The sequence below is a fragment of the Anaeromicropila populeti genome, from assembly GCF_900112775.1.
Taxonomy (GTDB): Bacteria; Bacillota; Clostridia; order Lachnospirales; family Lachnospiraceae; genus Anaeromicropila_A; species Anaeromicropila_A populeti.
This window is the reverse complement of the sequence record NZ_FOYZ01000007.1, coordinates 164,788-219,718: the sequence shown is the minus strand read 5'-3', so window position 1 is coordinate 219,718 and position 54,931 is coordinate 164,788. Positions and strand designations below refer to the sequence as shown.

Annotated in this window: 47 protein-coding genes, 16 tRNA genes, 1 rRNA gene and 1 pseudogene (1 of these 65 cut by a window edge); 60 read left to right on the top strand and 5 right to left on the bottom strand. The window is 36.8% G+C overall.

Annotated elements, in window-relative coordinates; translation table 11 throughout:
• The 26 genes from BM305_RS10770 to BM305_RS10645 all read left to right on the top strand — a co-directional run.
• Positions 1-289: ribosomal RNA gene (locus BM305_RS10770) — 23S ribosomal RNA — on the top strand; the annotation flags it as partial.
• A gap of 78 nt (positions 290-367) precedes the next feature.
• A tRNA-Asn gene (locus BM305_RS10765) sits at positions 368-439 on the top strand.
• 4 nt (positions 440-443) lie between these two features.
• Positions 444-515 (top strand) — tRNA-Glu (locus tag BM305_RS10760).
• Between the two features lie 27 nt (positions 516-542).
• A tRNA-Ile gene (locus BM305_RS10755) sits at positions 543-616 on the top strand.
• 72 nt (positions 617-688) lie between these two features.
• Positions 689-761 (top strand) — tRNA-Thr (locus BM305_RS10750).
• 4 nt (positions 762-765) lie between these two features.
• Positions 766-839 (top strand) — tRNA-Asp (locus tag BM305_RS10745).
• A 33-nt stretch (positions 840-872) separates the two neighbouring features.
• Positions 873-945 (top strand) — tRNA-Val (locus tag BM305_RS10740).
• A gap of 5 nt (positions 946-950) precedes the next feature.
• Positions 951-1,036 (top strand) — tRNA-Leu (locus BM305_RS10735).
• Between the two features lie 12 nt (positions 1,037-1,048).
• Positions 1,049-1,122, top strand: a tRNA-Arg gene (locus BM305_RS10730).
• A gap of 120 nt (positions 1,123-1,242) precedes the next feature.
• Complete coding sequence (locus tag BM305_RS10725; RefSeq protein ID WP_177214683.1) at positions 1,243-1,752, top strand: DUF1700 domain-containing protein; 510 nt, start codon at positions 1,243-1,245, stop codon at positions 1,750-1,752.
• A 560-nt stretch (positions 1,753-2,312) separates the two neighbouring features.
• On the top strand, positions 2,313-2,597 hold the full coding sequence (locus BM305_RS10720) for a hypothetical protein (RefSeq protein ID WP_092560695.1): 285 nt from the start codon (positions 2,313-2,315) through the stop codon (positions 2,595-2,597).
• 148 nt (positions 2,598-2,745) lie between these two features.
• Complete coding sequence (locus BM305_RS10715; protein ID WP_092560694.1) at positions 2,746-3,054, top strand: rhodanese-like domain-containing protein; 309 nt, start codon at positions 2,746-2,748, stop codon at positions 3,052-3,054.
• 48 nt (positions 3,055-3,102) lie between these two features.
• A complete protein-coding gene (locus BM305_RS10710; protein ID WP_092560693.1) occupies positions 3,103-4,251 on the top strand; it encodes a THUMP domain-containing class I SAM-dependent RNA methyltransferase in 1,149 nt (382 codons plus the stop codon).
• A gap of 81 nt (positions 4,252-4,332) precedes the next feature.
• Complete coding sequence (locus BM305_RS10705) at positions 4,333-5,094, top strand: N-acetylmuramoyl-L-alanine amidase family protein (RefSeq protein ID WP_092560692.1); 762 nt, start codon at positions 4,333-4,335, stop codon at positions 5,092-5,094.
• A gap of 5 nt (positions 5,095-5,099) precedes the next feature.
• Positions 5,100-5,699, top strand: coding sequence for an XTP/dITP diphosphatase (locus BM305_RS10700; RefSeq protein ID WP_092560691.1), 600 nt, complete (start codon positions 5,100-5,102; stop codon positions 5,697-5,699).
• A gap of 38 nt (positions 5,700-5,737) precedes the next feature.
• A complete protein-coding gene (locus tag BM305_RS10695) occupies positions 5,738-6,217 on the top strand; it encodes a metallophosphoesterase (protein ID WP_092560690.1) in 480 nt (159 codons plus the stop codon).
• Between the two features lie 115 nt (positions 6,218-6,332).
• Positions 6,333-6,407, top strand: a tRNA-Pro gene (locus BM305_RS10690).
• A gap of 33 nt (positions 6,408-6,440) precedes the next feature.
• A tRNA-Gly gene (locus tag BM305_RS10685) sits at positions 6,441-6,511 on the top strand.
• Positions 6,512-6,545: 34 nt separating this feature from the next.
• Positions 6,546-6,619: transfer RNA gene (locus tag BM305_RS10680), tRNA-Arg, on the top strand.
• Positions 6,620-6,668: 49 nt separating this feature from the next.
• Positions 6,669-6,742, top strand: a tRNA-His gene (locus BM305_RS10675).
• A 43-nt stretch (positions 6,743-6,785) separates the two neighbouring features.
• A tRNA-Gln gene (locus BM305_RS10670) sits at positions 6,786-6,857 on the top strand.
• A 20-nt stretch (positions 6,858-6,877) separates the two neighbouring features.
• Positions 6,878-6,950: transfer RNA gene (locus BM305_RS10665), tRNA-Lys, on the top strand.
• Between the two features lie 26 nt (positions 6,951-6,976).
• Positions 6,977-7,056 (top strand) — tRNA-Leu (locus tag BM305_RS10660).
• Positions 7,057-7,138: 82 nt separating this feature from the next.
• A tRNA-Pro gene (locus tag BM305_RS10655) sits at positions 7,139-7,213 on the top strand.
• Between the two features lie 128 nt (positions 7,214-7,341).
• Complete coding sequence (gene thyX / locus BM305_RS10650) at positions 7,342-8,010, top strand: FAD-dependent thymidylate synthase (protein WP_092560689.1); 669 nt, start codon at positions 7,342-7,344, stop codon at positions 8,008-8,010.
• Between the two features lie 35 nt (positions 8,011-8,045).
• Entirely contained in the window at positions 8,046-8,591 is a 546-nt protein-coding gene (locus BM305_RS10645) for a DJ-1 family glyoxalase III (protein WP_092560688.1), read from the top strand.
• A gap of 3 nt (positions 8,592-8,594) precedes the next feature.
• Here the strand turns inward: BM305_RS10645 and BM305_RS10640 are convergent, their stop codons facing one another.
• Positions 8,595-9,863, bottom strand: a complete 1,269-nt coding sequence (locus BM305_RS10640) for an alanine/glycine:cation symporter family protein (protein ID WP_242940513.1) — start codon at positions 9,861-9,863, stop codon at positions 8,595-8,597.
• 391 nt (positions 9,864-10,254) lie between these two features.
• Here BM305_RS10640 and BM305_RS10635 point away from each other — a divergent pair, with 391 nt between their 5' ends.
• From BM305_RS10635 to BM305_RS10585, 11 genes and pseudogenes are all read left to right on the top strand, one after another.
• Positions 10,255-10,482, top strand: coding sequence for an alpha/beta-type small acid-soluble spore protein (locus BM305_RS10635; RefSeq protein ID WP_092560686.1), 228 nt, complete (start codon positions 10,255-10,257; stop codon positions 10,480-10,482).
• Between the two features lie 218 nt (positions 10,483-10,700).
• Positions 10,701-12,047, top strand: coding sequence for a phosphoglucosamine mutase (glmM, locus tag BM305_RS10630; RefSeq protein ID WP_092560685.1), 1,347 nt, complete (start codon positions 10,701-10,703; stop codon positions 12,045-12,047).
• A 122-nt stretch (positions 12,048-12,169) separates the two neighbouring features.
• A complete protein-coding gene (tig, locus tag BM305_RS10625; protein WP_092560684.1) occupies positions 12,170-13,456 on the top strand; it encodes a trigger factor in 1,287 nt (428 codons plus the stop codon).
• 25 nt (positions 13,457-13,481) lie between these two features.
• Complete coding sequence (gene clpP / locus BM305_RS10620) at positions 13,482-14,066, top strand: ATP-dependent Clp endopeptidase proteolytic subunit ClpP (protein ID WP_092560683.1); 585 nt, start codon at positions 13,482-13,484, stop codon at positions 14,064-14,066.
• A 40-nt stretch (positions 14,067-14,106) separates the two neighbouring features.
• Complete coding sequence (gene clpX / locus BM305_RS10615; protein ID WP_092560682.1) at positions 14,107-15,402, top strand: ATP-dependent Clp protease ATP-binding subunit ClpX; 1,296 nt, start codon at positions 14,107-14,109, stop codon at positions 15,400-15,402.
• Positions 15,403-15,518: 116 nt separating this feature from the next.
• Positions 15,519-17,837, top strand: coding sequence for an endopeptidase La (gene lon / locus BM305_RS10610; RefSeq protein WP_092560681.1), 2,319 nt, complete (start codon positions 15,519-15,521; stop codon positions 17,835-17,837).
• A 21-nt stretch (positions 17,838-17,858) separates the two neighbouring features.
• The gene (yihA, locus tag BM305_RS10605; RefSeq protein WP_092560680.1) at positions 17,859-18,479 is read left to right on the top strand and encodes a ribosome biogenesis GTP-binding protein YihA/YsxC; all 621 of its coding nucleotides are present in this window, start codon (positions 17,859-17,861) and stop codon (positions 18,477-18,479) included.
• A gap of 162 nt (positions 18,480-18,641) precedes the next feature.
• On the top strand, positions 18,642-18,905 hold the full coding sequence (locus tag BM305_RS10600; protein ID WP_092560679.1) for a hypothetical protein: 264 nt from the start codon (positions 18,642-18,644) through the stop codon (positions 18,903-18,905).
• Positions 18,854-19,252 (top strand): HNH endonuclease, encoded by a 399-nt coding sequence (locus BM305_RS10595; protein ID WP_272481959.1) that lies wholly within the window; start codon positions 18,854-18,856, stop codon positions 19,250-19,252. Before BM305_RS10600 ends, BM305_RS10595 begins: the two co-directional genes overlap by 52 nt.
• A gap of 4 nt (positions 19,253-19,256) precedes the next feature.
• Positions 19,257-19,718, top strand: a complete 462-nt coding sequence (locus tag BM305_RS10590; RefSeq protein WP_092560677.1) for a DUF6985 domain-containing protein — start codon at positions 19,257-19,259, stop codon at positions 19,716-19,718.
• 103 nt (positions 19,719-19,821) lie between these two features.
• Positions 19,822-21,873: pseudogene (locus BM305_RS10585) on the top strand (thioredoxin domain-containing protein).
• A gap of 23 nt (positions 21,874-21,896) precedes the next feature.
• Here the strand turns inward: BM305_RS10585 and BM305_RS10580 are convergent.
• A complete protein-coding gene (locus BM305_RS10580) occupies positions 21,897-22,769 on the bottom strand; it encodes an AraC family transcriptional regulator (RefSeq protein WP_092560676.1) in 873 nt (290 codons plus the stop codon).
• 172 nt (positions 22,770-22,941) lie between these two features.
• Between BM305_RS10580 and BM305_RS10575 the strand changes: the two genes are divergently transcribed.
• The 14 genes from BM305_RS10575 (at position 22,942) to mmsB (ending at position 40,719) form a co-directional block, all read left to right on the top strand.
• A complete protein-coding gene (locus BM305_RS10575) occupies positions 22,942-23,811 on the top strand; it encodes a zinc dependent phospholipase C family protein (RefSeq protein ID WP_092560675.1) in 870 nt (289 codons plus the stop codon).
• Positions 23,812-23,963: 152 nt separating this feature from the next.
• Positions 23,964-25,757 (top strand): L-fucose isomerase, encoded by a 1,794-nt coding sequence (locus tag BM305_RS10570; RefSeq protein ID WP_092560674.1) that lies wholly within the window; start codon positions 23,964-23,966, stop codon positions 25,755-25,757.
• A 16-nt stretch (positions 25,758-25,773) separates the two neighbouring features.
• A complete protein-coding gene (locus BM305_RS10565; protein ID WP_092560673.1) occupies positions 25,774-27,252 on the top strand; it encodes a rhamnulokinase in 1,479 nt (492 codons plus the stop codon).
• A 24-nt stretch (positions 27,253-27,276) separates the two neighbouring features.
• Positions 27,277-27,966 carry a class II aldolase/adducin family protein gene (locus tag BM305_RS10560; protein ID WP_092560672.1) on the top strand — a complete coding sequence of 230 codons (690 nt, stop codon included), beginning with the start codon at positions 27,277-27,279 and terminating at the stop codon, positions 27,964-27,966.
• Positions 27,967-28,149: 183 nt separating this feature from the next.
• Entirely contained in the window at positions 28,150-29,214 is a 1,065-nt protein-coding gene (locus tag BM305_RS10555; RefSeq protein ID WP_242940512.1) for an SGNH/GDSL hydrolase family protein, read from the top strand.
• Positions 29,215-29,275: 61 nt separating this feature from the next.
• Positions 29,276-29,941, top strand: coding sequence for a Panacea domain-containing protein (locus BM305_RS10550; protein WP_143099158.1), 666 nt, complete (start codon positions 29,276-29,278; stop codon positions 29,939-29,941).
• Positions 29,942-30,079: 138 nt separating this feature from the next.
• Positions 30,080-31,432, top strand: a complete 1,353-nt coding sequence (locus tag BM305_RS10545; RefSeq protein WP_092560669.1) for a hypothetical protein — start codon at positions 30,080-30,082, stop codon at positions 31,430-31,432.
• On the top strand, positions 31,433-32,449 hold the full coding sequence (locus BM305_RS10540; protein ID WP_092560668.1) for a substrate-binding domain-containing protein: 1,017 nt from the start codon (positions 31,433-31,435) through the stop codon (positions 32,447-32,449). It abuts the gene before it with no gap.
• 48 nt (positions 32,450-32,497) lie between these two features.
• Positions 32,498-33,961 carry a sensor histidine kinase gene (locus tag BM305_RS10535; RefSeq protein WP_092560667.1) on the top strand — a complete coding sequence of 488 codons (1,464 nt, stop codon included), beginning with the start codon at positions 32,498-32,500 and terminating at the stop codon, positions 33,959-33,961.
• Positions 33,962-33,988: 27 nt separating this feature from the next.
• Complete coding sequence (locus BM305_RS10530) at positions 33,989-35,578, top strand: helix-turn-helix domain-containing protein (RefSeq protein WP_092560666.1); 1,590 nt, start codon at positions 33,989-33,991, stop codon at positions 35,576-35,578.
• Entirely contained in the window at positions 35,578-36,621 is a 1,044-nt protein-coding gene (locus BM305_RS10525; protein ID WP_092560665.1) for a substrate-binding domain-containing protein, read from the top strand. Before BM305_RS10530 ends, BM305_RS10525 begins: the two co-directional genes overlap by 1 nt.
• 210 nt (positions 36,622-36,831) lie before the next feature.
• The gene (chvE, locus tag BM305_RS10520) at positions 36,832-37,917 is read left to right on the top strand and encodes a multiple monosaccharide ABC transporter substrate-binding protein (protein WP_092560664.1); all 1,086 of its coding nucleotides are present in this window, start codon (positions 36,832-36,834) and stop codon (positions 37,915-37,917) included.
• A 106-nt stretch (positions 37,918-38,023) separates the two neighbouring features.
• Positions 38,024-39,562 (top strand): multiple monosaccharide ABC transporter ATP-binding protein, encoded by a 1,539-nt coding sequence (gene mmsA, locus BM305_RS10515; RefSeq protein WP_092560663.1) that lies wholly within the window; start codon positions 38,024-38,026, stop codon positions 39,560-39,562.
• A 2-nt stretch (positions 39,563-39,564) separates the two neighbouring features.
• Entirely contained in the window at positions 39,565-40,719 is a 1,155-nt protein-coding gene (mmsB, locus tag BM305_RS10510; RefSeq protein WP_092560662.1) for a multiple monosaccharide ABC transporter permease, read from the top strand.
• 74 nt (positions 40,720-40,793) lie between these two features.
• On the opposite strand, the gene BM305_RS10505 is transcribed toward mmsB, so the two are convergent.
• Genes BM305_RS10505 through BM305_RS10495 form a run of 3 tightly spaced genes read right to left on the bottom strand, consistent with a single transcriptional unit; the run spans position 40,794 to position 43,420 of the window.
• Positions 40,794-41,324, bottom strand: a complete 531-nt coding sequence (locus BM305_RS10505) for a DUF4364 family protein (protein ID WP_092560661.1) — start codon at positions 41,322-41,324, stop codon at positions 40,794-40,796.
• A gap of 15 nt (positions 41,325-41,339) precedes the next feature.
• Positions 41,340-42,275 (bottom strand): tRNA modification radical SAM protein MnmL/YtqA, encoded by a 936-nt coding sequence (locus BM305_RS10500; RefSeq protein ID WP_092560660.1) that lies wholly within the window; start codon positions 42,273-42,275, stop codon positions 41,340-41,342.
• Entirely contained in the window at positions 42,272-43,420 is a 1,149-nt protein-coding gene (locus tag BM305_RS10495) for an NAD(P)-dependent malic enzyme (protein ID WP_092560659.1), read from the bottom strand. The genes BM305_RS10500 and BM305_RS10495 overlap by 4 nt, the downstream gene beginning before the upstream one ends.
• A 209-nt stretch (positions 43,421-43,629) precedes the next feature.
• Here BM305_RS10495 and rho point away from each other — a divergent pair, with 209 nt between their 5' ends.
• The 9 genes from rho to BM305_RS10450 all read left to right on the top strand — a co-directional run.
• Positions 43,630-45,231 carry a transcription termination factor Rho gene (rho, locus tag BM305_RS10490; RefSeq protein ID WP_092560658.1) on the top strand — a complete coding sequence of 534 codons (1,602 nt, stop codon included), beginning with the start codon at positions 43,630-43,632 and terminating at the stop codon, positions 45,229-45,231.
• A 119-nt stretch (positions 45,232-45,350) separates the two neighbouring features.
• A complete protein-coding gene (rpmE, locus tag BM305_RS10485; protein WP_092560657.1) occupies positions 45,351-45,560 on the top strand; it encodes a 50S ribosomal protein L31 in 210 nt (69 codons plus the stop codon).
• Between the two features lie 348 nt (positions 45,561-45,908).
• Positions 45,909-47,033 carry a DUF1385 domain-containing protein gene (locus tag BM305_RS10480; RefSeq protein ID WP_092560656.1) on the top strand — a complete coding sequence of 375 codons (1,125 nt, stop codon included), beginning with the start codon at positions 45,909-45,911 and terminating at the stop codon, positions 47,031-47,033.
• 15 nt (positions 47,034-47,048) lie between these two features.
• Entirely contained in the window at positions 47,049-47,879 is an 831-nt protein-coding gene (gene prmC, locus BM305_RS10475) for a peptide chain release factor N(5)-glutamine methyltransferase (RefSeq protein WP_092560655.1), read from the top strand.
• A 22-nt stretch (positions 47,880-47,901) separates the two neighbouring features.
• Positions 47,902-48,975 (top strand): peptide chain release factor 1, encoded by a 1,074-nt coding sequence (gene prfA / locus BM305_RS10470; protein ID WP_092560654.1) that lies wholly within the window; start codon positions 47,902-47,904, stop codon positions 48,973-48,975.
• A 22-nt stretch (positions 48,976-48,997) separates the two neighbouring features.
• Entirely contained in the window at positions 48,998-50,371 is a 1,374-nt protein-coding gene (locus tag BM305_RS10465; protein ID WP_092560653.1) for a TrkH family potassium uptake protein, read from the top strand.
• A gap of 23 nt (positions 50,372-50,394) precedes the next feature.
• Positions 50,395-51,057, top strand: coding sequence for a potassium channel family protein (locus BM305_RS10460; RefSeq protein WP_092560652.1), 663 nt, complete (start codon positions 50,395-50,397; stop codon positions 51,055-51,057).
• A gap of 12 nt (positions 51,058-51,069) precedes the next feature.
• Positions 51,070-51,861 (top strand): TrmH family RNA methyltransferase, encoded by a 792-nt coding sequence (locus tag BM305_RS10455; RefSeq protein ID WP_092560651.1) that lies wholly within the window; start codon positions 51,070-51,072, stop codon positions 51,859-51,861.
• Positions 51,862-52,019: 158 nt separating this feature from the next.
• Positions 52,020-54,931: the 5' portion of an efflux RND transporter permease subunit gene (locus tag BM305_RS10450; RefSeq protein ID WP_092560650.1), read on the top strand. The gene runs 1,087 nt beyond the window's last position; 2,912 of the gene's 3,999 nt are visible here — the first part of the coding sequence; its start codon is at positions 52,020-52,022; its stop codon lies off the right edge, out of view.

Genomic DNA, 54,931 nt, shown 5'->3' with positions numbered 1-54,931 from the left:
CCCTATCCGGCGCGGGCGTAGGATATTTGAGAGGAGCTGTCCTTAGTACGAGAGGACCGGGATGGACGAACCTCTGGTGTATCGGTTGTCTTACCAAAGGCATGGCCGAGTAGCCAAGTTTGGAAGGGATAAACGCTGAAGGCATCTAAGCGTGAAGCCCCCCTCAAGATAAGATATCCCTGCCGAAAGGCAATAAGACCCCTTGCAGACTACGAGGTAGATAGGTCAGAGGTGGAAGTGTGGCAACACATGGAGCTGACTGATACTAATAGGTCGAAGGCTTAATCAAAAAGTTTGGATGAATACAGTGTGTAGTTTTGAAGGTATGAAAATATCTTTAAAGGATTTATAAGAAGCAGAGAAGTTTTCCTCGATAGCTCAATGGTAGAGCACACGGCTGTTAACCGTGGGGTTGTTGGTTCGAGCCCAACTCGGGGAGTTATGGCTCCATGGTCAAGCGGTTAAGACACCGCCCTTTCACGGCGGTAACAGGGGTTCAAATCCCCTTGGAGTCATTAATACATAAATATATTTATGTATTTGGACCTTTAGCTCAGCTGGTTAGAGCAATCGGCTCATAACCGATCGGTCCTGGGTTCGAGTCCCCGAAGGTCCACTATGTTATTTTCAGAGGGAGATATACCAGACTGATTATAATATAATAAGTATTATAGTTACAATTGAATATGCCGACGTGGCTCAATTGGCAGAGCAGCTGACTTGTAATCAGCAGGTTATCGGTTCAAGTCCGATCGTCGGCTTTAAGGCCTAGTGGCTCAGTTGGTTAGAGCGCCGCCCTGTCACGGCGGAGGTCGAGGGTTCGAGTCCCTTCTGGGTCGTTTTACAACTAAATTTTGTCATCAATGAAATGTGGGATCTTAGCTCAGCTGGGAGAGCATCTGCCTTACAAGCAGAGGGTCACAGGTTCGAGCCCTGTAGGTCCCATTGATGCCGGCGTGGCGGAACTGGCAGACGCACAGGACTTAAAATCCTGCGGGACTAATCTCCCGTACCGGTTCGATTCCGGTCGCCGGCATTAAAATTATATGTGTGTGTAGCTCAGCTGGATAGAGCACTTGGCTACGGACCAAGGTGTCGGGAGTTCGAATCTTCTCACGCACGTTAAAGCCCAAATAAAAATTGGGCTTTATTTTTTTACATAAAAGTATTTTACCTGTTTTTATATTTATGATAGAATAGAATCATTAGTAGAATTATTTATATGAATAAAAGGAGATGCTAATGAATAAAGAAGAGTTTCTGAAACAATTAAGAGAAACATTGCAGGATGAAATGCCAAGTCATATTGTAGATGGGCATATAAAATATTATAGTGATTATATTGAATCTTGCAAAATGAAGCAAGAATCAGAAGAAAATATAGTGAATCAAATAGGAGACCCCAGGCTGATAGCAAAAACAATTATCGATACTTATAAGATGTCAGGGAGATATAAATATGGCGGATGGAAGCAGAATAGAAATAATGCCTATGAAGAGGTAAAATACGAAGAGTATGAAGGTGAAGAGGGTACAGGAAGAAGCAGTAAACCTAGAGCCAAGGGAGGAAGCGAAATAAATAAGAATAGATTTTTTGAGCGAATGAGAAGAATTATTACGTATGTTGCTTTTATTTTAGTATTAGTAATTGTGATTAAATTTGCTGTTCAATTACTATTTTCGGTTATCCTGCCTATTATATTAATTTATCTGCTTATAAAGGTATTTTTAGGCGTATGGAAGCGCAGATAGAAACGGAGTATGTATAGGGTGTGAAACTAGAAACTTTGCAGGCTAATGTTATGCTTGCAGGGTTTTTTTGATATTCATTCTGTTTTCAATTTGGGCATTTAAGATGGGCTAATAATGGACAATGGGGACATTACAATTAGAGTTCAGAGTTGCAAAAAAGATTGGTTTAATTTTCTACAAAGTAATGATTGCGCTTATAAAGATTCTAATAAAGTAGTGGCATATTATAATGATAATGTAATTAGTGGAGTAATCCTTAAAAGTATTAGGTAAATATCAAAGAATATATTTTTACAAATGAAACACCGCCAAGGGGGAGCCATGGCGGTGTTTCGATGAGGGGAGTATAAATAATTAATAAGGGGTTATATAGTGTGCGAATCAGAGTTCATTTAAGGGGTGAACTCTTAACACAAACTCATTATAGTACATTTACATTTAAAAATCAACTGGAAAAAGATTGATTTCAACATTTTTCTTAATTTTCAGAAATGTGAATAAAAAAAAATAAAAAGCAGATAATAATTTTGTAATTTAAATATATTATAGGAGGCAATATTATGGCTAAAAATTATAGTAATAATAGCACACAGGATACTAACAGGAGTAATAATGCATATCAGGATTGTTCTTCACAGAATAATTACAGCAATGCAAACAGCTATAGTGGAACAAGCAGCACAAGTAATGCAAATAATGCAAGTAACACAGGTAATACAAGTAACGCAAGAAATGCTTCAAAAAACAGCTCTAAAAATACAACATCCAGCACATCAAAAAATTCAACAGGTGGTACAACCTCAAATTATTCAAATAGTACAAACAACACTTCAGACAAATATTAATTCTAATCGCTCTGATTTTGAAATGTTCTTGAGTTAATCATTTATAACTAGAAAATAACCTGAGATTAAATATTCTCAGGTTATTTTTTGTATTCTTACACAAAATTCTATTTTTCGAATATATTATAATAGGATTGGTGGTGATAGCATGAATGTTACGTCGATTCCTGCAAAAGATATATTCCAATATATAGGAAGAGCGGATTGTAAGATAATTGATTTAAGGAATAAAGAAGATTACTTGCGTGGGCATATCCCATCTGCTATAAATATCCCATTTGAAGCATTTGAAAATAATCAGATTTGTTTGGTAGCAGGCTATTATTATATTGTATATTGCGAGCGTGGAGGGCTCAGCCTACAGCTTGCAAGGGTATTAACAAGGCAAGGCTACAAAATAATTAATGTCTACGGAGGTTTTCATGCTTACAGAGGAAAAATATCCGTTGACGGATAATAAAAAGTTAGCCATAATATAGATATTAGGAAAAAGGAGAACAAAAGAATGAGTAAGTTTGAATATGTGGCACCCTGTCATTTTGGAATAGAAGCAGTGCTAAAGAGGGAAATACAAGATTTAGGCTATGAGATTGTAGAAGTAGAAGATGGTAAGATTACATTTTCTGGAGAATCAGAAGCAATTGCAAGAGCAAATATTTTTTTAAGAACAGCTGAGAGAATCCTGCTTAAAGTAGGAAAATTTCAGGCAAAGACATTTGATGAATTATTTGAAAATACGAAAGCAATTGAATGGGAAAGATATCTCCCTAAAAACGCCAAGTTCTGGGTTACAAAAGCTACTACAGTAAAGAGTGATTTAAAAAGTACACCAGATATTCAGTCTATAATGAAAAAAGCCATTGTTGATAGAATGAAAGTGGCTTATAAAACAGAGTCTTTAGATGAGACAGGTGCAGAATATCCGATTCGGGTTACTCTTTTAAAGGATGAGGTTGTGGTTGGATTAGATACGACAGGTTTGGGTCTTCATAAAAGAGGGTATCGAAAGGCTACTGCAAAGGCACCGATAAAGGAAACTTTGGCAGCAGCACTCATTCTAATTTCTCCATGGAATAAAGACAGACCACTGGTTGATCCTTTTTGTGGAAGTGGAACCATTCCGATAGAAGCAGCTATGATTGGTGCAAAAATTGCGCCAGGAATGAATCGTTCTTTTATAGCAGAGAGTTGGACTAATATTGTACCTAAAAAAGAATGGTATAGTGCAATAGAAGAAGCATATGCAAGGATAAACAGAGATGTTATTATGAATATTCAGGGATACGATATCAGTGATGATATGGTAAAGGCGGCAAGAGAAAATGCACAGCGTGCAGAGGTAGATCAACTAATTCACTTTCAGCAAAGGGCAGTTAAAGACCTGAAACATCCTAAGAAATATGGGTTTATTATTACAAATCCACCATATGGAGAAAGGCTTTCTGAAAAAGAGTATATGCCAGAGTTATATGGTGAAATTGGTGAAGTGCTGAAAAATATGGAGACGTGGTCTTGTTTTATAATTTCTGGTTATGAAGATGCTCAAAAATATATTGGGAAGAAAGCTACCAAAAACAGAAAAATTTATAATGGAATGATGAAAACGTATTTTTATCAGTTTATGGGACCAAAACCTCCAAGGGCACGCGAATAAATAAAATGTTTGCAGTATTGTATGATTAACCAATTCTGCAATGCTGCAAAATTGCAATAAATACGAAGGAGCTAAGGCTGAATGGAGCAGAAACTAATAAATAGACTGCTAGCATATCTTGGAATCATATTATGTTGGGTAGTGTTTTTTTCCTTTTTCAGTACAAACCGTCAAAATAAATGTATAGTTTCTAATGCAGCAGGTTATGAAATGAAGCTTCAGTCTCTTTATGAAGAGGAACAGATTTTATTAGAATCCAATGAAAGAAATATATTGGGGTCAAATAAAATTGTAGTGGTGGATGCTGGACATGGGGGGATGGACTCTGGGACATGTTCTAAGGATGAAAAGTATTTGGAAAAGAATATTAATTTAAAAATTGTAGGGTATATGAAAGAACTGCTGGATGAATGTGGGATAAAAGTTTATTATACCAGGTTGACAGATAAAAAAATGGAACCAGAGGAGAGAGTTGAATTTATTAATAATGTTAAGGCTGATTTAGTTGTTAGTATACATTGTAACTATGGGAAAAATAAAGATGCCAATGGAGTAGAGGTGTTGTATTCCAGCAATGAGGAAAGAAAACAGGAGTTGACATCAAAAGAGTTTTCAGATATTTTGAAGAAAGAGATTTTAAGTATAACCCATCAGAATGACAGAGGTTTGTTAGCAGGTGATAATATTTACATAATAAGTCGCTCAAAGGTACCAATTGCATTAGTTGAAGTTGGTTTTATGTCAAATAGGGAGGAACTGAAGTTTTTGTTGGATGAAGGAAACCAACAGAAAATAGCAATGGGTTTATTCAACGGAATTATAAGAACATTAGAAGAGAGGTAGTTTTTATGAAACGTATTGTTTTTGCAACGGGAAATGAAGGGAAAATGAAAGAAGTTCGTATGATTATGGAGGATTTAGGAATTGAGATAAAATCGCTAAAGGAAGCAGGCATTGATGTGGATATTGTTGAGGACGGAACAACCTTTGAAGAAAATGCAATCATAAAAGCAAAAGCAATTTCTGAAATGCTAAATGAAGTTGTTCTTGCAGATGATTCAGGGCTGGAAGTAGATTATTTAGATAAGGCACCAGGAATTTATTCAGCACGTTTTTTAGGAGAGGATACACCGTATAGTGTGAAAAATCAGTATATTATTGACCAGTTGGAAAAGGCAGAAGGGGATGAAAGAAGTGCAAGATTTGTATGTGCCATTGCCTGCGTTTGTCCATCAGGTGAAATATTTACCACCCGCGGAACCATAGAGGGGATGATTGGTTATGAAGAAAAGGGACAAAACGGTTTTGGGTATGACCCAATTTTCTACCTTCCGGAATTTGGATGCACAACAGCGGAGTTTACACCTGAAAAGAAAAATGAAATTAGTCACCGAGGAAGGGCTTTAAGTAGCATGAAAAGTGTGATAAGAGAGAAAATATTAGGATAATGGATTCAGTCAAGGTGGATGAATAGAAAGAGGAAATTATGAAAATACTTGTAATTAGTGACTCACATGGCAAAAATGCAAATTTAGCAAAAGTTCTGGATAAGGTAGGAACTATTGATATGTTTATTCATTTAGGCGACCTGGAAGGCAGTGAAGACTTTATAGATGCATTTGTAGAAGGCAGGAAAGAAATAATTTCTGGAAACAATGATTTTTTTACGGATATTCCTCAGGAAAGATTAATGACAATTGGAAAATATACGGTATTTCTTACTCATGGACACCGCTATGGTGTGCATTTTGACCTGACTACATTGAAAGAGGCAGCTAGAAGCAGAAATGCAGATATTGTTATGTTTGGTCATACACATATACCTGTAATTGATCAATCTTCTGATATCATTGCAGTTAACCCAGGAAGTATATCCTTACCAAGGCAGCCAGGGCGTCAGCCGAGCTATATTATAATGGAACTGGATCGATTTGGTGAGATGCATTTTAGCATCAATTATCTGTGACTTCGACAATTTTTTGTTTTTTAAAAAAAATATTAAAAAGGTGTTGACATTTCTATTTTCATATACTATAATATGTCTTGCGTCGCAGCGATGACGGCGAAAAACAAACATCAAACGGGGTGTGGCTCAGCTTGGCTAGAGCGCTTGATTTGGGATCAAGAGGTCGCAGGTTCGAATCCTGTCACCCCGATTTGTATCAAAGTTTGTTTGAATAAATGATTTTGCGGGTGTAGTTCAATGGTAGAACACTAGCCTTCCAAGCTAGATACGTGGGTTCGATTCCCATCACCCGCTTGCATTTTCTGAAAAATCTTTGGAGAATGTGGATGTGCTAGTAGCTCAGCTGGATAGAGCATCGGCCTTCTAAGCCGGTTGTCGGGGGTTCGAATCCCTTCTGGCACGTTTCATCTACAAAATATTATATTGTTAGTATCATAGGTGGAAACTTGTGGTGGGTATAGCGCAGTTGGTTAGCGCGCCAGATTGTGGCTCTGGAGGCCAAGGGTTCGAATCCCTTTATCCACCTTATCTACAAGGTAGTAATACTTTTGTGTAAAGTATTTTATGATGGGCTATCGCCAAGCGGTAAGGCACAGCACTTTGACTGCTGCAGTCGCTGGTTCGAATCCAGCTAGCCCAGTTTGGCCGTAAGGCTGGTAAGGGATATTAGCTCAGTCGGTAGAGCACTTGACTTTTAATCAAGTTGTCCGGGGTTCGAATCCCCGATGTCTCATTTACTTTCTTTAGAAAGTAATGAATGCGGATGTGGCGGAACTGGCAGACGCGCTAGACTTAGGATCTAGTGGGAGACCGTGCAGGTTCAATTCCTGTCATCCGCATTAAACCTTGTAGTACTTGCAGTGTTTTTTTGCACAGAAGAGTTTGTATCGGTATTAGCGGATACAAGATACATAGTAATTACGGGGTGTGGCTCAGCTTGGCTAGAGCGCTTGATTTGGGATCAAGAGGTCGCAGGTTCGAATCCTGTCACCCCGACTTGAAGTTTCTATTAGTAGCAGATGCTATTTAATAGAAACTTTTTTTGCATGTCAAAAATGTATAGATTATTTTATGAAAAATTGTTACAATAGAAAAAGAATGATTTGGGAAAGAGGAATTGACACATGAATGTAATACAACCATATGCATATATACGTAAGGGAGAAATGGATAAATCAAAACTACTAAATATAGAGTATGCAGCCAGACTATGCTATAAGTCAGAGGGCAAAATGACAGATGAACCAAATGAAAAGTTTTTGAGTAATATTATTACAAGACAGCATGAGTCTGTATTAGAACATGAGAAAGTAACAGTTTATTTTGTAGTAGACAGGGGAGTTACACATGAAATTGTAAGACACAGAGTGGGAAGTTACAGTCAGGAATCTACAAGATATTGTAATTATAGTGGGGATAAGTTTGGGAATGAGATAACAGTAATTGAGCCGTTCTATTATATAGAAGATTCGCATAAATATAATAAGTGGAAAGATACTTGTAAAACAATTGAAGAAGCATATATTCAGCTTTTGGAAATTAGTTCTCCTCAGGAGGCCAGAGCAATACTTCCTAATTCTTTGAAAACAGAAATTGCAGTAACATATAATTTTAGAGAATGGAGACATTTTTTTAAGCTTCGCTGCCATGAATCAGCGCATCCACAAATGCAGCAGGTTACAATTCCGCTACTTCTAAAGTTTAAGGAAGTATTTTCACCAATATTTGATAGTATAGAATATAATGAAAAGTTTCCACTGGAGCATTATGGTAGAATACAGCTAATTGATTAGTTTATTATAAAATTAAGAAATGGAGTGATGAAATAATGGCAAAGGTTTGTGTTTTTTTTGCAAATGGTTTTGAGGAAATTGAGGGGCTGACAGTGGTGGACATTTTACGGAGAGCTGAAATTGATACAGAAATGGTTTCGGTGGAGAAAGAACTTTTGGTGACAGGTTCACATAATATACCAGTTCAAATGGATGTTTTATTCGACAATGCAGATATTGATGGTGCAGACATGATAGTGCTTCCTGGTGGGATGCCTGGAACAACAAATCTGTTTCGCCACGAAGGTTTAAGAACAAAGATTAAGAAATTTGTTCGGGAAGATAAGATGTTTGCAGCAATATGCGCAGCCCCTAGTATTTTAGGAGCTAATGGTGTCTTAGAGGGAAAAACAGCTGTTTGTTATCCAGGCTTTGAAGAAAAGCTGCTGGGTGCTGATGTTGTTTTTGAAAAAGTGGTACAAGATGGAAATATAATAACGGCAAGAGGTATGGGAGCTTCTATTGAGTTTGCAGCAAAAATAGTGGAGCAGTTTAAGGGAAAAGAAGCTGCTCAAAAAATACTAGAAGCTATTATCTATTGATGCCTACTTTATTTGCTTACGAAGGCAGAATAATGCGATTATATTTGGAATTACCATGCAGGCATTAATCAGGTCAGTTAGTTCCCAAGCTAAGTCAAGGGACATAATAGCACCTAAATAAATCATAAAAAGATAAATGGTTTGATATTGTTTTTTTCCTTTTTCGCCGAATAGGAAGTAAGTTGCCCGTTCGCCAAAAAAGCACCAGCCAATTAATGTAGCCAATGCAAAAGCAATTAATGAGACCGCTAACAGCGTATCTCCATATGGAAGGCATTGGAAGGCTGCGGTTGTAAGATTTGCATGGCTATAGCCTTGAATGGAAGAAGGATTTTTTAAAATATTAGATACGATAACCAAGCCAGTAATTGCACACATGAAAACAGTATCCCAAAAGGTTGCGGTCATTTGGATAAATGCCTGCCTTTTGGGATTTTTTGTGTCTGCTTCAGAACTGGCAATGGCAGCTGAGCCGAGTCCTGCCTCATTTGTAAATAATCCTCTGGCAATACCATAGCGTGCTGCCAGTTGAAATGAACTTCCAATAAAACCGCCAAAAGCAGCGCTTGAACAAAATGCATTTTTAACAATATACTGGATTGCCAGAATAAGAAAGGAATGATTTATACATAATAGCAGCAAGCAGCAAATAATATAGAATGCCCCCATAATAGGAACAAGTTTACTGCAAATATTCCCGATAGACCGAATACCACCAATAATTACAAAGCCACATAATATGGAGACAGTAATTCCTACAATAGATGGAGATATATTCCATAGGGCAGTAGTTGTCTGTGTAATGGCATTTGATTGTGTAGTACAGCCAACACCAAAAGCCGCACATATGGTACAAAGAGCATAAAAGATTGAAAGTTTTTTTCTCTTCAAGCCGTTTTTGAGTACATACATAGGTCCACCGATATATCCGCCGTCTGGTTGGGGAATACGGTAAAGAAAGCTTAAATAGCATTCTGCATAAGAGGTTGCCATACCTAATATTCCGGTTAGCCAGCACCAGAAAACAGCACCTGGACCACCTAGTGCAATGGCAGTTGAAACACCAACAATATTACCTGTTCCTAAAGTAGCAGCTAAGGTTGTGGACAAAGCTGCAAAGCTGGAGATGCTTTTTTTATTATTTTTAAATTTGTTTTGTAATGCATTGGGATCAGGCATTACAGAAAATTTAATTGCGGATAAAATTTTTTTTTGAGGAAATTTTAAGTGCAATGTAAAGTAAATGTGAGTTCCCAAAAGTACAATAAGCATTGGAAAACTCCAGATAAACTGGTTTAGAGATTTTAGAATAGTCAGCATCTGCAACACCTTGATTTTTATTATTATAGTATATAAATAAAAAAAGAAATTAAGAACCAGAAGACCACAAATTACCAACATAAAAATTTAAATATGTGTAACAATAATAACAAGATAAGCGATGAAAAACACATCTTATACAGGAGACACAATCCGGTTGCAGATATGCATCCGCAATGTGATAAATACAATTATTTATGAAGTAAATAATAGATATGGGTTATTATTTATTAATAGAGAAGTTGTTACCTCGATAAGTGACGTGAAGTAGTTGCTTATCGATACAGCTGAAGATCAGTATGGATTAGTCAGCAGAAACTAAAAACTCACGGAGGTGAATAGAATGTCAAGTAATTACAGTGGCTCAAACAGAATGGAAGTACCTCAAGCGAGAGAGGCTATGGATCGTTTTAAGATGGAAGTTGCTTCAGAAATTGGAGTACCTTTAAAACAAGGTTACAACGGAGACTTAACTAGTGCTCAGAATGGTTCTGTTGGTGGTGAAATGGTTAGACAGATGATTAGAAACCAGGAACAGCAGATGTCAGGTCAGACACCAACTAATCAATAGTGAACTTCTTAAGTAGTAGTATTTTATTAATATAAAAGCATCATCTTGCATTGCGGATATGGGGTTATACTCATAATGCATGCAAGATGATGCTTTTTATGTTATTGCAATCAGAGCGGTATTATGATAAAATATGTTATTGCGTATATATTGAACATACAATATTTTAACAGATGAAAAATCAAAAGTCGGATAATAAAGTTTGAAGGAGAAATTCTATGGGAAAGTATTTTGGTACAGATGGTTTCCGCGGTGAAGCTAATGTTACCCTGAATGTTACGCAAGCATTTAAAGTAGGAAGATTCCTGGGAGATTACTATGGCAAGGATCATAAGGCAAGAATTGTAATCGGAAAAGATACAAGAAGATCAAGTTATATGTTTGAGGATGCTTTATCAGCTGGCTTGACAGCCAGTGGAGCGGATACTTATTTGCTGCATGTGACAACAACACCAAGCGTTTCTTATGTGGTCAGAAGTGAAAATTTTGATTGTGGGATTATGATATCAGCTAGCCACAATCCGTTTTATGATAACGGAATTAAGATAATTAACGGTGAAGGGCATAAATTAGAAGCGGATGTCGAAAGAAAGATTGAGGAATATTTAGATAGTGCAGAAGATACTTTACCATTTGCTTTAAGAGAAAATATTGGTATGACGGTGGATTACTCAATGGGAAGGCATCGTTATATTGCTTTTCTTATATCATTAGCAAAGCGTTCCTTTAAAAATATGAGAGTAGGACTGGATTGTTCTAATGGTTCAGCATCTCAGGTAGCAAAATCTGTTTTTGACGCATTAGGAGCAAAGACGTTTGTCATTCACAATGAACCCAATGGTATTAATATTAATAAGAATTGTGGTTCAACACATATGGAGGATTTGCAGAAATATGTTATTGAAAATGGCCTGGATGTAGGCTTTGCATATGATGGAGATGCAGATCGTTGTTTAGCTGTTGATGAGAAGGGGAATATTATTGATGGAGATAAGATTCTATTTCTTTGCGGAACATATTTGAAAAATCGAGGAGAACTAGAAAATAATACGGTTGTGACCACGATTATGTCAAACATGGGACTCTATAAAGCCTTTGATGAAAAAGGGATTTCTTATGAAAAAACGGCCGTTGGAGATAAATATGTTTATGAAAATATGATGAAGAATGGTCATATTTTAGGTGGTGAACAGTCTGGTCATATTATTTTTAGTAAATATGCAGCAACAGGAGATGGCATTTTAACTTCCTTGATGATTATGGAGGTCATGCTGGAAAAAAAGGAACCTGTATCACATTTGCTAAAGGAAATTATAATTTATCCTCAGCTTCTCCAAAATGTACGAGTAAAAGATAAGAAAGCTGCCAGGGAGGATGCCGCTGTGATTGCAGCTGCAAAACGTGTTGAAGAAGAACTAGGAGACAGCGGCAGATTATTACTTCGTGAAAGTGGAACTGAACCAGTGATAAGAGTTATGGTAGAAGCAGAAAATGATGAATTGTGTAAAAAATATGTTAATATTGTAGTTGATGCATTAAAAGAGCAAGGACATGAAAAACAATAGAGTAGTACGCAGGAATACGGATCATAAAACTATTTACAAAATTAAGATGTTATAATATACTAATGCTTAGATTGAGAATGGGTGAGTGTCTGTTTTCATGCAATATTAAGGAGGAAATTTCAATGAGTCTACAAGTAGAAAAGTTAGAGAAAAACATGGTGAAACTTACAATTGAGGCAAGTGCAGAGGAATTAAGTGCTGCTATAAATACAGCATATTTAAAAAATAGAGGAAAAATTTCTGTGCAGGGTTTTCGTAAAGGGAAAGCTCCTCGTGCGATAATTGAAAAAATGTATGGAGCAGGCGTTTTCTATGAAGACGCAGCAAATGAACTTATCCCAGGTGCATATGAATCAGCAGCAAAAGAGAGTGGATTAGAAATTGTTTCACAGCCTGAAATAGATATTGTTCAGATTGAAAAGGGCCAGCCTTTTATTTTTACAGCATTAGTAGCAGTTAAGCCAGAGGTAACTTTAGGAGAATATAAGGGATTAGAAGTTGAGAAAGCAGAAGTTGACGTAACAGAGGAAGAGTTAACTGCTGAATTAGATAAAGTGAGAGAGCAAAACTCAAGAACAATTTCTGTCGAAGACAGAGCTGTACAGGACGGAGATATAGCAGTAATTGATTTTGAAGGATTTGTAGATGGCGAAGCATTTGAAGGCGGAAGTGCAACTGATTTCTCATTAACAATTGGTTCTCATTCTTTTATTGATACATTTGAGGATCAACTAATTGGAAAAACTACAGGGGAAGAAGTAGAAGTAAATGTTACATTCCCAGAAGATTATCAGGCTGAACAATTAGCAGGAAAGCCTGCATTATTTAAAGTGAAAATTAACGAAATCAAATCCAAAGAACTTCCTGAGTTAGATGATGAATTTGCTCAAGATGTTTCTGAGTTTGACACATTAGATGAGTACAAAGAAGACATTAAGAAAAATATTTTGAACCGCAAAACAGAAGCAGCAAAAAGTGCAAAAGAGGAAGCTGTTGTTGATAAGGTAATTGAAAATGCAACAATGGAAATTCCAGAAGCAATGGTGAAAACCCAAGTAAGAGAAATGGCAGATGATTTTGCAAGAAGAATTCAAAACCAAGGATTGACATTGGAACAGTACTTCCAGTTTACAGGAATGAATCCATCTCAATTTTTGGATCAGATTAAACCACAGGCAATGAAACGTATTCAAAGCAGATTAGTTTTAGAAGCGGTTGTAAAGGCTGAAAATATTACTGTTTCCGATGAAGAAGTAGATAAAGAAATGGAAAATATGGCAGCTATGTATAAAATGGAGCTTGAAAAAGTGAAAGAGCTTATGGATGATCAGCAGAAAGAAATTCTTGTAATGGATTTAGCTGTTCAGAAAGCAGTAGATTTTTTGACAGATGCAGCAGTTGAAAAATAAAAATTGCAAGTGAGGAGGAATTAAAATGAGTTTAGTACCTTATGTCATTGAGCAAACGAGCAGAGGAGAGCGTTCTTACGATATTTATTCCAGACTTTTAAAGGAAAGAATTATTTTTTTAGGAGAGGAAGTATCTGACGTATCAGCAAGTGTAATTGTAGCACAGTTATTATTTCTGGAATCAGAAGATCCAGGAAAAGATATTCATTTATATATCAATAGTCCTGGCGGGTCAGTAACGGCGGGTATGGCAATTTACGATACAATGAACTATATCAAATGTGATGTATCAACTATTTGTATCGGTATGGCTGCAAGTATGGGAGCATTCCTTCTTGCAGGTGGTGCAAAAGGTAAAAGGTTTGCCCTTCCAAATGCAGATATTATGATCCATCAGCCATCAGGTGGTGCAAAGGGTCAGGCTACAGATATTAAAATAGTTGCAGACAAAATCTTGAAAACAAAAAGAAAATTAAATGAGATTTTAGCTGCAAATACAGGGAAACCTCTTGAAGTTATTGAAGTTGATACAGACAGAGATAACTATATGACTGCCCAGGAAGCAGTGGAATATGGAATTGTAGATAGTATTATTACGAATCGTAGTTAAGTGATCCGATTAAGCTAATGTATAAAGGAGTTATATATTCATGGCAAATAGAACTGACGACAGGAAGCAATTAAGATGTTCTTTCTGTAATAAAACACAGGATCAAGTTAGGAAGCTGATTGCAGGGCCAAATGTGTATATCTGTGATGAGTGTATTGAATTGTGTTCGGAGATTATTGAGGAAGAATTTGAAAGTGCTGAAACGGAAAGTGATATTAACTTGTTGAAACCACAGGAAATCAAGGATTTTCTAGATCAATATGTAATTGGTCAGGACGAAGCAAAGAAGGTTTTGTCGGTTTCAGTTTATAATCACTATAAACGTGTTTTGGCAGGAAAGAATTTAGATGTCGAGTTACAAAAGAGTAATATTATCATGGTAGGACCGACTGGTTCTGGTAAAACCTATTTGGCACAAACCTTAGCAAAATTACTTAATGTTCCATTTGCTATTGCTGATGCAACTGCACTAACTGAGGCTGGTTATGTAGGTGAAGATGTAGAAAATATTTTATTAAAGATTATTCAAGCCGCAGATTATGATGTTGAACGTGCCGAATATGGTATTATTTATATTGATGAAATAGATAAAATTACGAGAAAATCTGAAAATACGTCTATTACAAGAGATGTATCCGGTGAAGGGGTGCAACAGGCATTATTGAAGATTCTTGAGGGAACGGTTGCTAATGTTCCACCACAAGGTGGCAGAAAGCATCCTCATCAGGAATTTATTCAAATTGATACTACTAATATATTATTTATTTGTGGTGGTGCATTTGATGGACTGGAAAAGATTATTGAAGCCAGAATTGGTAAAAAATCAATTGGATTCAATGCTGAGTTAGGTCATCAGCATCAGGAAAATGTGGGTGAAATGTTTAAGCAGGTTCTTCCACAGGATTTTGTGAAATTTGGGTTGATACCTGAGTTTGTTGGCCGTGTTCCGGTAAGTGTTGGTTTAGATTTATTAGATGAAGAAGCTCTATATAGAATTTTAACAGAACCAAAAAACGCAATTGTGAAGCAGTACCAAAAGCTGTTTGAGTTAGATGGAGTTGCCTTGGAATTTGAGAATGAAGCAATTCGTGAAATTGCAAAACACTCTTTTGAACGTAAGACAGGAGCCAGAGGATTGAGAGCAATTATGGAATCGGTTATGATGGATTCTATGTTCAAAATACCATCGAATGAGAGTGTTGCAAGGTGCATTATTACAAAGGCATCAGTAGATGGTAAGGAAGAACCAAAGCTTGTTTTGTCTGAAGATGAAGTCGTTAAGAAAGCGATTGGGAAGAAATCAACAAAAAGACGAAACGGTGATGAGATAGCATAGTACAGCCATGAGGCTGGTAGAAAATCCCTGTTCTAACGTAAGTTTTATTATAAGTTAGAGGAGGGATTTTGTATTTTATCGTATGGGATAGGTAAGTTTAGAAAAGAGGATAATAAATGGAAAATTTCAAAAGAAACATACCAGTGGTGGCATTGCGAAATTTGACAGTTCTTCCAGGTATGATGATTCATTTGGATATTAATAGGGACATTACCATAAAAGCAGTAGAAGCGGCAATGCTGGGGGATCAAATGGTTTTTGCTGTGACTCAGAAGGATGAAGATATTGAATTACCTAAGAAAGATGAATTAGAAGAGATGGGAACTATTTCGCTGGTTAAGCAGGTAATTCGGCTGTCTGATGGTGTACTGAGAGTAATGGTTGTAGGTGTAGAAAGAGCCCAGTTATTAGAATATATTGAAGACGTAGAATATATTAATGGTCAGGTTCAATGCTTACAGGATGACAGTTTAGATGTTTTGTCAGAACTTGAAAAAAAAGCGATGATGGCTCATTTAAAGGAGTTATTCCAGCTTTATTGTATTGAAACAAATAAATCTGAAACGAAAATCTTAAAGAAAATAACGGAGATACAAAACCTGACCAAGTTAGTTGACGAGGTTGCCATTAATATATTGATGGATTATAAGGATCAGCATAAAATTATGAATTTAATTTATGCTGCGGATCGATTTGAGTTTATTTGTATTTTAATTACGGAGGAAATTGAGCTATTTAAATACCGTAAGGAGATTCAAAGCAAGGTAAAGGAAAAGGTTGATAAGAATCAAAAGGAGTATTTACTGCGTGAGCAATTGAAGGTAATAAGGGAAGAGCTTGGAGAAACCAATACGCTAAGTGAGGCAGAAGAGTATTTGGAGCGTGCTAAGAAGCTAAAGGCATCAGATGAAGTGAAGGATAAAATCAAGCAGGAAATCAACCGATTTAAGTCGATAGCATCTAGTTCAGCAGAAAGTGCAGTATCCCGGGGATATATCGAGACATTACTGGATCTGCCATGGGATAAATCCAAAAGAGACAGTAATGATTTAAAGAATGCAAAAAAAATTATGAATTCAGAGCATTATGGGTTGACTAAGGTTAAGGACAGAATTTTAGATTTTCTTGCAGTACGTTCTTTAACAGGAAAGGGTGACAGTCCTATTATTTGTCTAGTGGGACCTCCTGGAACTGGAAAAACCTCTATTGCAAAGTCCGTTGCTAACGCACTGAATAAGGAATACACTAGAATAAGTCTGGGTGGAGTTCGTGATGAAGCAGAGATACGTGGACATAGAAAAACGTATGTAGGTGCCATGCCTGGAAGAATTGTAACAGCACTAAAGTCAGCTGGGGTAAAAAATCCATTAATGCTGTTAGATGAAATAGATAAGGTAAGTTCCGACTATAAAGGGGATACCTCATCTGCCTTGCTGGAAGTGCTGGATGGCGAGCAAAATAGCAAATTTGTGGATCATTATGTAGAGGTACCAGTTGATTTATCAGAGGTTTTGTTTTTTGCAACTGCCAATTCAGTTGAAACAATACCAAAGCCTTTATTGGATCGTATGGAAGTAATTCAGGTATCCAGCTATACAGAGAATGAGAAGCTGCATATTGCAAAAGAACATCTTGTGCCAAAACAAATTAAACGAAATGGCTTGAGCAGAAAGCAAATGAGTATTTCGTCTAAAGCATTGGAACAAATTATTTTGGGTTATACAAAAGAAGCTGGTGTACGTAATCTGGAACGAAGAATCGGAGAAATATGCAGAAAGGCTGCCAGAGAGATTATTGAAGAAGATAAAAAGCAGATTCGAATTAATGAGAATAACCTGAACAAATATTTGGGAAATGTAAAGTATACGGTTGATTTTGCTAATGAAGTGGATGAAGTAGGTATTGCCCGAGGCCTGGCATGGACTAGTGTAGGTGGTGATACACTGCAAATAGAAGTGAACATAATGCCTGGTAAGGGGAAAATGGAGTTGACGGGACAGCTGGGGGATGTAATGAAGGAGTCTGCAAAAGCAGGTATTAGTTACATTCGCTCTGTCAGTGATCGCTTTAGCATTCAGCCAGAGTTTTTTGAAAAGCATGACATGCATGTTCATATACCAGAGGGTGCTGTACCAAAGGATGGACCTTCTGCTGGAATTACTATGGCAACTGCCATGTTGTCTGCAATTACCAATGCAAAGGTAAAAGCAGATGTTGCAATGACAGGAGAGATTACTTTAAGGGGCCGGGTGCTCCCTATTGGAGGCTTAAAAGAAAAAATACTAGCTGCTAAGGCTGCAAAAATTAATACGGTTTTGGTGCCAGCTAAGAACAAGAAGGATGTTGAAGAATTAGAAGAGGAAATTTTGGAGAACATACAGATAAAATACGTGGAAACTATGGATCAGGTGATTTCCTCTGTAATGATTCAATAGCTATAAGGAGATGTCATCAAAATGCATATAAAAAATGTGAATTTGGAAACAGTAATCGGAATTACAAGTGATTTGCCTAAAAATGATAAGATGGAAGTGGCTTTTGCAGGGAAATCTAATGTGGGAAAGTCATCTTTGATTAACGCATTAATGAACCGAAAGTCTTATGCAAGAACGTCCCAACAGCCTGGGAAAACACAGACAATCAATTTCTACAATATTAATAGTGAATTGTACTTTGTGGACTTGCCAGGGTATGGATATGCCAAGGTTTCTTTGGAAACGAAGCAAAAATGGGGAAAGATGATTGACCGGTACTTAATGAAATCAGAAATGCTGCGGTTGATTTTTTTGTTGGTAGATATCAGGCATGAACCATCTGAAAATGATAAAAATATGTATGACTGGGCAGTGCGGTATGGATTTAATCCGATTATCATTGCCACAAAGTCAGATAAAATCAGCAGGTCTCAAAGGCAGAAACAAATGGCAGTGATAAGAAAAAAATTAAATGTAATAGAAGGAACACCAATCATTCCTTTTTCAGCGCTGAGTAAAGACGGAAGGGATGAAATATATGAATATATTCAAGCTTCCTTAGAGGCCTTTTCGGAGGAAAGCATTCATGGCAATGAAAATTAGAACTTATAAAAATCCTGTTTTATCCTTTCGTGGAAAACAGGATTTTTATATATTAATTTTTAAGAGTTGCGTAAAAATATAATTGAAAAACATTCCAAATAAATATACAATGTAAGTAACAAGACCAATTGATTGAAAGAGGGAAAGGAATAGTGATTTCATATGGGGAAAGTTACGATTGGTGGTAAGGTTGGAAAAGTAAATACGAAAGATGACAAAGATAAAACATTAGCAAAAATGGGGTTAATGAATAAAAGAACTAATAATGAGAAAAAGAGTACTAAGTTTACAAAGGGATATATGGTAACACCTAAAAATAGTACATTAGATCAAAGAGTTAAGAGGACACCAGCAAAACTAAGCGATAACGGAGTTTGGACGGGAGAAAGAGGAGATTCTACGTTTGTTTCAGAGATCCAAGGGTAAAAAAATTACTAGAGGAAAAAGGGGTAAATGGAATAGAGTATAAAAATGGAATGCCTGATTTTTCACAATTTACAGTTGGTGAGGTTGAGATTGATAATATGACAAGCAGCAGGTCTTCTAATTTTTATCAGGCGGATGAGAAATTAGCTCAGCAATGGACGGATGAAAAAAAAGATGGAAAAGATTGGACAAAAGATGACATAGAACAATGGAGACAGGATAATAAGTATATCTGGCATGAACTGAATGATACAAAAACTATGCAATTAGTACCTAGTATTATCAATACACCAATATTTATGCATTTGGGTGGAGTTGGGGAATGTAATATAAAAAGGAAAGGATGATTTTATGAACGATAAAGTTTTTGGTGAATTAGCATTTCAGTATGGCTGGAGACGAAAAGAAGTATTTAACATATGGGGAAGTGAAAGTGAAGTGACACTAGTGGTTTCAGGAAGCGAAGGTAAAGAAATTCTTGAAACGCAAAGAGATGCTTATAAGAATTATTTAGCGAATAAAGATAAAATAGTGCAAGAAATTGAAAAAGCTATTTATGAATTTTATTTATCAGTTGTGGATGAGTATAGAGATATGCTGGAGGATGAAGCCGACGAACTGGCACCTTATGTAGAAAGCTCTCTTGATATGAAACCATTGGTAACTCCAATTGAAATTGTAATTCTTAAAATGAAAGATACTCAGGAAATAGGATTTATTTTTGAATGTACCTGGGATATTGATGCCGGTTTGGCAGTAAGAATAGAAGATGGAGAGATTGTTGAGGTGGGAGATCAAACAATAGCATTATAAAGAATTTTGTTTATGTTAGTTGTATTACCTTCTGTCATTATGTATATTTGTGGTTATTGTAGTTATAATAAATACAAATGCTACTTTGAAAGGAAGTGATGCTATGAACCGAACAAAAATAATGCCCAATAGATTAGCGGATGAAAAGTCTCCTTATTTGCTACAGCATGCCTATAATCCTGTAAACTGGTATCCGTGGAGTGAAGAGGCTTTTACAAAAGCGAAAAACGATAATAAACCGATTTTCTTATCTATTGGGTATAGCTGACGTTGGTTCTTTTTATGTACATGTCATTGGTGTCATGTTATGGAAAAGGAAAGCTTTGAGGATTTAGAGGTTGCAGAATTTTTAAATCAACATTTTATTTCTATAAAGGTTGATCGAGAAGAAAGACCAGATATTGATCATATTTATATGGAAGTGTGTCAAACTCTAACTGGAAGTGGGGGATGGCCTCTTTCGCTTTTTTTAACTCCAGACAAGGAGCCTTTTTTTGCTGGAACTTATATTCCTAAGAAAAGCAGAATGGGAATGGCAGGTTTTTTATCAATACTGGAAGGGGTCAGAAGTGCATGGGATAATAACCCCGAATATCTGATGGAATCTAGTAAAAAGATTTTGAATGTGCTACAACAGACACAGCTGCTTATAAAAAAAGAAATTGAGCAAAATATAGTAGATCAGGCTTTTAAGCAGTATAGAAATGATTTTGATTCTATTTTTGGAGGTTTTGGAAGTGCACCTAAATTTCCATCTCCACATAATCTATATTTTCTCACAAGATATTGGTATCACTCAAAAAACCAACAGGCATTGGATATGGTGGAAAAAACATTAGATGCTATGTATCAAGGTGGAATCTTTGATCATATTGGATTTGGTTTTAGCCGGTATTCCACAGATAGAAAATGGCTGGTACCTCATTTTGAAAAAATGTTATATGATAATGCATTACTTGCTATCGCGTATTTAGAACTCTATCAGATTAAGAAGGAAAATAGATATGCGGAGATTGCAAAGCAAATTTTTTGTTATGTATTAAGGGATATGACTTCAGAGGAAGGTGGTTTTTATTCTGCCGAGGATGCTGACTCAGAAGGTGAAGAAGGAAAATTTTACTTGTGGACAATGGATGAAATCATTGAGGTTTTGGGAAAAGAAGAAGGTATTAAATTCTGCGAGTATTTTGATATTACGGAAAAAGGGAATTTTGAAGGAAAAAATATCCCTAATTTAATGAAAACACCATTAAATATAATGGAATCAGAGTTTATTATAAAAAGCCGGGAAAAGCTGTTTCAAAAACGATTGGAAAGAGTGTTTCCTCACAAGGATGACAAAGTATTAACCGCATGGAATGGCTTGATGATTGCGGCACTGGCAATTGGCGGACGAGTTCTTGGAGATAAAAAATATACATCAGCAGCTGAAAAGGCAGTGGAATTTTTGGAAAACAGGCTATTTCGTGAGGATGGCAGGCTGCTGGCAAGATATCGTGATGGAGAAGCTGCATTTTTAGCATATGCAGATGACTACGCATTTTATATATGGGGGCTGATAGAACTTTATGAAACAACATTTAAGTCAAATTATCTGGAAAAAGCATTAAAGTTGAATGGAGACTTAATTTCACTTTTCTGGGATAATGAAAAGGGCGGTTTATTTATCTATGGAAGTGATGGAGAGAAGTTAATTATTAGACCAAAGGAAATTTATGATGGGGCTATACCATCAGGTAATTCTGTTGCGGCGTTAAATTTTTTGCGTCTGGCCAGGATAACAGGGCAGCAGGAGCTGGAGGGAAAGGCATACCAGTTGTTGAATGTATTTGGAAACAGGATCGAAAGCTATCCGAAGGGATATGCATTTTCACTTATGGCCATTTTGTATATGCAGTCTGAGGGAAAAGAAATTATAATTGCAGGACAGGAAGGCGAGAAAGAATTACAAAAAATGATAAGTAAGGTTCAGGTGAAATTCAGCCCATTTAGCAGTTGTGTTGTAGTGACGGGACAACAGGATGATATATGTGATTTAATTCCGTTTATTTCAAATTATAAATCAGTTGAGGGAAAACCAACAGCATATATTTGTGAAAAATATGTCTGCCGTGAGCCGATTACGGATAGCAGCCAGCTAGAAAAAATGTTGTAAAGAGGCAGAAAATTAAATAACTATCAGGGAAGCATATTCATAGAATGGGTAGCATATTTCTTTGGTGTGCTTCCTTTATAGCGTTTAAAGAGTTTAATAAAATAACTCAAATCATTGAATCCACAAATATAGGATACGGTAGTGATAGGAAGGTCAGAGGTGGCAATTAAATAAGCCGCTCGCTCTATGCGGTAGTAATTTAAATAGTCGATAGGAGTTTTATGTGTCATTGCTTTAAAAAAGCGGCAAAAATACTTTGGTGACATATTAGCTGCTTTTGACAGCGCTTCTAGTGTAAGTGTACTCGAGTAAGATTGTTCAATTAAGGTAAGTGCTTTTTTTAATGCATTAATCTGGTTTTGCTTTGTCATACCTGCATAAGTATTCTGATCATACAGTTTGTTTTGAAATAGAAATCCTATAAAACCATAAAGGCCTGATTTGGCAAGCAGCTGATACCCTGGTGGCTTCTGGCTTATGGAATGAAATATTATGTCTGCAAAGAAATGCAGATTCTTATTTGCAGCAGAGTTTTTAAAACAAGAGTGTAGTAAAGTCTGGTGTTCTGTAATCTGGTGAATAAATTGACTACAGATATCATTTTCTTTTACTAACATCTTCATATCGAATACAATACATTCATAGCAGCAGTTGTTGGGTACTCCGCCATGGAGAACGCCATCTTTTATCAAAAGAATATCGCCTTGTTCAGCAGTCATTTCTTTTTCATCTAAGGTAATCATAAAAGTACCCTCTAAAATACGAATAATTTCATATTCAATATGCCAGTGATAAGGCATAGTATACTGAGGATGTGTGCTGTCTACATAGTGATATTCAATAGGGAAATCAAAGGTACCTCGCTGCCGGCATTCGTTATAGTCTAAAAACTGCATAGCTGCCTCCTGATTATTATTTTGTTAATTATAACATAAAATATTTTGTATTCACAATAGAAATGTAAAATTTAATGGAGTTCTATGTAAAATTTTGCAAATATAATTGAAAATATAAAAGGATATTGTATAATATAAGGGTAACAAGGAAAGGACAAAGAAGGAGGAAGTTATGAGAAAGGTAAATGTATGTAAAATACTGAGTATGATTTTATGCTTAAGTTTATTGCTGGCCAATAGTATGATGGTGTCAGCAAAGGAAAAAGGTGAAACAACGGATGTAAAGGTGTTGCTGGAAAATGCAGTGGTTAAGGCTGCGGCAGAACAAGCATTTAGTCTAAGTTTAGATGAGGTGGACAGCCAGGAAATTGAACTTTTGTTTTGCAGTGATGGTCCTAATCATACCCACCAGTACATAGTGAATTCGGCAGTTTTAATTCTGGCAAAGGATCAAGGAACTTCAAAATTTAATGAAACACAATATCTTACGATTTTAAGGAATTATACAGACTGGCCTGATGTGATAGGAAATGAAACAGATTACCTTACCTTCGCAGGACATTTTTACGATCCAAGTACAGGAAAGAACTGGCTTGGACAAAAGTCACCAACTGCTAAAACGCGTGGAGTATCCTACTATAACAAAGCGGTTACCGCATATAGAAGTGGAAATATTTCGTTAGCTTTCCAGTATATTGGAATTGGAAGTCATTATGTATCTGATATAAATGAACCCCATCACGCATCCAATTTAACAGCAATAAACAGTAATCATACAGAATTTGAAGAATATGTAGATGCTAACAGAACCTCGTTTATCATACCAGGAAATACATTGCCTGCCTCTGCATATACAGAAGCTAAGGCAGTGGCAGTAGGAGATTTACTCCATGCAGGTGCTGTGTATTCTAAGTCACTTGCTAATCTGGCACAAAATAACAGTACATATTACGCAGCAGGCAATCTTTGCGTAAAACATGCTATTTTAAATGTAACGCAATATTTTTATAAGTTTGGTGTGGAAGTGGGGATTTATCAGTAAGTAAGTTATGTCAGCTTCACCAGAGTAATCTGGTGAAGCTATTTTTTTGCCATAAGGTGAATATCCTTATACTTTTTGTTATTATTGCACAAGAATTCACAAATAGTTAATAGTATAATTATAGTACAAATTATGTGTTGGAGGTATGGGAAATGGCTAAAAACAGATTAATAGGGGAATATCCTGTTATTGGAATCCGTCCTACAATTGACGGAAGAAGAGGTATGTTAAAGGTAAGAGAATCTTTAGAAGAACAAACCATGAATATGGCTAAGGCAGCAGCAGACTTATTTACAGAGAATTTGAAGTACTCCAATGGCGAGCCTGTCAAAGTAGTAATTGCAGATAGCACCATTGGGCGTGTTCCAGAGGCAGCAGCGTGTGCAGAGAAATTTAGAAAAGAGGGTGTAGATATTACCCTGACGGTAACTCCTTGCTGGTGCTATGGTTCAGAAACCATGGACATGGATCCTATGACAATTAAAGGAGTATGGGGGTTTAACGGTACAGAAAGACCAGGTGCGGTATACTTAGCAGCAGTGTTAGCTGGACATGCGCAGAAGGGGCTTCCTGCGTTTGGTATTTATGGACGTGACGTGCAGAATGCGGAGGAAACGGAAATACCAAAGGACGTGGAGGAGAAATTATTAAGATTTGGAAGAGCAGCAGTTGCAGCAGCAACAATGCGGGGAAAGTCCTATTTACAAATTGGATCTATTTGTATGGGTATAGCAGGTTCCATTATAGATTCTGAGTTTTTTGAAGAATATTTGGGGATGCGAGTAGAATCAGTAGATGAAGTAGAAATCATCCGCAGAATGACGGAAGAAATTTATGATCATGAGGAATATGAGAAAGCACTTGCCTGGACAAAAGAATATTGTAAGGAAGGGTTTGATAAAAATCCAGAACATGCACAAAAGTCCAAGGAGGAGAAGGAAAAGGACTGGGAGTTTCTTGTTAAAATGATGTGTATTATTAAGGACTTGTATAATGGGAATTCCAAGCTTCCAGCTGGTTGTGAAGAAGAAATGCTGGGACATAATGCAATAGCAGGTGGCTTTCAGGGGCAAAGACAATGGACAGACTTTTATCCAAATTGTGACTTTCCAGAAGCTATGATGAATTCTTCTTTTGACTGGAATGGTGCAAGAGAGCCTTATATACTGGCGACAGAAAATGATACACTAAATGGTGTTGGGATGCTGTTTATGAAGCTTTTATCGAATACAGCTCAAATTTTTGCAGATGTCCGTACCTATTGGAGTCCAGAGGCTGTAAAAAAAGCAACTGGATATGAATTGGAGGGTGTTGCGAAGGAGTCAAACGGAATTATTCATTTAATTAATTCAGGTGCTGCCTGTATTGATGCCTGTGGAGAGGTAAAGGATGAAAAAGGAAACGGAGTAATTAAGCCTTTCTGGGAAATGACAGAGGAAAATCAAAGGGCATGTTTAGAAGCAACTACATGGAATGCAGCAGACAGCGGCTATTTTCGTGGGGGAGGTTTTTCTTCTAGATTTTTAACAAGAAGTGAAATGCCTGTTACCATGGTACGTTTAAATATTGTAAAGGGATTAGGACCAGTGATGCAGTTGGTAGAAGGATATACGGTGAATCTGCCAGATGAGATATCTGATATTTTGTGGAAAAGAACAGACTATACATGGCCTTGTACCTGGTTTGCACCAAGATTAACGGGAAAAGGTGCGTTTACCTCTGCATATGATGTAATGAATAACTGGGGGGCAAATCATGGTGCCATCAGCTATGGTCATATTGGTGCAGATTTAATTACCCTTTGCTCTATTTTAAGGATACCTGTCTGCATGCACAATATTCCAGAGGAAAAAATATTCCGCCCAGCGGCATGGAATGCATTTGGTATGGATAAAGAAGGTCAGGATTACAGAGCCTGTCAGACTTATGGTCCATTGTATAAATAGCAGACGGGTGGTGCGCATGAAGAAAAAAAAGCAAGTGTTGGCATTTGATTTAGGCGGTTCTAGTGGAAGAGCAATGATTGGAAGCTTTGATGGGAAGAAAATCAGTTTAGAAGAAATCCATCGTTTTTCCAATGATCCTGTGGAGGTAAATGGAACTTTATATTGGGATGTACTGAGATTGTTTTATGAGCTTCAGCAGGGAATTTTAAAAGCAAAAAACAGTTATAACTTTGATAGCATTGCTGTGGATACATGGGGTGTAGATTTTGGGATTTTAGATCAATCAGGAAAGCTGATAGAAAATCCTGTTCATTATAGAGATAGCCGTACAAAGGGTATGTTAAAAAGGGCATTGGAAAGAATGACACGGGAAGAATTGTATGGAATTACTGGTAATCAGTTTATGGAAATTAATACGGCTTTTCAGTTATTGTCTTATGTTGAAGAGAGAGCAGATGTGTTACAGCGTGCAGATAAAATTCTTCTTATGCCGGATTTGCTTAATTATATGCTGACTGGAATTCAAAAAACAGAATACTCCATTGCAACAACAACCCAATTGCTGGATGCCAAAAGAGGAGTCTGGTCTGAAAAAATCATAGATTGCTTTCAGATTCCAAAGCATATTTTTACAGACATTATACCAACTGGTTCGGTTGTGGGTGAACTTTCGGAACGTGTTAGTGAAATGTTGGGAGTGAAAAGGGTGCCAGTAATTGCGGTAGCAGGGCATGATACCCAATGTGCAATGGCGGCGGTACCAGCAGAAGAAAAGGATTTTATTTTTATAAGCTGTGGAACATGGTCGCTTTTTGGAACAGAGCTGGACCAACCTGTTTTGACAAAGACAGCAGAGCAGTGTGAGTTATCAAATGAAGGCGGCTATGGGAGAAAAGCTTCTTTCTTAAAAAATATTATAGGTCTTTGGCTGGTACAGGAGAGTAAGCGGCAATGGGAGCGGGAAGGAAAGATGTTTACATTTTCCCAGCTGGAGCAGATGGCTGAAAAATCTACCCCATTTAAGTGTTTTATTGATCCAGATGCACCAGAATTTGTGCCAGCAGGCAATATACCAGAACGGATTCGGCAGTACTGTATTCGGACAAACCAGGAAGTGCCTGAAACGGAAGGTGAGATTGTCCGGTGTATTAATGAAAGTATTGCTTTTAAATATCGCATTGCACTGGAACAAATTGAACAGTGTACCAACAAGAAGTATGAGAAAATATACATGATGGGTGGAGGGACCAACAGCAGACTGTTATGTCAGTTGACGGCAAATGCCTGTGGCTGCCCAGTTCATGCAGGCCCAGCAGAAGCAACAGCACTTGGAAATGTTGGATTGCAGCTGCTTACTCTAATGGAAATCAGAAGTTTGGAAGAACTGAGAAAAGTAATTAGGGATTCTTCCAAAGTGATACGATATGAAAATATACAAATGGATGAGGCTGACCAGGCCTATAAAAGGTATGTACAGGTAATACAAGCTATGTAACTAAAATTTAGGAGGATTTAATACATGAAGTATTTAGAAGTCAGAGAGCAGATGTGTGATGTATGTCATAAAATGTGGCAGCTAGGATGGGTGGCAGCGAATGATGGAAATGTGTCTGTAAGATTGGAGGATGGTACTTTTCTTGCTACTCCCACAGGTATCAGTAAGAGTTTTATTACGCCTGAAAAGCTGGTTCAGATTGATAATGAGGGAAATGTAATAGATGGTTTGGAAGGTTATAAGCCCTCTTCTGAAATAAAAATGCATCTGCGCTGTTATAAAGAACGGGAGGATGTAGGGGCAGTAGTGCATGCGCATCCTCCAACGGCAACGGGTTACGCGGTTGCACATGTGGATTTGGATCGGTATACTATGATTGAAACGGTAATCGCTATTGGCTCTGTACCTGTTACACCATATGGCACCCCATCAACCTATGAAGTACCAGAGGCAATTGCACCATATTTGCAGGAACATGATGTGCTGCTGTTAGCCAACCACGGGGCTTTATCAGTAGGTGCAGATATTATTACAGCTTATTATAGAATGGAAACGCTGGAGCTATATGCAAAAATCAGTTTAACGGCGCATCTTCTGGGTGGAGAAAAAGAAATCTCAAAGGATAATGTAGATCGACTGATTGATATGAGAAAAAATTATGGTGTGACAGGAAAGCATCCAGGATTTAAAAGGTATCGAAAAGAAGAGAACTAAAAAATTAGTAGGATTTGCCTGTAAAGTATAAAACCAGTAGGATAAAATGCTTTTGGGCAAATCTTTTTTCTACAAAAAAAAGAAGGTATATTACATGGCTTTTCCCGTATTGTTCAAGGTATAATAGTGGTGGGAGAATATAATTTTATGCCAATAATAGAGCAGATACGAGGAGGATATGAAATGAAACGTAGTTTTCAGGTAAATGAGAGTAATGTAAGAATATTGGGAAGAACAAAGATAATGGATCAGGTAACTTATATGAATTATTCCTGTTCAGGAATTGAATTTGAATTTACAGGTACAAGTGTCAGCGCAGTCTTTATTACCGATCGGGAAAAATGGGATGAAGGATTTAAGGCCTGGGTAGCAGTTTTTGTGGATGACAATGTGACACCAGAGAAAAGATTTCCACTTGAAAAAGCGGAGAATACCTATACATTGTATGAAACTGATACAGAGCGTACAATTAAAATAAGAATAGTAAAAATGTCGGAAGTGGCATTTGCGAAAGCTGGTATTAAGGAAATTATTGTGGAGGGAACTGGTGAGATTACTCCGACAAAGGGAAAGGAAAGGCGGATAGAGTTTATTGGAGATTCTATAACCTGCGGATATGGAATGGAAGGGATATGGAATAAGGATGTTTTTCATACAGCTCAGGAAAATGCATGGGAAGCATATGCAGCAAAGACAGCACGTTACTTTAATGCTGATTTTAATCTTGTTTCATGGAGTGGAATCGGTATCATATCTTCGTGGACAGATTTGGATGAACCAAATACAAGTGAATGGCTGATGCCTGATTTATACAGGTATACTGATGGTGGAATGGAAAGACAGCTGGGGAAAACTGATTATGAGGAATGGGATCATACAAGGTTTGAACCACAGTTAATCGTGATTAATCTGGGCACCAATGATGCAAGTTATACGAAAGGAATAGAGGACAGAGTGAAACAATTTGAACTTGGCTATTATGAATTATTGCAGCAGGTGAGAAGTAAAAATTTAGAGGCGGAGATTATCTGTGCATTGGGGGCTATGGGACAGGATTTATGTCCAGCAGTTGAAAATGCGGTAAACCGTTTTAGAAAAGAAACACAGGATGAGAAAGTTCATACCCTTGTTTTTGATGTCCAGGAGGAAAGGGATGGTATAGGTGCTGACTGGCATCCTAGTTGGATAACGCAGGATAAAATGTCGAAAAAGCTGATTGAAAAAGTCAAGGAAGTAATGGGGTGGTAACGGAGATAAGACAATACATCGTTACGAAAACGGTTCATTGCAGGATAAAGCCCATAACAGCATGTTGATATTTTTAAGAGAGCCTGTGAATATGCGTGCGTATTTGAATGATAATGAGGTAGGAATAAATCATGTTCAAAAAGAAAAATTATTGCAACGACTAGACGAATTAGAAGGTGTAAAGGAAAGAAGAATTGAAAAAAGGTTTTTAGATGTATTTTTTCAAAAGAAACCTTGCATTGACAATGGATTTAAAAGTTTCGATTATGAAAAGTTTTATGCAGCTGTATTGTTTTTTGCAAACAAATGTGAGGGGTTATTGAAAGTTAAGTTATTGAAGTTGCTAAATTATTCAGATATGATTTTTTACAAAGAAAATGGTGTTTCTATTACAGGAACTCGATATATTCATCTTCCATTTGGTCCAGTTCCAGAATATTATGATGTCTTATTTGGAATGATGGAGGCACAAAATATAATTAGCATAAATATTAATTTTGTAAATGGTTATGAAAAGCATTATGTGACACCAGTTACTCATGATTTTATCAGTATACTGTCTCATGAGGAAATGGATGTTATGACACGTGTTTATGATAGATTTGTTAATTTTGGTTCTGCGGAGATATCCAATTATTCACATGAAGAGGTGGGGTATAAAGAAACTGCGCAGGGAGAAATTATTTCATATGATTATGCAAAAGATATCATGTTAGAAAGGGTGTAAGCCGAAAGGTTTACACCCTTTCCTGTTATATTTCAGCTAAAGCAGATTGTCAGTTTGCATAGACTATGAAATAGAGTTGCATTGATTTAGACAATGTGAGAAAATAGAAGGAAGAACGGAGAAAAGGGAGAGACTGATATGAAAAAATTACTAGTTTATATATTTTTGGCATGCACCTGTTCGGGGATGCTGATTTCTTGTGGGAATGCAAAAGACAAAAGTGTGATAGAAACAGAGAATGTGACAGAGGAAACTGTGACAAAGGAGATAGAGGATGCAGCAGAGCAGACATTAACACCAGAACCAGAGCAGAAATCAGAAGAAGTTCCAACAGAAGAGAAATTGCTGCAAGAAATTTATTCTCAAAATAAGGAATATGAAGATTATACTGTTGAAATTTTTACAGATGATTTTGATGGGGATTCAAACAACGAATATTTTTATGTATTTACAGAGAAAGGAACATCTAAGGAAGATTATTTAAATTATTATGCAGAAATCTGGTTTGGAAGCAGTAATGGTGTAGTAAGAGCTTTAGAATGGTCTTATATTGATCCCAATAAGACAGGAGCACTACTATTAGGCAGCCATAAATATTTTCGCTATGATTTGACTTATGCAACAGAGAACCAGTCTGTTTTATTAGGGGTGGAGGATAAAACTTGTAAAACAGTATGGACGGCAGGAGGCGAGATTGGGAAAGTCAGTGGGACAGATTTTCAAGTGCTTTGTTCCTCTTATGATATGCTTTGCCTAAAAGGTGATGATTTTTATACCGGGCACAGCATAAAAAATTACTATTTTTATGTGGATCAGGAGGGATTCCATGAATATAAGGCGGTGGAGATAGACAAACAAGAATTTTTTACTTTTGGAGAATCTATTAAAATATATAATGAGCTTAAGGAACAATATAACAGCTCAGAGGGAAAAGCAGATTTTCAATTTTTAAAGAGGGAAAATGGCCTGATTCATATCAATGTTACAGTAGAAGCATTAGAGGATATTAGTAATTATTATGTAACCTATCAGCTGAGTGAAGAAAATAGCCTGCTTTATCAGGAAGAAGGGCAGGGGAAATATGGAGTCACCAGGGATTCTGTAGTGTTGGAAACGGAATATGAGGATACAGAGGAAGAGGCAGAATTAAAGACATGGACAGTGGTAGGAGATTTTGCAGAGATTAATCGAGAAAATCTACAAGGGACATGGTATAATCCAGAGATGGATGAGGAACTTATTATTACAGAAGAGGGATGCAGGGTGGTTATACCATATTTAGATTTCTATGGGGAAGAGGTTTATGAGTATGATGTCGTTAATAGAAGTGACAGGGGGCTATGCCCAGCACTATATATATATTTTAATGGTAAAAATGCAGGACCACTGGCGTACTACATTTTTGGAGTAAATGAAAACTATTTCTGGTGTAACGGACAGCAAGCTCTTTTTTCCAAACAACAATCAGAAATGAAAATAGAGGAAGATTAGATGCTTAGTAAAAAAAAGAATCAGGTTATTCTGTTAGCAGCCGTCAGTAGTATCTTAGCGGGGATAGTAATTATAATAATTGGAATGACTTTCTATAACTATAAGATTTCAGAGATTGGAATTGAAGAGAATGGCAGCTATAAAGAATATCAGTACCATTATGCACTGATTTCTGAAAAAGCAGATGCATTATTTTGGGAAGCCATATATAACGGTGCATTAGAAGCAGGAAAAGCTCAGAATATTTATGTGGAAAAAATGGGAAGTAATTTATCTGCTGACTACTTGCTGTATGATTTAATGAAAATAGCCATCGCTGCACAGGTAGATGGTATTATAATAGAACCAAATGAAGATGAAAGAATTGTAGAATTGATTAATGAGGCAGATAAGGCGGGAATTCCCGTTATAACAGTAATAATGGATGCACCCCAGAGCAGCCGCAAAAGTTTCATTGGAATTAATAGTTACAATCAGGGGCAAATGTATGGAAAGCAGGTCTTAGAACTAATTGAGGAAGGGAAGCATAAGATAACTGTCTTGGTAAGTTCAGATAATTCAAATACAAATCAGTCCGTTATTTACTCCAGTATTATTGAGGCAGTAAGGGAAAAGAATGTGGAGGTATCTTCTAAAATTATAAATACACAAAGTACTTTTAGTTCTGAGGAGGATATCAGGAAAATATTAATGGATGCAGAAAATGCTCCAGATGTCCTGGTTTGTCTAACAGCATCAGATACATTAAGTGCGTATCAGGCAATTGTCGATTACAATAGAGTTGGAGAAATTGAAATTATTGGTTACTATAATTCTGAAATTATTATCAATGCAATTGAAAAAAATATTATACATGCTACGATGACCTTTGATGCAAGGCAAATGGGGGCATATTGTGTGGAAGCGTTGGTGGAATATAATAAAACAAAGCATGTCAGTGTTTATTATTCTGTTGACGTCAGCATTATTGATTCAGATAATGTAAAGAACTATTTAGAAAGTGATACAGGTGAATAAGTGAAGCGTAGAGAAAAAAAAAGAACTACGATAAGAAGGAGACTGGTAATGGTATTTACCATTTCTTCTTGCATTGTATTTTTGGCAAACATGTATATGTATTACAACATTAATAGATCTATGGGGGTAATTGACCAGGTATATAATAGTAATGTAAGTCTAAATGAGTTGTTAACTTCGCTGAATGATGTACAAAACTATGTATATGAGTACCTGAATACAAAAAGCTCAGATTCTCTTGAAAATTATTACCTGGGTCAGCAGAATTATCGTGTTCTCATTGAATCACTAAATCATAAAATTATGGATAATGATATGATTATGATGCAGAAAAATATTAAAAGTATGTCAGAAACATATTTGAAAATTACAGAGGAAGCTGTGAAGGCAAAGCGTGGACGGAATATAGAAAGATACATGGTTAATTATGAAAAAGCTACAGAAGTGTTTCAATATATTAATACGTATATTAATAGTCTAAATAATGAGCAGTTTCAATATAATTCGGGGAATTATAAGCAGCTGCTGATGTCATTAAGAGTATTGGAAATAATTAGCATTGCAGTGCTGCTGCTTATTACAACCTTTAATGTGGGATTAATTATTATTGTTACCCGAAGTATAACAGAACCACTGACTAAGCTGACACGGGCAGCTCATGAGGTGGCGAAAGGAAATTTTGAAGTAGATTTAGTGCAGTCCGATTCCTCTGACGAAATTGAGATTGTAACAAAAGCATTTAATAATATGATAGTGAGTATCCATCAGTATATTATAAAGATTAAGGAGAGCATGGAGCTGGAAAGTAAAATGCATGAAAAGCAGCTGATTATGACAAATCATTTAAAGGACGCACAGCTTAAATATTTGCAGGCTCAGATAAATCCACATTTTCTTTTTAATACGTTAAATGCAGGAGCACAGCTGGCAATGATGGAGGGGGCAGATAAAACCTGTAGTTATATTGAGAACATGGCGGATTTTTTCCGGTTCAATATGAAAAGTATTCAGCAGGATTCAACCATAGGTGATGAAATAAAATTAGTAGACAGCTATATTTATATTCTAAATGTACGTTTTTCTGGGAAAATTCATTTTTACAAGGAAATTGATGAAACCCTGCTGGATGTGCGTGTTCCCAGTATGATTATACAGCCAATAGTAGAAAATGCTGTAAATCATGGGATACGGGAAATTGATTATGAAGGTGAAATCCGGATGCAGGTGTTTTGCAGGGAGAATATGATTCATATAGCAGTTTTGGATAACGGTATGGGAATGGAGCAGGAAACAATAGAGAAGATTATGCATGTAAAACTAAATGAAATGCCTTCCTTGAATGAACGTAATATAACAAAGGATTCCAACGGGATTGGACTTGGGAATGTAATAAACAGGCTGCGGCTGTATTATGAAAGGGAGGAGATATTACAAATAGAAAGTGAAGGGATGAACAAGGGGACAAAAGTGACTATTTTGGTTCCCCAAACAGCAAAAAACAAGATAGGATAAAACAGTATTTTAGCAGGTGGAGAAGATATGTATAAGATAATGTTAGCGGATGACGAGGGAATTGTAATCGATTCCCTTCGGTTTATTATTAATAAAAATTTTCCAGGAATGTGTGAAATTGAGCATGCTGACACAGGAAGAAAAGTAATTGAATTGGCAGAAAACTTCAAGCCAGATATTGCCTTTATGGACATACAGATGCCAGGAATCAATGGGATTGAGGCCATGAAAGAAATCAGAAAAACAAACAGTGGAGTTGTCTTTATAGTAATGACTGCCTTTGATAAATTTAATTATGCAAAAGAAGCAATTAATCTGGGAGTACTGGAGTATTTAACAAAGCCAGTTAATCATACCGTTATTGTAAAGACTCTTGAGAAGGCAATGAAGCTGATTGAGGACGAACGAAAAAAGCGGAGTAATGACTTAATGATTCGTGAGAAACTAGAAATTGTAGTGCCAATTTTGGAAAGTGATTTTATATATGCTATAATTGCAGGAGAAGATTTAAAGAAAACAAATTTTCCGCATTTACTGGGAATTGGACAAGAGTATGGCATGATATTAGTAATAGAATTTGGTGACTCTTTGGAAGAGGGAGTCCTTACGAATCCTGTTGGTGTAAGTGTTAAGGCACAATCCTTTTATCCTGTGATAAAGGATAGTCTAAAGGAAGAATTTACTTGTATTGTAGGACCACTTATGGTTAATAAAATTGTCACATTTCTTCCCCATGCAGCCCCTCAGTTGGAATACGACCAAAGAATTCATTTAATTGAAAAAGCTCGAAAACTGATAAGAGAATTAAGGAAGAAAATCGATTTACAATTTAAGATAGGAATAGGTTCCGTTACCTTGCTAGATCAAGTAATAGAATCTTATAAAGAAGCTTTAAAGGCAGTACATGACAGCAAAGGACGTGTAGTTCATATTTGTGATCTACAAAATGGGTGTGAATATGAGAAGGATTACCCAATAGATACCGAGAGACGGTTATTTCATCTGATTGAAAAGGGAGATTTAGATGGAACCAGAACAGAGGCAGATCGTTTTTTTGACTGGATGATTAATAACTATCCTGACTGTGAAATGGATATTAAGTTAAAGGTATTAGAATTTGTTTTGTTTGCAGAGCAGAAAGCATTTTTATGCGGAGGAATGATATACTACTTCCGATATCGAAAGGATTATCTGGATACGGTAACAAAGACAGCTAATTATGAACTGCTGCGTAAGTGGTATATTGAAAAGATTACAGAGGCCTGCCAAATGATCGGTTCAAAGGGGAAGGAGCAAAACAGTGGTATTATATTAAAAGCGAAGGAGTACATGGAAGAAAACTACAAAAAGGATATTTCACTGGATGAAGTGTCTAGAATCGTAGATATCAGCCCGTATTATTTCAGCAAATTGTTTAAGGAAGAAACAGGAGAGAATTTTATTGAGTACCTGACTAATATCAGGATTGAAGTAGCAAAGAAGCTGCTGCGTAATTCTGATTTAAGTATAAAAAATATCTGTATGGATACAGGGTATAGCGATCCCAATTATTTTAGCCGAATTTTTAAAAAGCAAGTAGGGGTGACACCTACAGAATATAGGGAAAGGGGATTATAATGGTGAAAAAAATTGCAGCAATCCTCATTCTTTTTACAGCAGTCATTGCTTTGGGGGGATGCAGTAAAGAGAAAGAAGATAGTAAGGAGCAGAATGTCGAAGAAAGTAAAATTCAGATTGGACTATCCTTTGATTCCTTTGTAATTGAGAGATGGCAGAGGGACAGGGACGTTTTTGTATCCACAGCAAACGAGCTTGGTGCGGAGGTGAATGTCCAAATTGCTAACGGGGATGTAGAAAAGCAGATTTCACAAATTAAGTATTTGATCGATAAAAAAGTAGATGTCATTGTAATTATTCCTGTGGACGCAAAAGCCTGTACAGATGTGTTAAAGAAGGCAAGGAGTGAAGGAATTAAAATTGTAGCATATGATCGTCTGGTATGTGATGCCAGAGCTGATTTATATATTTCATTTGATAATAAAGAGGTAGGCAGACTAATGGGCAAGGCTTTATCAGACAGCCTTCCCGATGGGGGAAATATTATTACTGTTTTTGGTCCTAAGACAGATTATAATGTAACACTTTTGGAAGAGGGATTTTATGAATATATAGAGGATAAGAATTTGAAGGTGGTTTATAGTGCTTATGCAGATGACTGGCAGGCAGAGGAAGCTTATGCAGCAGTTAATGAAGCGTTAATAGAAAATCCAGATATAAACGGAATACTATGTGGGAATGACGACTTGGCTAGTCAGGCGGTACGGGCACTTTCAGAAAATCGTCTGGCTGGAAAGGTAGTTGTAACAGGGCAAGATGCAGACTTGGCAGCATGTCAGAGAATTGTAGAGGAAACACAGGAAATGACAGTGTATAAACCAGTTGATAAGTTAGCAAAAAGTGCAGCAGAGTATGTGGTGAAATTAGCAAATAATGAAGCAGTTGAGGCAGAAGAGGTTATTAACGATGGAACATATGATGTGCCATATGTTAAGCTGGAGCCTATTGCAGTAACAAAAGAGAATATGAATTCGGTAATTATTGAAGGTGGTTTTCAGCAAAAGGAGGATGTATATCTTAACGTTCCTGAGCTGATGAATTAAAATGATGCTAATGATAGGATATTGTTGTCCTATCATTAGCATTTTTTTGTTGTAGTGTTTTTTATTGCGCACAATTTTGTGAAGGATATAAAAATAATGCAGTACATAGCAAGTTAGTCCTATTTCCATTCTGCTATAATCTAGTTGTAACAAAGAAAGTATTCATAGTAGCAAGATTATTAAGATTGAAATGTATGGGAGGATTCATTTATGAAGAAAAAAATACTTAGTCTTTTAGTATGTATGGTAGTAGTTACAAGCTTGTTAACTGGCTGTGGAAAAGGAACGTCATCATCCTCTTCTAAAGATGGAGCAAAGAAAATTGGTGTGGCAATGCCGACAAAAGATTTGCAGCGTTGGAATCAAGACGGTGCTAACATGAAAGCTTCTTTAGAAGAAGCAGGATACAATGTTGATTTACAATATGCAAATAACGATATTGCAACTCAGGTTTCACAGATTGAGAATATGATTACAGGTGGATGTGATGTATTGGTAGTGGCTTCTATTGATGGCGGATCATTAGGTACTGTATTAGCAAATGCAAAGAGCCAGAATATTCCTGTAATTGCTTATGACAGATTAATTATGGATTCAGACGCAGTTTCATACTATGCAACTTTTGACAATTACATGGTTGGAACAATTCAGGGTCAATATATTGTAGAACAGCTAGATTTAGATAATCAGGCAGGACCATTTAACATTGAATTATTTACTGGTTCACCAGATGATAACAATGCCCGTTTCTTCTTTGGCGGTGCAATGGATGTTTTAAATCCATATATTGAAAGTGGTAAATTAAATGTTGTTTCAGGCCAGAAGAAGTTTGAAGAGGTTGCTACATTAAACTGGTCAACAGAAGAAGCGCAAAAGAGAATGGAAAATCTTATTACTGCTTATTATGCTAATGGTACGAAATTAGATGTTGTTCTTTCCTCTAATGACTCTTGTGCAATCGGAATTACTAATGCACTAGTAAATGCAGGATATACAAGCGAGAACTTTCCAGTTTTAACTGGACAGGATTGTGATATCACATCAGTAAAAAATATTCTTGCAGGAACGCAATCTATGTCAATCTTTAAAGATACACGTACATTAGCAGCTAAAGTTGTAGAAATGGTAGGAGCGATTGTTAAGGGCGAAGAGGTTCCAGTAAATGATAAAGAAACATATGACAATGGAACAGGAATTATTCCTACATTTCTTTGTGAACCAGTGTTTGCAGATGCTTCAAATTATAAAGAATTATTAATTGATTCCGGATACTACACAGAAGATCAATTAAAATAGTTAACTATAAAAAGCGGGTGTTGCAGAAAAATAAAACTGCACCACCCGTATCGTCACAAAGAAATTCTCCAAGTATGTTTCTTGGGGGGATCGAGGAGGGATTTTCTTGGCTGAAATATTGTTAGAAATGAAAAACATAACCAAATGCTTCCCCGGAGTGAAGGCCTTAGACAACGTAAACTTAAAGGTCGAAGAGGGAGAAATCCATGCATTAGTTGGTGAAAACGGAGCTGGTAAATCAACACTAATGAATGTATTAAGCGGGGTATATCCATATGGCAGTTACGAAGGACAGATTCTGTATCGTGGTGAAGAATGTAAATTTAACGTAATTAAGGATAGTGAAGAAAAAGGAATTGTAATTATCCACCAGGAGTTAGCATTAATACCATATATGACAATTGGAGAGAATATTTTTCTTGGAAATGAACGTGGAAAGACATTTAAAATTGATTGGGAAACTACTTACTCAAGGGCAAATGAGCTGCTACAGACGGTTGGGCTGAATGAGTCATCGAAAACATTAATTAAAGATATTGGAGTAGGAAAACAGCAATTAGTAGAAATTGCAAAGGCACTTGCTAAAAATGTAAAACTTCTTATTCTAGATGAGCCCACAGCTTCACTAAATGAAGCTGACTCACAGAAGCTTCTGGAATTACTGTTGGAATTTAAAAGAAAAGGTGTTACGTCGATTATTATTTCACACAAATTAAATGAAATTTCGTATGTGGCAGATAAGATTACCGTTATACGAGATGGTTCTACCATTGAAACGTTGGATAAAAGCAGGGACAGCTTTAGTGAGGAACGCATTATTCAGGGGATGGTTGGAAGAACAATGACGGACCGTTTTCCAAAGAGAACGGACATTAAACCGGGCGATATCAGCTTGGAAGTGAAAAACTGGAATGTTTACCATCCGCTAGATACCAGCCGCAAAGTGGTAGACAATGTATCCATACAAATTCGAAGAGGTGAAGTGGTAGGGATTGCTGGATTAATGGGTGCAGGGCGCACAGAGTTAGCACTTAGTATTTTTGGAAAAAGTTACGGAACCAATATTTCTGGAACGTTATTATTAAATGGAAAAGAGGTTAATTTGAACAGCTCCCGGCAGGCTATAGACAATAAACTGGCTTACGTGACAGAAGACCGGAAGGGAGATGGATTGATTTTATCTAATCCAATTCGTATCAATACTACTCTGGCAAAAATGGATAAGGTGAGTACTCACGGAATTATTGATAAAAATCTTGAAGTAGGTGCATCAAATCTGTTTATTGATAAATTAAGAACCAAATGTACTTCCCTAGAACAGCCAGTGGGCAATCTTAGTGGTGGAAACCAGCAGAAAGTTCTGTTAAGCAAATGGATGTTTGCAGATCCAGATGTATTAATTCTAGATGAACCAACCCGCGGAATTGATGTAGGTGCTAAATATGAGATTTATTGCATTATTAATCAGTTGGCGGCAGAAGGAAAAACCATATTAATGATTTCGTCTGAGTTACCAGAACTATTAGGTATGTCTGATCGGATTTACGTTATGAATGAAGGCAGGATAGTAGGAGAGGTAATGAAAGAGGAAGCAACACAGGAGCTTATTATGGGACAAATATTAAATTCTAGTAAAGGGGTATAGGTATGGATAGAGCAAAAGAATTAATGAAAAAAAATACAATGATTATTGCACTTATTGTAGTAACCTTGTTTTTTGCAATACAAACAGGTGGAACCTTACTTGTTCCACAAAATGTAACTAATTTAATATCGCAAAATGGATATGTTGTTGTGTTAGCGGTTGGTATGCTTATGTGTATCCTGACAGGAGGTAACATCGATTTATCCGTAGGATCAGTGGTTGCACTGATTGGTGCACTGGCAGGTACTTTAATTGTAAACAAAGGCATGAATATGTGGGCGGCAATCATTATTTGTCTGGCAGTTGGGATCTTGATTGGAGCAGTACAGGGCTTTTGGATTGCTTACTTACGTATTCCGGCATTCATCGTAACATTAGCAGGTATGCTGCTATGGCGTGGTGTGGCTTTAATGATTTTGGGAGGACTTACTGTATCTCCATTTCCTAATAGCTATCTAAATCTGTTTAACAGTTTTATTCCAGACATTTTTGGTGGTTCAGTCAATGTGTTAAGCATTGTATTAGGTATTGTAGTAAGTGTTATTTATATTGCCATTCAATTAATTTCAAGAGCTAAAAATATAAAAAAGGGATATGCAACAGAGTCAGGAATTGCAGCACTTACCAAAATAATTATTATCACCATTGTGATAATGGCATTAGCTTTTTCCTTATCAAATCATAAAGGAATTCCTACTATTTTAATTTTACTGTCCATTATTGTGGTGATATATGGATATTTTACTACAAAGACAGTTCCAGGACGTTATTTATATGCAATGGGTGGAAATGAAAAAGCATCAAAATTAAGTGGTATTAATACAAATAAGGTATTATTTCTAGCATATGTAAACATGGCGTTTTTAAGTGCAGTTGCAGCATTGATTTGCGTTGCCCGCTTTAATTCTGCGGCTCCAACGGCAGGAACAAACTATGAAATGGATGCTATCGGAGCCTGTTATATTGGCGGAGCATCGGCATATGGTGGCGTTGGTAGTGTTGGCGGAGTTGTTATTGGAGCAATTTTCATGGGTGTTATTAATAACGGTATGTCTATCATGGGAATTGATAATAACCTTCAAAAAGTAATTAAAGGTGTTGTTTTACTGGCAGCAGTAACCTTTGATGTTCTTTCAAAAAAGAAAAGCAGAGCCTGATTTAAAATAATAGAACAGAATATATAAAAAGCTTTCCACAGAAAATAGGAATCTGGGAAAGCTTTTTTGATCGGTCATTGATTTTCATCTAACAATAATGTTTTTATTAAAAAAGCATATATTTCCTGGCTTTTCTTTTTCCAGTTGTCACAAATTTTAGAAGCTTCCTCCTCTGTTGAAACATTTAAGCTGATCTCAACAATTTTGCTACCTTGTTCTCTTACAAAACAACGGGTTAAAAATTCATTTTTTTTATCTTCATAATAGTCAGCAAGAATAGAGACCTCTTGCCGTAGATGATATTTATTCTCCTTTAAATAAGAATTAATGTCAGATTTAATTCCTTCTGCAATATCAGCTTCAAAAAAATGAAGTGTTTCCCGGCCAGCATCTGTAATTTTAAAATAAGAGCTATTGCGGATTGTTTCAGAAATAATTAACTCAGCATCTTTAATTTCAGAAATTGCCTGCTGCAAAGTAAAATAATTTGTGTATTCCCTATCCAAAATAAAATTCGTTATCTGAGCATTGGTAAGTGGAAAATCCACTTTATTTAAAATATAAAGAATAATTAATTTATATAGTGTCAGTGAATCAGATTGCAAATCGTTTCATCCTTTCTAAGGTTGAGAATACAAACGTCCCTGCCAGGTTTCACGAATTTTCATCTGCTGATGAATGGTATTTAGTACTTTGTGCTTGCGCTGGCTCCAAAGAGGTGCTAATAATAAATCCTTTGGTCCATCACCTGTCAGCCTGTGAATGACTATATTTTCTGGAAGCAGCTCTAAGGAACAAATTACTAAGTCAACGTACTCATCCATTGTCAGAATATGAAAATCGTCTATATGTTTTGCTAAGTCAGTACCCTTTAGTACATGTAAAAGCTGAAGTTTTATACCCTGTACAGGAAAGGAACCAATATATTGTATCGTTCTAAGCATGTCTTCTTTGGTCTCATTAGGAAGACCAAGAATCACATGAACTATCGTATCGATTTTTCGTTGAGAAAGCTTTAAAACAGCTTCTTCAAAAACAGACCGAGGATAACCGCGGCGTATAAATGCAGCAGTTATCTCATGTGAAGTCTGTAGACCTAGTTCTACCCAGACAGGCTTTATTCTATTAAGTTCCTCTAAGAGAACTAAAACCTCGTCCTCAAGACAGTCAGGGCGAGTAGAAATAGAGAGTCCTACAATAAATGGATACATAATAGCTTCCATAAAAACTTGTCGCAGGTAGGAAATGGGTGCGTAGGTATTGGTATAGGCCTGAAAATAAGCGATATATTTAGTTCCTGCGTATTTTCCGGTCTGAGAGGACTGGATTCTGCAAACAGCATGTTCAATCTGAGCAGATACAGAAACAGTGTCAGGGCCAGCAAAATCTCCAGAACCACCGCTGCTGCAAAAGATACAGCCGCCAGTTCCGACGGTTCCATCCCGGTTTGGGCAGCCCATATTACAATTTAATGAAATTTTATATATTTTCTCGCCGTATTTATGTTTTAAAAAGTAATCTAGTGAGTAATAGCGTTTTTCATCCCAAAAAATCATTTAATATGTTCCTTTACGGCCTGGCTTACTACATCAGCAACTCTTGGGTCAAATGCTTCTGGGAGAATGTTATTTTCACTAAGTTCGTTTTCTGGTACCAAACCTGCAATTGCAAGAGCAGCAGCAAGTTTCATGTCTTCAGTAATTTGTTTTGCTCGTCCCTCCAGTGCACCCTTGAAGATACCAGGAAAGGCAACCACATTATTTACCTGGTTTGGAAAATCAGAACGACCAGTACCAACAACCTTTGCACCAGCTGCTCTTGCTAATTCTGGCATGATTTCAGGAACAGGATTGGCCATTGCAAAAATAATGGCATCTTTGTTCATGGATTTTACCATATCTTCTGTCACAATACCTGGTGCAGATACACCGACAAATATATCAGCACCTGCTAATGCATCCTTTAATAAACCAGTTTTATTAGATAAATTTGTGACTTTCATCATATCCTCTTGCATCCAGTTAAGATTTGGTGTATCCTTGGAAAGGATACCAACTTTGTCACACATTGTAATGTTTTTAAAACCATAGGTTAAAAGTAGTTTTGTAATGGCAATTCCAGCAGAGCCTGCTCCATTAACAACCACCGAGCAGTCTTCCTTTGTTTTATTAACAACCTTAAGAGCGTTTATAGTACCAGCCAATACAACAATTGCAGTACCGTGTTGGTCATCATGGAAAACAGGGATGTCTAAAAGCTTCTTAAGTCGTTCTTCAACTTCAAAACATCTGGGAGCAGAAATATCTTCTAAGTTAATTCCGCCAAATGCTGGAGCTATGTTTACTATTGTTTTAATAATTTCTTCTGTATCTTGAGTATCAAGACAAATGGGAAATGCGTTAACACCGCCAAATTCTTTAAATAGGACGGCTTTGCCCTCCATAACAGGCATAGCAGCATATGGACCGATATTACCAAGTCCTAAAACGGCACTTCCATCAGAAATGACTGCTACAGTATTTGATTTTATCGTGTATTTAAAAGCAGCTTCTGGTTCATTTGCAATCACCTTACATGGCTCAGCAACACCTGGAGTATATGCTAAAGCTAAATCTTCACGAGATTTAACGGTACATTTTGGAACTGTTTCTAGTTTTCCGTTCCATTTTTCATGTAATGCAAGTGCTTTTTCGTTTATCATAGTAATCCTCCTGTGCTAGTATTTGGAATATTGTAATAGCTATGCTTAATAATAACACTACAATTTGTGTAAATCAAGAAAATTTGAAAGAGAGGCTTTTCAGTATGGAATTTGTAGTGTATAATTATGGTGTACATAATTGTATCTTTTTAACATCTTTGCTCTGAAACAAATCTGTCAATAGTATCCATAAAGAAGGAGTTAAATTTATGAGTAATAAATATGAAGGAATTTCTTTAGTAGAACTAAGAAAAATTGCTAAGGAAAATGGCTTGAAAAATGTAAGTATTATGAGAAAACAAGAATTAATAGACAAACTTCTGCTGTTAGATGAAGGACAACACAAGGAAACTTCGGAAACTATGCAGACTGTACAAAACGTTGAAAAGAAAGATAGCATACAAACAGAAAATACTATCATGTCAGAAGAGAAAGCTGATGGGCAAAAGCAAGACATGCCAAAAGATAAATTCAGGGTGACAGAAGCAAAGAGAGAAGATGTGAGAAGAGAGGTTGTCAAAAGAGAAGAACCAGTGAAAAGAGAAGAACTGGTCAAAAGGGAAGAACCGAAGAGAGATAATGTGAAAAGAACAGATGGTTTCCGAAGAGAAGAATTTAAAAAAGATGAATTTAGAAAAGAAGATAGCAGGCCATCTGGATTGCCAAGCGAGATTGAGCAGTTAGATAGCGGTGAAACAAAAGAAGGAATTTTAGAAGTTTTACCAGACGGATATGGATTTATACGCTGTGATAATTATCTGCCAGGTGAAAATGATGTGTATGTGTCTCCAGCACAAATCAGACGCTTTAATCTGAAAACAGGTGATATTGTGGTGGGAAATACAAGAATACGAAACCAAAATGAAAAATTCAGCGCTTTACTTTATGTGAAGTCAGTAAACGGTTTTCATCCTGGTGAAGCTCTCAGAAGAAAAAAGTTTGAAGATTTAACGCCGATTTATCCTAATCAAAGAATACATCTTGAATATGCAGGCGGTGGTGTGGGGCTTCGAATGGTAGATGTTATCAGCCCTATTGGAAAAGGACAAAGAGGGATGATTGTATCCCAGCCTAAGGCAGGTAAAACCACATTGCTGAAACAAATAGCAAAAGCGATTACAACGAATCATCCAGAGATGTATTTGATTATTTTACTAATAGATGAAAGACCAGAAGAAGTGACAGATATGAAGGAATCTATTGAAGGTAAAAATGTAGAGGTAATTTATTCTACGTTTGACGAACTTCCAGAGAATCATAAGCGTGTTTCTGAAATGGTAATTGAAAGAGCAAGACGTCTTGTAGAGCATCAGAAGGATGTGGTTATTCTGCTGGATAGTATAACAAGACTTGCAAGAGCATATAATCTGACAGTTCAGTCTAGTGGAAGAACGTTGTCAGGAGGTTTGGATCCAGCTGCCCTTCATATGCCGAAGAAGTTTTTTGGCGCTGCCCGGTGTATGCGTGAAGGTGGAAGCCTGACTGTGCTGGCAACAGCATTGGTAGACACAGGAAGCAGAATGGATGATGTAGTATTTGAGGAATTTAAGGGTACAGGAAATATGGAATTAGTTCTAGATCGTAATTTATCAGAGAGAAGAATTTTTCCTGCCATTGATTTGCCAAAATCCAGTACAAGGCGTGACGATTTGCTCTTGAACCAAAATGAACTGGAGGCTAATTATTTGATGCGAAAAGCATTAAATAGTATGAAATCTGATGATGCGGTTGAAAAAATTATAGATTTGTTTGTGAAAACAAAGAATAATAATGAATTTATTGATATGGTGAAAAAAATTAAATTGATATAGAAAAAGGGTGTTGCATATAAATTTCTCCTATGCTATAATTAAAAAGCTATTTATATGATACAAGAGAAATCATATGATATGATCGGTTGGAACCGATAAATATAAGAAGAGGTGAAAGTATGAGAGAAGGAATCCATCCTAATTATTATCAAGCAAAGGTTATTTGTAACTGTGGAAATGAATACGTTACAGGTTCAACGAAAGAAGATATTCACGTAGAAATTTGTTCTAAGTGCCATCCTTTCTATACAGGTCAACAAAAAGCTGCTGCTGCGCGTGGAGCTATTGATAAATTTAATCGTAGATATGGAATTAAGCAGGATAATTAGTCGAATTAAATGTAGGTTGAGGTTAATAAATCTCAACCTATTTTTATGTAATAGGAAATTGCTCCGCATATCCTATTACATAAAAAAGCACCCTAAAAAACAGGGTGCAGGATGCTGCGCACTTGTGGGCAAGGAATATTGTGGCTAAAGGACAGCCACACCCACAAGGCGCGGCAAAGTGTGTGTTCCTTATAGTTGATTGAAATCGCGAGAGTGTGTGGAACACACACTTTGTTCTGTTGCGAAGAATAAAAGGATGCGATATAATTAAGATATTATTGTAATGTAAGGCTAAGTTTGGTAAGATAAAGATAATCTGACAATAGAAGTTAAGAAAGTGGTGAGGAAATGAAACCGTCTGGCATTGGGGGACAAGCAGTAATTGAAGGCGTTATGATGAAAAATAAGGATGAATATGCCGTTGCTATCCGAAAACCAAATAACGAAATAGTAGTAGAGAAGAATCAGTATGTTAGTGCCACAAAGAAGTATAAATTTCTTGGAATGCCTATTTTAAGGGGCGTTGTGGCATTTATTGAGTCAATGGCAGTAGGGATGAAAACGTTGACAGTGTCAGCAGGCTATTTTGAAGAAGAGGAAGTAAAAGAAAGTAAGCTGGACAAAGCACTGGGGAAAGTGTTTAAGGAGAAAGCGGAAGCTGTTATAATGGGAATTACCATAGTAATCGCTATTTGCTTTGCAGTGGGGTTGTTTATGATTCTTCCATTTTTTATAGCCAGCATTTTAGAAAAGCAGATTCAGTCAGAATTACTTCTGGCAGTAGTAGAAGGAATTATGAGGCTCACAATCTTTATTGCATATATTGTAATAATATCCAGAATGAATGACATAAAAAGAGTGTTTATGTATCATGGAGCAGAGCATAAAACAATAAACTGTCTGGAACAGGGCTACGAGCTGACTGTTAAAAACGTAAGAAAACAATCTAAACAGCATAAGCGTTGTGGAACTAGCTTTTTACTATATGTTATGTTTTTTAGCATTATATTTTTTACGTGTATTCAAGTAGAGCAGATGTGGCTGAGGTTTTTAATGCGTATTATATTAGTTCCAGTAATTGCAGGCGTATCATATGAATTTATACGGCTGGCAGGAAAGAACGAGTCGAAGTTTATGACTGTTTTGAGTAAGCCAGGATTATGGCTGCAAAATCTTACTACAAGAGAACCAGATGATTCTATGATTGAAGTGGCCATAGCATCAGTTGAGGGTGTATTTGATTGGAAAAGTTTTTTGGAAAAGGAATTTCCTAAGACAAAAAGCAATAAGAAAATAAGTCATGGTAAGAAAAAAGCAGCTGATAAAAAAAATGAAAAAAGTGATCTTGAAGCAGAAAAGAAGGCAGTGTTAAAAGCAGGCTACATGGAACCAAAACCAGATGAGATTGAAGAGGAAGAAGACGAAATTCTGATGGCACTGGATCGCTTTTTTGATGCTGAAAAGCAAGAATAGAAAGAATTATGAAGTATGAAAATTTATGAAGAGATTTTGAAGGAAGGTACAGACTGTCTGACAGATGCAGGAATTGAAGAGGCAGCACTAGATGCCTGGTACCTGTTTTCTTATTGTACAAAAATGAACCGGGTTACCTATTTGCTTAATTGTAAAAAAGAGGCAGAAGAGGTACACTATAAAGAGTTTCAGAAGTGTGTAAGAAAAAGAGCGGAAAGAATTCCACTGCAATATATCATAGGTACCCAGGAATTTATGGGACTTGTGTTTCAAGTGAATGAGCAAGTGCTGATTCCAAGACAGGATACAGAAGTTTTGGTGGAAGAGGTTTTAAAACATTGCCGTGGAAAGCATGTTTTGGACATGTGCACAGGATCGGGATGCATTATTATTAGCCTGAAGAAAATGGGTGATATTGGAAACGCTGTAGGAGTAGATATTTCTCCAGGTGCACTTGAGACAGCAAAAAAAAATGCAGAGCAAAATCAGGTTTCTGTTACATTTATAATAAGTGATTTGTTTCAGGCGGTTGATGAAAAATTTGACTTGATTGTGGCTAATCCGCCCTATATAGAGACAGATGTGATATCCACATTAATGCCAGAGGTAAAGGAACATGAACCTTTGTTGGCACTTGACGGAAAGGAAGATGGGTTATATTATTATAGAAGGATAGCCAAGGAAGCACCAGGCTATCTGAAGCAGGGCGGCATGATATTTTTTGAAATTGGTTATAATCAAGGCAGGGCTGTTAAAAATATATTGGAAGAGTCTGGATTTGAAAGGGTTTCGGTCATTGGGGATTTAGCTTCCTTAGACAGGGTTGTTTTTGGTTTTTTGAGATAAATGAAATAAGAGGAGAATTAGCATGTTTGATAAATTAGAGGATATTGTTCAAAGACATCAGGAAATTTTGAATGAATTAAATGAACCTACAGTAGTTAACGATCAGGAGCGATTTCGCAGATTAATGAAGGAACAGACCGATTTAAGCCCTATTGTAGAAAAATATCTGGAGTACAAAGCGGCAAAAGATGGAATTGAAGAAAGCCTGGTAATGCTGAATGAGGAAAGTGACGAGGAATTAAGGGAACTGGCGAAGGAAGAACTTGCAGAATGTAAGGAAAAAGTAGTTACCTTAGAACAGGAAATTAAAATATTGCTGCTTCCGAAGGATCCCAATGATGAAAAAAATGTTATTGTTGAAATACGTGGTGGAGCAGGAGGAGATGAAGCTGCCTTATTTGCAGCTGAGCTGTTCCGAATGTATTCCATGTATGCAGAAGGCAACCGTTGGAAGGTTGATATGATGAATTTAAATGAAAATGGAATTGGTGGTTTTAAAGAAGTTATTTTTATGATCAATGGAGCAGGGGCTTACTCTAAGCTGAAGTATGAAAGTGGTGTACATCGTGTACAGCGTATTCCAGTTACGGAATCAGGCGGCAGGATTCATACTTCAACAGCAACTGTGGCTATTATGCCAGAGGCAGAAGAGGTAGATGTACAGCTGGACATGAATGATTGTAAATTCGATGTTTTCCGTGCTTCTGGAAATGGAGGACAGTGTGTCAATACAACTGATTCAGCGGTACGATTGACTCATATTCCAACCGGAATCGTAATTTCATGCCAGGACGAAAAGTCACAGCTTAAGAATAAAGATAAGGCACTTAAAGTATTGCGCTCCAGATTATATGAAATGGAACAACAGAAGGCACACGATGCAGAGGCAGAGGCAAGACGGAGTCAGGTTGGTACAGGGGATCGCTCTGAAAAAATAAGAACGTACAACTTCCCACAAGGGCGCGTAACGGATCATAGAATCAAGTTTACTTCCCACAGACTGGAAGAAGTTCTGAATGGCGATTTATCAGAAATAATTGACAACTTAACTGCCGCAGACCAAGCAGCTAAGCTGAGCAAAATGCAAGAAGCATAGTATTGGTTGGGAGGAGAAAAAAGTGTTTCGGGTGAAAAAAAGTATTTTTACGACAACGCAAACCATTGCAATTGGTTTTTTTGTTGCAATTTTGGCAGGAACCATTTTGCTGATGCTGCCTATTTCATCTAATAGTGGGCAGGGAACCAATTTGGTTGATGCTATGTTTACAACAACAACTGCTATTTGTGTGACGGGATTAACAACAGTTGTAACCGCAGACCATTGGAGTGTGTTTGGAAAAATAATTATTGCTATATTAATGGAGTTTGGTGGTCTTGGTGTAGTAACCTTTACTACGTCCATGTTTCTCATAATGGGGAAAAGAATTACTTTAAAGGATCGTTTATTAATTCAGGATGCGTATAATCTGGATACCTTAAGAGGCTTGGTTAAGCTCACCATGCGGGTTATGAAAGGAACAGTTATTGTACAGTTAGCAGGAGCCCTTTTATATTCCTTTCAGTTTATTCCAGAGCACGGACTTATAAAAGGAATTGCTGTATCTGTTTTTACTTCAATTTCTGCTTTTTGTAATGCCGGAATTGATTTGGTGGGACCATCCAGTTTTGTACCATACTGTCGGAATGTTTTGATTAATGTAGTAACGATGGCATTGATTGTAATAGGTGGTATAGGGTTCCCAGTTTGGTGGGATGTAATACGGATATTCAAGATGAAAGAGAAGGATAAAATAGGAATCAGAGGAATACTCCGGAAGTTTCAACTACACTCAAAACTGGCATTGTGTATTACAGCAATTCTTATTTTAACTGGTACTGTATTTATTTTAATTTTTGAATGGAATAATCCTAATACAATTGGAAGGTTTCCTTGGTGGGAAAAGGGAATGGCAGCAATGTTCCAGTCTGTAACAACCAGGACAGCAGGATTTCTAACAATTCCGCAAGAAAACTTTACAAACTCCAGTAACCTGCTATTTATGCTTTTAATGTTTGTAGGTGGTTCACCGTCTGGTACTGCTGGTGGTGTAAAGACAGTAACCGTTGGTATTTTACTCCTTACTGCAATGAGCATTATAAGGGGAAAGGAAGATACAGAGATTTTTCACCGCAAAATACGTGCAGAATATATACGTAAAGCGCTTGCTGTAGTTATAATTTTTATTGGATGGCTTATGCTTTCCACTATGCTCTTGTTAATTGTCGAAAAGGCTGATTTCTTAGATACTCTTTTTGAAGCAACTTCTGCAATTGCAACGGTTGGATTGACCAGAGGGTTAACGGGAAGGCTGTCAACGCTAGGTAAGCTTATTATTATAGCTACCATGTATATAGGAAGGGTTGGTCCTATTACTATGATGTTGACATTTAATGTGAAGAAGTCAAAACCTAAGATGGTTAGACTGCCAGAGGAAAGAATTATAGTTGGCTAATTTTGGAAGAGAGAAGGATAATGATGAGTAAGAAAGAATTTGTTGTATTTGGACTTGGAAGATTTGGTAGAAGCGTAGCAGTTACTTTAGCGGAAAGCGGCTGTGAGGTGCTGGTAGTAGATGATACACAGGAAAAAATTCAAGAAATGGCAGACATTGTGACTTATGCAGTAAAAGCAGATGTTACAGACAGTGAGACAATGGAGAGTCTGGGAATTAGTAATTTTGATGGGGCAGTTGTTGCCATTGGACAGAATTTAGAAGCAAGCGTTATGGTAACAATTCTGGCAAAGGAGTTAGGGATTCCATACGTTTTGGCTAAAGCACAAAATGAACTACATGCTAAAATATTAAAGAAGGTTGGCGCGGATGCAGTTGTTTTTCCAGAGAAGGAGACAGGAGTACGCATTGCACATAATTTGGTAATGGGTAACTTTTTTAACGCGGTAGAGCTTTCTTCTACATTTAGCCTAATGGAAATAGATGCATTAGAGGAATGGGATGGTCACAACCTAATGGAATTAAATATACGTGCTAAGTATAAAATTAATGTAATAGGTGTGAAAAAAGGGAATACTTTAGATATTAATCCGTCAGCAGAAAAAGTGATTTCTAAAAATGATACATTAGTAGTAATTGGTGAAAATGAAGTACTGAACCGTTTTAAGAGTAAAATGGAAAAGTAATTGGAGTTAAGTATGATAAGCAGTGCAAATAATGCTCAAATTAAAAATATTAATAAGTTATTGAAAAGCGCAAAGGAAAGACGAGAAACAGGCAGTTTTGTGGTGGAAGGCATAAAAATGTTTGAGGAAGCCAGGAAACTGGGACTAATCAGAAAGGCATTTTTTTCAGATGAGCTGCATGAGGAATGGAAAATAGTCAATAAAGAAGCACTGAACGAACTGGACTATGAGGTAGTGACAGACAAAGTATTTCGGGAGATAGCCGATACCGTAACCCCTCAGGGTGTTATGGGGGTTTGTTCTGTAAAATCCTGTACCATAGAAGAGTTTATTAGCAAACCTGCATGTAGACTGCTTTTTCTAGAGGATATAAGAGATCCAGGGAATTTTGGTACGATGATTCGAACCGCAGAGGGAACTGGTGTAACAGGAATTGTTTTAAGTAAGGAATCTGTAGATATATATAATCCGAAGGTGGTTCGATCCACGATGGGTTCTATTTTCCGGGTTCCCCATGTCTACGTAGATGATTTTCCAGGAACAATCAGGAAAGCCCAGTTAGAAGGAGTTATTTTTTATGCCACTCATTTAAATGGAAATCAAGAGTATGATAACGTGGACTATGCAAAAAAAGCTGCTTTTATAGTAGGGAATGAAGCGAGAGGTATTTCAGATGCCGTCGCAGAAAAAGCCGATCAGCTGATTCGGATTCCTATGTGTGGACAGGTGGAATCTCTGAACGCAGCAGTAGCAGCCGCCGTTATGCTTTACGAGGTATATCGGCAAGAAAGAAGAGAAAATTGATTAGTAAAGAATATTGTGGCTAAAGACAGCCACAGCAAAAGGCGCGGCAAAGTGTGTGTTCCGTATAGTTGATTAGAACCGCGGGAGTATGTGGAACACACACTTTTTATAAAACAAAACCGACTGACTGGTCAGTCTGTATAATAAGGAGGAGAAATATGTTATCAAAGTTTAGTGTAAAAAAGCCATATACTGTAGTTGTTACTGTTGTATTAATACTAATTCTAGGATTTGTATCGTTTACAGAAATGACAACAGATTTACTTCCTAGCATTGATTTACCTTATGTAGTGGTGGTGACAAGCTACATTGGTGCAAGTCCTGAGGAAATTGAAGAAGTAGTGACAAAGCCAATTGAGCAGTCTATGGCTACTGTAAGCAATATCAAGGAAATTTCATCTACCTCCAGCGAAAACGTGTCTATGGTAATGCTGGAGTTTACGGATGGAACGAATATGGATTCGGTTTCACTGGATGTCAGGGAAAAGCTGGATCTGATAGAAGGCTACTGGAGTGATTCTGTGGGAGCACCTATGATTATTAAAATCAATCCCAATATGATGCCTGTCATGGTTACGGCAATTGATGGTGAAAACATGACACCAGAGGAAGTGACCCAGTACACAGAGGATAAAATTATTCCTCAACTAGAGGCATTGGCAGGTGTAGCAAGTGTGACACCAATGGGAATGTATGAAAAGCAGTTAAATGTTGTGATTAATCAAGATAAAATTGATAGTATTAATGAAAAACTGAAAGACCATGTGGAAGAACAGTTAGAGGACGGAAAAGATAAGCTGGACGATGCTAAAGTGGAAATTTCAGAAGGAAAACAAGAACTGAATCAGAAAAAAGCAGAATTTGAAGAAGGAATGATACAGGGTGAACAAGGAATAACAGATGCCCGCCTGGAGTTATTAAAAAAGGAAATAGAGCTTGCTAAGAGTGAAGAAGAATTACAAGCAAAGGAAGACGAGCTGCTTGCATCTGAAAAAGAGTTAAATGAGCAGGAAAAAACTTTGCTGGAAGGAGAAAAAACGCTGTTAGCAAATGAAAAGGAAGCGAATGATTCCTTAGATGTGATTAAGGAACAGGAATTAGTACTAACAGAAACAATTGAGCAATTAACTACAACCAAATCAAATTTAGAACAAACAATTAAGGATACAGAAAATAGTACACAATTAACGATAGAAGAAAAAGAAACGGCACTACTTACCTTAAACAGCCAGTTAGCAGAAGTGAGCACTGGGTTGGAAAATGCCCTTGCTTCTCAGACAACAATGCAAGAGTCAAAAGCACAGCTGGAGTCTGGTCTTAAAGAAATTGCAACAAAAAAAGAAGAAATTGCAACAGGAAAGACGGCCATTGCATCAGGAAAGGTTAAAATTGCAGAGGGAAAAGCAGCATTGGCTTCTGCGAAACAGCAGATGAGCGCTGGAAAGGAGCAATTAGAAGAGGGCAAGACTCAAATTGATGAGAAAGAAAAAGAGTTGGCAAAAACAAAAAGTACGGTTTCTTCAGAGTTGAATTCAGCTGAAAGTGAATTAAAAGCTGGGGAGAAGGAATTAACGAATCAATTAGATCAATTTGATGATACTAAGGAAGATGCATTATCTCAGGCAACAATAGAGGACAAAATTACTACGGATATGATTCAGCAGATTTTGAAGGCGCAAAATTTTTCAATGCCAGCAGGATATGTAACAGAAGATGGAACCGATTATATGGTACGGGTTGGAAATAAAATTGAAGATGAAGAGGAAATGAAAAACCTGATACTGTTTGATTTAGATATAGAAGATATGGAACCAGTTACGTTGCAGGATGTAGCAGATGTTTTCTGGTCAGATAATTTGGAAAATATTTATGCTAAAGTCAATGATAATAATGGTATCATTCTTTCTATGCAAAAGCAGACGACGTATTCAACAGCAGAAGTGGCAAATAGAATTAATGTAAAGTTTACAGATATAATGAATGAAAATGAAAATATTCATGTAAATAACTTAATGGATCAGGGGATGTATATTGACTTAGTAGTAAATTCAGTTTTAAATAATTTAATTATGGGAGGTATCTTAGCTGTTATTATTTTGCTTCTATTTTTAAGAGATTTAAAGCCGACTTTTATCATTGCCTGCTCTATACCAATTAGTGTGGTTTTTGCCATTGTACTAATGTATTTTTCAGGAGTAACATTAAATATTATTTCCCTATCAGGACTTGCAGTTGGGGTGGGAATGTTAGTGGATAACTCGGTAGTAGTTATTGAAAATATTTACCGTTTAAGGAGTAAAGGAATTTCCGCAGCCAAGGCGGCGGTGAATGGGGCAGCCCAGGTTGGAGGAGCCATTATTGCATCTACGTTGACAACGGTTTGTGTATTCCTTCCTATAGTTTTTGTAAAAGGAATTACAAGAGAATTGTTTACGGATATGGCATTAACAATTGGCTATTCACTATTAGCAAGCTTAATAGTAGCATTAACGTTAGTTCCTGCAATGTCATCCAGCTTATTGAAGAGTACAAAAGAAAAACAGCACAAGTTTTTTGAATTATTTGTAGGAGGATATGAAAGGCTTCTGAGAACTGCATTAAGATGGAAACCGATTGTATTGGTTGGTATTATAGGACTGTTAATAATTAGTATTTTTGGGGCAGTGAGTAATGGAACTGCATTTATGCCAGATATGGACAGTACGCAAATTACAGTAACAATGCAGATGCCAGAAGGTAGTAAAAAAGAAGATACCGTTAAGATGTCCGATGCGGTTATTGAAGAAATCAGAAAGATAAAGGAAGTGGATGTAGTAGGGGCAATGTTTTCATTGGGGCAGGCTTCCTCTTTAGGACTATCTTCGGTAAACGATGCATCCACAGATGCAGTGGATATGTATGTGATTCTGAAGGAAAATAAAAAGCGTACCAGCCAGGAAATTGCAAAGGAAATTGAAGAAAAATGTGCAGCTTTTGATTGTGAATTGACAGTAAGTGGTTCTTCCATGGACTTAAGTGTTTTAGGTGGTACTGGCATACAGATACAGATTAAGGGTCTGGAGCTAGACGA

Coding starts and splice junctions, on each gene's coding strand:
- clpX (WP_092560682.1), top strand. CDS start 14,107: ATGGCAAATAGAACTGACGACAGGAAGCAATTAAGATGTTCTTTCTGT.
- BM305_RS10575 (WP_092560675.1), top strand. CDS start 22,942: ATGAGAAAGGTAAATGTATGTAAAATACTGAGTATGATTTTATGCTTA.
- BM305_RS10535 (WP_092560667.1), top strand. CDS start 32,498: ATGGTATTTACCATTTCTTCTTGCATTGTATTTTTGGCAAACATGTAT.
- BM305_RS10695 (WP_092560690.1), top strand. CDS start 5,738: ATGAAAATACTTGTAATTAGTGACTCACATGGCAAAAATGCAAATTTA.
- BM305_RS10555 (WP_242940512.1), top strand. CDS start 28,150: ATGAAACGTAGTTTTCAGGTAAATGAGAGTAATGTAAGAATATTGGGA.
- lon (WP_092560681.1), top strand. CDS start 15,519: ATGGAAAATTTCAAAAGAAACATACCAGTGGTGGCATTGCGAAATTTG.
- BM305_RS10590 (WP_092560677.1), top strand. CDS start 19,257: ATGAACGATAAAGTTTTTGGTGAATTAGCATTTCAGTATGGCTGGAGA.
- BM305_RS10570 (WP_092560674.1), top strand. CDS start 23,964: ATGGCTAAAAACAGATTAATAGGGGAATATCCTGTTATTGGAATCCGT.
- BM305_RS10645 (WP_092560688.1), top strand. CDS start 8,046: ATGGCAAAGGTTTGTGTTTTTTTTGCAAATGGTTTTGAGGAAATTGAG.
- BM305_RS10580 (WP_092560676.1), bottom strand. CDS start 22,769: ATGCAGTTTTTAGACTATAACGAATGCCGGCAGCGAGGTACCTTTGAT.
- BM305_RS10720 (WP_092560695.1), top strand. CDS start 2,313: ATGGCTAAAAATTATAGTAATAATAGCACACAGGATACTAACAGGAGT.
- BM305_RS10710 (WP_092560693.1), top strand. CDS start 3,103: ATGAGTAAGTTTGAATATGTGGCACCCTGTCATTTTGGAATAGAAGCA.
- BM305_RS10700 (WP_092560691.1), top strand. CDS start 5,100: ATGAAACGTATTGTTTTTGCAACGGGAAATGAAGGGAAAATGAAAGAA.
- BM305_RS10560 (WP_092560672.1), top strand. CDS start 27,277: ATGAAGTATTTAGAAGTCAGAGAGCAGATGTGTGATGTATGTCATAAA.
- yihA (WP_092560680.1), top strand. CDS start 17,859: ATGCATATAAAAAATGTGAATTTGGAAACAGTAATCGGAATTACAAGT.
- BM305_RS10480 (WP_092560656.1), top strand. CDS start 45,909: ATGAAACCGTCTGGCATTGGGGGACAAGCAGTAATTGAAGGCGTTATG.
- BM305_RS10460 (WP_092560652.1), top strand. CDS start 50,395: ATGAGTAAGAAAGAATTTGTTGTATTTGGACTTGGAAGATTTGGTAGA.
- BM305_RS10495 (WP_092560659.1), bottom strand. CDS start 43,420: ATGATAAACGAAAAAGCACTTGCATTACATGAAAAATGGAACGGAAAA.
- BM305_RS10640 (WP_242940513.1), bottom strand. CDS start 9,863: ATGCTTATTGTACTTTTGGGAACTCACATTTACTTTACATTGCACTTA.
- rpmE (WP_092560657.1), top strand. CDS start 45,351: ATGAGAGAAGGAATCCATCCTAATTATTATCAAGCAAAGGTTATTTGT.
- BM305_RS10725 (WP_177214683.1), top strand. CDS start 1,243: ATGAATAAAGAAGAGTTTCTGAAACAATTAAGAGAAACATTGCAGGAT.
- BM305_RS10525 (WP_092560665.1), top strand. CDS start 35,578: ATGGTGAAAAAAATTGCAGCAATCCTCATTCTTTTTACAGCAGTCATT.
- BM305_RS10565 (WP_092560673.1), top strand. CDS start 25,774: ATGAAGAAAAAAAAGCAAGTGTTGGCATTTGATTTAGGCGGTTCTAGT.
- tig (WP_092560684.1), top strand. CDS start 12,170: ATGAGTCTACAAGTAGAAAAGTTAGAGAAAAACATGGTGAAACTTACA.
- prmC (WP_092560655.1), top strand. CDS start 47,049: ATGAAAATTTATGAAGAGATTTTGAAGGAAGGTACAGACTGTCTGACA.
- BM305_RS10540 (WP_092560668.1), top strand. CDS start 31,433: ATGCTTAGTAAAAAAAAGAATCAGGTTATTCTGTTAGCAGCCGTCAGT.
- chvE (WP_092560664.1), top strand. CDS start 36,832: ATGAAGAAAAAAATACTTAGTCTTTTAGTATGTATGGTAGTAGTTACA.
- BM305_RS10545 (WP_092560669.1), top strand. CDS start 30,080: ATGAAAAAATTACTAGTTTATATATTTTTGGCATGCACCTGTTCGGGG.
- clpP (WP_092560683.1), top strand. CDS start 13,482: ATGAGTTTAGTACCTTATGTCATTGAGCAAACGAGCAGAGGAGAGCGT.
- BM305_RS10550 (WP_143099158.1), top strand. CDS start 29,276: ATGTTGATATTTTTAAGAGAGCCTGTGAATATGCGTGCGTATTTGAAT.
- BM305_RS10500 (WP_092560660.1), bottom strand. CDS start 42,275: ATGATTTTTTGGGATGAAAAACGCTATTACTCACTAGATTACTTTTTA.
- BM305_RS10715 (WP_092560694.1), top strand. CDS start 2,746: ATGAATGTTACGTCGATTCCTGCAAAAGATATATTCCAATATATAGGA.
- prfA (WP_092560654.1), top strand. CDS start 47,902: ATGTTTGATAAATTAGAGGATATTGTTCAAAGACATCAGGAAATTTTG.
- glmM (WP_092560685.1), top strand. CDS start 10,701: ATGGGAAAGTATTTTGGTACAGATGGTTTCCGCGGTGAAGCTAATGTT.
- thyX (WP_092560689.1), top strand. CDS start 7,342: ATGAATGTAATACAACCATATGCATATATACGTAAGGGAGAAATGGAT.
- BM305_RS10600 (WP_092560679.1), top strand. CDS start 18,642: ATGGGGAAAGTTACGATTGGTGGTAAGGTTGGAAAAGTAAATACGAAA.
- BM305_RS10455 (WP_092560651.1), top strand. CDS start 51,070: ATGATAAGCAGTGCAAATAATGCTCAAATTAAAAATATTAATAAGTTA.
- mmsB (WP_092560662.1), top strand. CDS start 39,565: ATGGATAGAGCAAAAGAATTAATGAAAAAAAATACAATGATTATTGCA.
- rho (WP_092560658.1), top strand. CDS start 43,630: ATGAGTAATAAATATGAAGGAATTTCTTTAGTAGAACTAAGAAAAATT.
- BM305_RS10530 (WP_092560666.1), top strand. CDS start 33,989: ATGTATAAGATAATGTTAGCGGATGACGAGGGAATTGTAATCGATTCC.
- BM305_RS10705 (WP_092560692.1), top strand. CDS start 4,333: ATGGAGCAGAAACTAATAAATAGACTGCTAGCATATCTTGGAATCATA.
- BM305_RS10635 (WP_092560686.1), top strand. CDS start 10,255: ATGTCAAGTAATTACAGTGGCTCAAACAGAATGGAAGTACCTCAAGCG.